Origin of the sequence: Mycobacterium asiaticum, from assembly GCF_001668675.1 — a bacterium.
Taxonomy (GTDB): Bacteria; Actinomycetota; Actinomycetes; order Mycobacteriales; family Mycobacteriaceae; genus Mycobacterium; species Mycobacterium asiaticum_D.
Map to the genome: position 1 here is coordinate 1 of NZ_LZKQ01000063.1, position 56810 is coordinate 56810.

Genomic DNA, 56810 nt, shown 5'->3' on the forward strand with positions numbered 1-56810 from the left:
TACGCCCCGTGGCGTTTGACGAGCTGATGAGCGATTGGCGCGATAAGTTTTCTCGGAGTGCGCTTCCAGCCGGCCCGTGCGGACATCTCGGCCAGCATGTCCGGCCACGGATGTTGCTGAAAATTCAGCAACCTCTGCTCGCGGGCAACGTCCATCCAGTCATTGGGGAACCAGCCGTCGTCGCTGTCCGGGTCGCCGGGCCGGCCCTGCGGCAGCAAGCCGACCATGCCTTGAGTTGCCGCCATCGCCGATCCAATCCCGCCCTGCCGCAACCGATGTGTGTCATCGCCGGCAATCAGCAGGATCTGCCCGACCACGTCTCTATCCGCGCAGGCGGCGAAAGCCACTGCGACATCGCGGGTATCGACGCAGTGCACCCGCCCGTCGGTCGGCAACGCGCTGCCGAAATACACGATGTCGGGGGTGAAGGGCATGGCCAACGGGTCGACGCTGAGCACCCCTCCCAGTCGCAACACCACCCAAGCCAGGCTTGACGACCGGACCAGTAGTTCGGCTTCGAGTTTGTGGCCTCCGTAGAGCTCGCACGGCCGCAGCGGTGTGTCCACATCGAGTAGATCAGCGTGGTGGTAAGGGTTACGCGCGCCGTAAAGCGCGACGCTGGAGGCATGCAGGAACCGGGGCGGAGTTGGCTGGCTTTCGGCGGCCCGCACCAGGGCGGCGGTGGCGTCGACGTTTGCCTTGCGAGCGAATCGCGCGTAGCGGTATGCCAGCGGCGGGATGACCGCGGCCAGGTGAACGATCACATCGGGTGACACCTCGGTTACCAGGCGATCGACGCAGTCAGGATCGGTCAGATCGGTCCACCGAGTTTCCACCCCGCGCGGTAGCGCCGCGTCGGCCCGGCGGTGAGCGGTGGCCACCACCCGCCAGCCGTCCCGGGCGAACCGCCGCACGGTATCGCATCCGACCAAACCGAAAGCGCCGGTAATCAGCACGGTTCCAGACATGGCGTCCCCGATCCCGTAGAACATCGTTGTTCTTGAAAAAACGGTAACTCTTTTATCGGGCAACGTCTCGGCCTTTGCGCGAGCAGACACAGAATCGCACGCAAACTACTCGATTCGTGCGATTCTGCGTCTGCTCGCCCACCAGTGGGTAGCTCGCCCGCTAGTGGGTGACTCGCCAAGGATCTCAGAAGGTTTCGTCAAGCCGCGGCCGTCATTGTTTCTGCAACGGCAACCGCCGCCCAACAAATCGCAACGACGCGCAAGAGAGGTACCAAATATGTTCACCACCCGCATCCGTGCCCTCGCCGGTATGTCACTGCTGGCTTCCGCGATCGGCCTGGCCGCCTTCGGGGCCGGCACCGCCAACGCCGCTCCGAACCACCTGCCCGAGTACGGCACATACACCTGCTACGACTACGCGACGCAGACCTTCTACACCTGCTTCGACCCCAACTAGTCCGTGCAGCACGAACGGACCTGGTCCCCCGCCGGACCGGGTCCGTTTTCGTGGGCAAGACGTGTCAGACCGAGGTGCGAAGATCGAGTCATGCAGGGCTACGACATCATCGGCGACGTCCACGGTTGCGCCTCGCAGCTGGAGAGGCTGCTCGCTGAACTCGGCTATCGGGTCCGCGAGGGTGCCTACCTGCATCCCGAACGACAGGCGATCTTCGTGGGCGATCTGGTCGACCGAGGCAGCGAACAACTCCGCGTTCTCCAGCTCGTCAAGCCGATGGTGGACAACGGTAACGCCCAGATTGTCATGGGCAACCACGAATTCAACGCGATCTGCTATGCCACCCGGAACCCGGCGAACACCGGTCGCTACTTGCGTAGGCGCACCAAGAAAAACACGCACCAGCATCAGGCGTTTCTCAAGCAGCTCACGCTAAAACAGCGCACCGAGTACATCCGATGGTTCGCGACGCTTCCCCTGTGGCTGGACCTCGGCGACATTCGGGTTGTGCACGCCTGCTGGCACACGGAATCAATGGAATATGTTGCGAAACAATTAGGTTCGAATCGTTTCAGCGCCCTGGATCAGTTCGCGAGAGCTTCGACGAAGGGCGACCCGCTCTACACGACCGTTGAAATCCTGCTCAAGGGACCGGAGATCAGTTTGACCGCCCACGAGCAGCCTGCCTACCGGGACAAGGACGGGCACCCACGTGCCAACGCCAGGATCCGGTGGTGGGATGACCGTGCGACGACGCTGCGTGAAATTGCCGAGATCGCAGGCAATTACACAACCGAGGACGGCAAGCCCTACCCCACGCTGCCCGACATCGAGGTCGATGCGAAGGAACTGTCCTTCGTATACACCGACACCGTTCCGGTCTTCTTCGGCCACTATTGGCGGCGAGGCAAGCCGCAGCGGGCACGCGATTGGACCGCCCACTGTGCCTGCGTGGACTTCAGTGTGGCCAAGGGCGGCGAGATAACCGCCTACCGATGGTCGGGCGAAAACACCATCAACCCGGGACACTACGTCCAGCTGGCCTAGTGGCTACCGCTCAGCGATCCGTTCCCGCAATCGACGGTTCACCGGTTCGGGTAATAGCTCAGTCACGTCACCGCCGAGCATCGCGACCTCCTTGGCCAATGACGACGACACGAACGAATAGCGCGGAGCGGTCGCAACGAAGAAGGTGTCCACACCGGCCACATGCTTGTTCATCTGCGCCATCTGCAGCTCGTACTCGAAGTCGGTGCCGGTGCGCAGACCCTTGACGATGGCGTTCATCCCACAAGATCGGACGAAATCGACCACCAGACCCTGTCCTGACTTCACTTTAAGGTTGGGCAAATGCGTCGTCGACTCCTCGATCATCGCGATTCGCTCGTCGAGGTCGAACATGCCCCTCTTGGCGGGGTTCACCAGGATGGCCACCACCACCTCGTCGAATTGCGCGGCAGCGCGCTCGAACACGTCGATGTGGCCCAGGGTGACGGGGTCGAACGACCCGGGACAAACCGCGCCGCTCATAAGCCGCGCCCGCGACGATGCAGAACGAAATGATGAGGAGGAGCGGCGACCATGGGTAAAAACGCTAGCACCGACACTCAGTCGTGTTCGGCCAGCTCCAGACGGGTGTCGCCGTACACCCGCTCGGGCCAAACCGACCAGTCGCCTGGCCAGGTCAGCCACGGGCTCCCCGCACCGCGCTCCACCACCGCAACAGTTCCCACCCGGGCCCAACCGTGCGCACTCAACGCGACCAGGACGGCGTTGATCTCAGCACTGTCGACGTCGTAGGGCGGGTCGGCCAGCACCAGGTCCACCGGCGCCGCCGTCCCGCCCGCCAGCACCGCCGAAACCGTGCCTTTGCGCACCGTGGCGCCGGGCAGAGCCACGGCCGCGATATTGCGGGTGATGACCGCCGCGCTGCGGGGGTCGGATTCGACGAACAGTGCCGATGCGGCCCCGCGGGACAGCGCCTCCAACCCGAGCGCACCCGAACCGGCATACAGATCGAGCACGGCCAAGCCCGTGAAATCCAGCCGCGCCGTCAGAATGTTGAACAGCGACTCGCGTACCCGATCGGTGGTAGGTCTGGTCCCCTTCGGCGGGACCGCGAGACGCCGGCCTCCGGCCACCCCACCGATGATGCGCGTCAAAGTGCGCCGCTCCCCATCGCTTCGCTCTGCATCGTCACCGGCGCGTCCAAATTGCGCCGTTCCTCCCCATCGCTTCGCTCTGCATCGTCACCGGCGCGTCCAAATTGCGCCGTTCCTCCTCATCGCTTCGCTCTGCATCGTCACCGGCGCGTCCAAATTGCGCCGTTCCTCCTCATCGCTTCGCTCTGCATCGTCACCGGCGCGAGCTCAACACCACCAGCAGGTCCCCACCCTCCACCTGAGCGGTGCTCGATACCGCCACCCGCTCAACGGCGCCGTCGCTGGGCGCGGTGATCGGCGCTTCCATCTTCATCGCCTCGATGGTGGCGATCGTGTCCCCGGCGCTCACCTCATCGCCCTCGGACACGCTCACCGTCACCACCCCGGCAAAGGGCGCCGCGACGTGCCCGGGATTGCCCCGGTCGGCCTTCTCCGCGGCCGGCACCGCACTGGCGATGCTGCGATCGCGCACCAGCACCGGCCGCAACTGCCCATTGATGATGCACATCACCGTGCGCATCCCGCGTTCGTCCGGCTCTGAAATGGCCTCGAGGCCGATCAACAGTTCGACGCCGCGCTCCAGCTTGACCCGGTGCTCTTCGCCCTGCCGCAACCCGTAGAAGAACTGGTTGGCCGACAGCTGCGAGGTGTCACCGTAGGTTTCCCGATGCTCCTCGAATTCCTTTGTGGGCCCGGGGAACAGCAACCTGTTCAGCACCGCCTGCCGTTTGGACCCGGGGGCCGACAACGCGTCCTCATCGTCCGAGCTGAGCTCCGGATCCGGCTTGGCCGGAGCACGACCCTCCAGCGCGGCCGACCGCAGCGGCTCCGGCCATCCCCCCGCCGGATCACCCAGATCGCCGCGGAGGAAACTCAACACCGATTCCGGGATGTCCAACCGCGCCGGCTCGGCGGCGAATTCGTCGGCGCTCACCTGCGCACCCACCAATGCCAGCGCGAGGTCGCCCACCACCTTCGACGACGGCGTGACCTTGATCAGCCGGCCAAGCACCCGGTCGGCACCGGCGTACGCCTCTTCGATCTCCTCGAACCGGTCCCCCAGCCCCAGCGCGATCGCCTGCTGCCGCAGGTTCGACAACTGCCCGCCCGGGATCTCGTGGTGGTACACCCGCCCGGTCGGACCGGGCAGCCCGGATTCGAACGGCGCGTACACCTTTCGCAATGCTTCCCAGAACGGCTCCAGCGCGCACACCGCCGCCAGGGACAAGCCGGTGTCGTACGGGGTGTGCGCGGCCGCGGCCACGATTGAGCTCAGCGCGGGCTGGCTCGTGGTGCCCGCCATCGGCGCCGAGGCGCCGTCTACCGCATCGGCCCCGGCCTGCCACGCGGCCACGTAGCTACCCAACTGCCCACCCGGGGTGTCGTGAGTGTGCACGTGCACCGGCAGGTCGAAGCGGCTCCGCAGCGCGCTCACCAGCGTGTGGGCGGCCGGCGCCCGGAGCAGTCCCGCCATGTCCTTGATCGCCAGCACATGTGCACCGGCGTCGACGATTCCCTCGGCCAGCCGGAGGTAATAGTCCAGGGTGTACAGCTGCTCCGCGGGATCCGACAGGTCACCGGTGTAACACATCGCGACTTCGGCTATGGCAGAACCGGTTTCGCGCACCGCATCGATGGCAGGCCGCATCGAGTCGAGATTGTTCAGCGCGTCGAAGATGCGGAAGATATCGATGCCGGTGGCCGTCGCCTCCTCGATGAACGACGAGGTGACGATCTCCGGATAAGGCGTGTAACCCACCGTGTTTCGCCCCCGCAGCAACATCTGCAGACAGATGTTGGGGATAGCCTCCCGCAGCGCGGCCAGCCGCTCCCACGGATCCTCCTTGAGGAACCGCAGCGCCACGTCATAGGTTGCGCCGCCCCAACATTCGACCGACAACAGTTCCGGCATGGTCCGAGCGAGATACGGTGCCACCATCATCAATCCGCTGGTCCGCACCCGGGTGGCCAGCAGCGACTGGTGCGCGTCGCGGAAGGTGGTGTCGGTGAGCCCCACCGCCGGTGACTCCCGCAGCCAGCGCGCGAAACCCTCCGGGCCCAACTGAACCAACCGTTGCTTGGAGCCGGACGGCGGTGCCGCCTCCCGGTCGACCTCGGGCAGCTTGTCCTGGGGGTACACCGTTGACGGCCGCGCACCGTGCGGCTGATTGACGGTGACATCGGCCAGGTAGTTCAGGATCTTGGTACCGCGGTCCGCCGAGGTGCGCGCGGTCAGCAACTGGGGCCGGTCGTCGATGAACGAGGTGGTGATGCGGCCGGCCTGGAAGTCCGGGTCGTCCAGAACCGCTTGCAGGAACGAGATATTCGTCGACACGCCGCGAATCCGGAACTCCGCCATCGCCCGCCGGGCCCGGCTTACCGCCGTCGGGAAATCCCGGCCCCGGCAGGTCAGCTTGACCAGCATCGAGTCGAAATGCGCGGAGATCTCGGCACCCAGGTTCGTGCTGCCGTCCAACCGGATGCCCGCGCCGCCGGGCGTGCGCAGCGCGCTGATCCGCCCGGTGTCCGGCCGGAATCCGTTGGCCGGATCCTCGGTGGTGATGCGGCATTGCAGCGCGGCGCCGTGCGGGCGGACGGCGTCCTGCGTCAGGCCCAGGTTGTCCAGCGTCTCCCCCGAGGCGATCCGCAACTGGCTGGACACCAGGTCGACGTCGGTGATCTCCTCGGTGACGGTGTGCTCCACCTGAATCCGCGGGTTCATCTCGATGAAGACGTAGTCGCCGTTCTCGTCCAGCAGGAACTCGACCGTGCCGGCGCAGCTGTAGCCGATGTGGCGCGCGAAAGCCACTGCGTCCGAACAGATCCGCTCACGGAGCTCCGCGGGCAGGTTCGGGGCGGGCGCCAGTTCGATCACCTTCTGATGACGCCGCTGCACACTGCAGTCCCGCTCAAAGAGATGAATCACGTTGCCGTGGTTGTCGGCCAGGATCTGCACCTCGATGTGCCGCGGTCGCAGCACGGCCTGTTCCAGATACACCGTCGGGTCGCCGAACGCGGACTCGGCCTCGCGGCTGGCCGCCTCGATCGCTTCGGGCAGCGCGGTGCTGTCGGTGACCCGACGCATGCCGCGCCCACCGCCGCCGGCGACCGCCTTGACGAACAACGGGAATCGCATGTCTTCGGATGCCGCCACCAGGTCGTCCACCGAAGCCGAGGGCGCCGACGACTCGAGCACCGGCAGTCCCGCTTCGCGCGCCGCGGCGACTGCCCGGGACTTGTTGCCGGTCAGCTGAAGCACATCGGCGCCGGGCCCGACGAAGGTGATACCCGCGGCCGCGCACGCCGCCGCCAATTGCGGGTTCTCCGAGAGGAATCCGTAGCCGGGATAGACGGCATCCGCACCACAGCGGCGCGCCGTTTCGACGATCTCGTCGACGGACAGGTATGCCCGCACCGGATGCCCGACTTCACCGATCTGATAGGACTCGTCGGCCTTGGTCCGGTGCAGCGAGTTGCGGTCCTCGTGGGAGTACACCGCGACGGTGCCGACGCCCAGCTCGTAGGCGGCACGGAACGCCCGGATGGCGATTTCGCCGCGGTTGGCCACCAGCACTTTGGAGATCACGGCCGACCCCTAACTTAGAAGTGTCGACCAATAATTCCAGAAGCGGGCCATGATCAGCAGGAACACCGCGGCGAACCAGAACGTGACGAGCGACCACCGCCACAGGAACAGCAGCCGCACCGCGGTTCGATCCCCGATCACCGGCCGCACCAGAACGGACAACACCACCACCAACAGCGTGATGGTGACGGCCCACACCACCATGCAATACGGGCACAGGGCCCCGATGCGGTACAGGCTCTGGTAGATCAGCCAGTGCACGAAGACCGTACCGAGCAGCACGCCGACGGCCAGCCCTATCCAATACCACCGGGGCAGCGGCACTTTCGTGACGGTCAGCACGCCGGTGACCACCACCACGGTGAACCCGGCGATGCCGAGCAGCGGGTTGGGAAAGCCGAACAGCGACGCCTGCGGCGTCACCATCACCGAACCGCACGAAACGATCGGGTTGATGTTGCACGACGGAACGTAGGACGGGTTACGCAGCAGCTCGATCTTCTCGACCGTCAGCGTGATGGAGGAAAGCAGTCCGATCGCGCCGGCGATCAGCACCCACCACGCGCTGCGGGCCGGCACCCAGAGGTCGGTTTCGGGGTCCGTTTCGGGGCCAGGATCAGCCGACACGCGGTCAGCTCTTCGCGGTAGCCGCGGCGTCGTCCATCCCGGGAAGATTGCCGACGATGTCCCGGATCTTGGCGACCAGCGCGTCCGGTGTGGACCATTCGTATTCCTGGCCGTTGATCTTGACCGTCGGGGTCGCGCGGATGTTGTTGGCACCCGCGAGACCGGTGACCTTCGAGATGTACTTACCGCTGTTGATGCAGTCGGGCACCGTCCCGGCTGCGCCGGCCTGACGCGCGAGTTCGATCAGCCGGGCGTTGTCGGGGAATTTCGTTCCCGTCTCCGACGGCTGGATGCCTTCGCTGTACAGCGCCGAATGGAAGCGGCGGAACGCTTCGATGGACTCGTCGGCGACACAGTAGGCGGCCGCGGCGGCGCGCGAGGAGTAGTTGTCCGTGCGCGGGCTGTCCAAGATGGTCACCATGGAGTAGTCGGCTTCGATCGCGCCGATGTCGATGAGCTTGGAGACGGTCGGACCGAAACCGCGCTCGAAGTTGCCGCACGCCGGGCACAGGAAGTCCTCGTAGAACGACACCAGGGCCTTGGGCTTGCCGCCGTCGGTAACCAGCTTGCTCGACGACACCCGGACCGCACCCTCTTGGCCGCCGACGGCCTTCTTGTGGTTCGAGTTGACGATGTAGAACACCAGCACGGCCGCAAAGATCACGATCACCGCGGTGCCGCCGATCTGAATGAGCCGGCCGAACTTGCTGTCGCCGGACTGCAGGTCGAGTCGCGCTGGGCGCTTGGGTTTGTCGGCCACAGTGATCCTCACGTGTGTTGGCTGTACCCCGGTCGGGGTTCAGGCGCCTCTAGAGTACCGACGGCACTGGTGAAGGCCGGTCAGCACCGGCTCAGGTGCGCCCGCAGCGCCGAGATCAGCTCCTTCGTACCGGCGGCGCTGCCGCCGCCGAGCTGGAACAGGTTCGCGAAGCCGTGCGTCAGCGAGCCCAGGTAGCGCAGGTCGACCGCGGTGCCGGCGGCCCGCAACGCGGTCGCGTAGTCCTGTCCCTCGTCACGCAGCGGGTCGAACCCGGCGACCGCGATCAGGGCGGGCGCCAGCCCGGCCAACGACTCGGCCAGCGCGGGCGACGCCTTCGGATCGGTGCGGTCGATCTCTGATTTGCGCAGGTACTGCGCGGTGAACCAGTCGATATCGCGCTTGGTCAGCAGGAACCCGCGCGCGAACAGGCTCAGCGACCTGGTCTGCGCGGTGAAGTCGGTGCGCGGGTAGAGCAGCCACTGCAGCACCGGCGCCGGACCACCGCTGTCCCGGGCCAGTTGGCTCACGACGGCCGCCAGGTTGCCGCCCGCACTGTCCCCGCCGACGGCGACCCGCCCGGGCGCCGCGCCGAGTTCGGCGGCGTGCTGGCTGGCCCACGTGAAGGCGGCATAGGCGTCCTCGATCGCGGCCGGTGCCGGGTATTCCGGCGCCAACCGGTAATCGACGGACAGGACGTGGATGCCCGCGTCGCGGCTGGTCAGGCGGCACAGCGCGTCGTGGGTGTCCAAGTCGCCGATCACCCAGCCGCCGCCGTGGTAGAAGACCAGCAACGGCGCACCGTCGGCGCCCTCGGTCGGCCGGTAGTGCCGTGCCCGCAGGTCTCCCGCCGGTCCGGGCAGCGACAGCTCGCTCACCTCGACGTGGATCTGCGGACCCGGCATGTCCACCATGTTCTGGTGCATCAGGTCGCGGGAGGTGCCGGGATCGTCGTCGACCACCAAACCGTCAATGCCGACGGCACGCAGACCGGTCAGCATCAGTTGCAGCGTCGGGTCGAGGGTGTTGCCATCGATGATCACCGAACGGCCCCGGGTCAGCAGCCGCTTGGCGGCCGGCGGAATCAGCGGAATGACTTTCACGCCAGCACCTGTGACGGTGTTCTGGACGCGAGTCATCCACCCGATCGGTGCGCGCGTCGCTCCGGATTGGAGTTCCGCCGCGCCTGGCAGACTTTTCGTCATGGGCCGCTCCCTTGAAAAAACCCTCGTCACGCTAAACGACGGCAATTCGATTCCCGTCATCGGCCTCGGCGTCTTCAAGATCGAACCGACGGATACCGAGCAGGCGGTCAGTGCCGCGCTGCGCGCCGGCTATCGGCATATTGACACCGCGGCGGCCTACCGAAACGAACGGGAGACCGGGCGCGCACTCGCCAACTCCGACGTGCCCCGCGACCAACTCTACGTCGTGACCAAACTGGCGAATCCGGACCAGGGCTACGACAGCACGCTGCGGGCGTTCGACGCCAGCCTGGAGCGCCTCGGGCTGGACTATCTCGACTTGTATCTGATTCATTGGCCGCAGCCGCAGCTGAACAAATTCGTGGACACCTTCAAGGCGTTTGCCAGCCTGCGCGATCAGGGCCGGATCAAATCCGTCGGAGTCAGCAATTTCGAACCCGAGCACCTGATGGTTCTGATCGACGCGACCGGAATCGTACCGACGGTCAATCAGATCGAGTTGCACCCGCGGCTTACGCAGCCGGAACTGCGAGAAGTGCACGCCCGCCTGGGCATTGCCACCGAAGCGTGGTCTCCACTTGGGCGCGGATCGCTGCTTAGCCAGCCGGCCGTGACAACCGTCGCCGAAGATCACGGCCGGACACCAGCGCAGGTGTTGATCAGATGGCATATCCAACTCGGTAATATCGTGATTCCCAAGTCGGTGAACCCCGCGCGGATTGCGAGCAACTTCGACGTGTTCGGCTTCGAACTCAGTGCCGGTGAAATGGCGTCGATCTCCTCGCTGAACGACGGAACGCGGCTTGGCCCTGATCCGAGAACTTTTCACTTCAACAGGTAGGTGAGACCAACGTGACTGGCGAGTCGGGCGCCACACCGTCCATAGCCCTCAATGACGAGAACACGATTCCGGTTTTAGGGCTGGGCGTAGCCGATTTATCGGACGACGAGACCGAACGGGCGGTGTCGGCCGCGCTGCAGGCCGGTTGCCGGCTCATCGATACCGCGGCCGCTTACGGCAACGAGGCCGCGGTGGGACGTGCGATCGCGGCGTCCGGAATTCCACGCGCGGAACTGTTCGTCACAACCAAACTGGCCACCGAGGACCACGGTTTCGCCGCGTCCCAGGATGCCTGCAAGGCCAGCCTCGAGCGGCTCGGCCTGGATTACGTCGACCTGTACCTGGTCCATTGGCCGGCCCCGGCGGTGGGCAAGTACGTGGATTCCTTCGGGGGCTTGATCCAGTGCCGCGGTGACGGACTAGCCCGGTCCATCGGTGTCTCCAACTTCACCGATGAGTACCTGTCGATCGTGATCGACCTGACCTTCGTCACCCCCGCGGTCAACCAGATCGAGCTGCATCCGCTGCTGAACCAGGACGAGCTGCGCAAGGCGAACGCCCAGCACGAGGTCGTCACCCAGTCCTACACGCCATTGGCCCTGGGCAAGCTGAACGACAACCCGACGGTGACCTCGATAGCCGGGGAATACGGCAAGACGCCGGCGCAGGTGCTGTTGCGGTGGAACGTCCAGCTGGGCAATGCCGTGGTGTTCCGCTCGGCCCAGCCCGAGCACATCGCCGGCAACCTGGACATCTTCGACTTCGAATTGGCTTCGGAGCACGTGGATGCGCTCAACGGGCTCGATGACGGGACCCGGCTTCGGCCGGACCCGGAGACCTACAACGCCTAGCTGTTTTCGCCGAGCGGGTCAGCCCTGCGGGCAGGTGCCGGCGGCCTGGCGAAGCACATCGGCGGAGGCCTGGTCGAGCGGGAGCGCGTAGCCGCGCATCACGGCGATGAACTGCATCGCGTACTGGCACGCGAATGCCCCGTTGGGTGGCATCCACTGCGCCGGTGGAGAATCGCCCTTGTCCTGGTTGGCCTTCCCCTGTACGGCCAGCAGGTTGCCGGGGTCGTTGGCAAACTTCACCCGCAGCCGGGCCGGCCAGCTCGCCGCGGCCATGTCCCACGCGTAGGCCAGCGGCACGATGTGGTCGATCTGCACGGCTTCGCCGACCTTGGCGCCGCGCTGGAAGGCGATGACCGCGTTCGTGTAGGGGTCGTGCAGGGTGCCCGTCGCCACCGCGGTAGGGCACCGCTTGGTGAAGACGAAGGCGACGTCGACGAGATCCCGGGCCAGGATGTCGTCGCGGGTGTCACAACCGTTGTGTCCCAACGGCGCATCGTTGTTGTCGTCCCAGGCCTCGCCGAACGCTGACCTGCGGTAGTCGAAGCGATGGTTGCGTCGCGGCACCACCGCGACACCCGCAAGCACGTCGACCCCGGGCTGCACGGTCGGGATGTCCGCCCGGGCGGCGAACTCGTCGGCGTGCCTGGTCACCGTCGAGCCGACGGTCTGGTAGGCGACCACCAGGGCCAGCGCCGCCAAGGCGGCCAGCCACCACAGCCGCTTGCGGCTCACGACTTGTCCAAGTATTCGACGCGATCGTCTGTGACGAAATACGCTGCCAGGGAATCCAATCCGCGGTCTCCCGGACTTTCGGCGTGCGCGCGGACACAGAATTCCCGGGCCGCCTCGATGTAGGCGAGGTGCTTGGCCAGCGACAGCAGCCGCAAGGTGATCGGCCTGCCGGACTGGTTGCGGCCCAACACATCTCCTTCCTTTCGCTCCCCCAGGTCGAGGTCGGCGAGGGCGAATCCGTCCATCGTCGCCGCCACCGCGTTCAGTCTCCGACTGGCCGGTGAGTCCGGCGACACCCAGCTCACCAGCAGACACAGGCTGGCATGTTCGCCCCGCCCGATCCGTCCGCGCAGTTGGTGCAGCTGGCTGATGCCGAACCGGTCGGCGTCCATGATCAGCATCACGGTGGCGTTGGGGACATCGACACCGACCTCGATGACCGTGGTGCACACCAGCACATCGACCTGGCCCGCCCGGAAGGCCGCCATCGCGGCATCCTTCTCGTCGGTCGACAACCGTCCGTGCATCAGCGCCAGCCGCAGCCCGGCCAGTTCCCCGTCGCGTAACCGCTTGAAAAGTCCCTCGGCGGTGGCTGACGGCCTGGGGCCGCCTTCTTCGCCGACGTTGTCGTTCTCATCGATGCGGGGTGCCACCACGTAGACCTGCCGACCCGTGGCGACTTCCTCGTGGATGCGTTGCCAAGCGCGTTCGAGCCAGGCCGGTTTGTCCCCGGCATAAATCACCTGGGTGTTGATCGGCTGCCGCCCGCGCGGAAGTTCGCGCAGCGTCAGCGTTTCCAGATCGCCGTAGTAGGTGAGGGCGACGGTGCGCGGAATGGGCGTCGCGGTCATCACCAGCAGGTGCGGCGTGGTCCCGGCACGGGCCTTGGCGCGCAAGCGATCTCGCTGCTCGACGCCGAACCGGTGTTGCTCGTCGACAACCACCATGCCCAGGTTTTGGAATTCCACGGCGTCCTGCAGCAGCGCGTGGGTTCCGACCACGATGCCCGCCTGCCCGCTGCCGATCTGCGCGCGCACCTGCTTCTTCTGCGCCGCGGACATCGACCCGGTAAGCAACGCCACGCTGGTCGCGTTGTCGGACCCGCCCAGCTGGCCGGCCATCGCCAACGGCCCCAACACATCGGTGATCGAGCGCATGTGTTGTGCGGCAAGCACTTCGGTGGGTGCCAGCAGCGCGCACTGATAGCCCGCGTCGACCAGCTGCAGCATGGCCAGCACCGCGACGATGGTCTTGCCCGAGCCCACCTCACCCTGCAGCAGGCGGTTCAGCGGACGAGTCATGGCCAACCCGTCGGACAGCACATCGAGCACTTCACGCTGACCCGCCGTGAGCTCGAACGGCAACCGGCGCAACAGCTCAGCCGCCAGACCATCGGGCCGCGGCGGGGCCGGTGGCCCGGACTCGGACAGCTCGCCGTGCCTGCGGCACACCAGCGCCCACTGCAATCCGACAGCTTCGTCGAAGGTGAGGCGCTCGCGCGCACGCTCGCGCTCGGCGGGCTCCTCGGCGAGGTGAATGTCGCGCAGTGCCTTGTCCTCGGAAATGAGGCCGTGCTCGGCGCGCAGGTCCTCAGGCAGCGGATCCTCGACCGGATCCAGCATGCCGATGACCTGCCGCACGCAGCGGTAAATTTCCCAACTCTGCAGTCTGGTGCTGGCCGGATAGATCGGGTAGAACCGGCGCTCAAACTCCGACATCGCGACTTCGCCGCTGACCGCCTCCGACGCGTCGGCGATGTTGCGCAGCGAACTGGTGCCGCGGTTCTTGCCGGGCTTGTCCATCAGCAAGAACGCCGGGTGGGTCAGCTGCATGGCGCCCTTGTAGTAACCGACCTCGCCGGACAGCATCACCTTGGTGTGCTCGGTGAGGTCCCGCTTGAGGTAATCCGCGTTGAAGAAGGTGGCGGTCACCTTGCCGCGGCCGCGGCCGAGCGTGATGCGCAGCCATTGCCTCGACTTGCCTTTCGGACCCTTCTGCCGCATCCACCCGGTCGTGGTGGCGGTAATCACGTCGACGATCGTGATGTGCTCGCCCGCTTCCGGCCGCTGGTCCTCGGCGCCCAGCCGCGAAGCGCCTTCGACATAGCTGCGGGGGTAATGCCGGAGTAGTTCGCCGGCGGTGCGGATGCCGAACTCCTCCTCGAGGAGTTTGATCGTCTTGTCGGTCAACAGGTAGTCGAGCCGATCGTCGAGTGTCGCCACTACTCCACCCCGATCAGCAGCACGTCACCGCGGTGGCCGGTGCGATAGACCATCAGTTCGCTGCCCGGATGGCGATCGTGCATGTGGCCTTCCAGGACGGTCTGGATGGCTTCGGCATCGTCGCCGTCCAGCGCGGCGCCTTCCAGCACCGTCACCAGATCGCCGCCGGAAGCCAACAGCAGGTCGAGCAGGCCGATCGCCGCCGCGGCCGCGTCCTCGGCCACGATCAGCACCTCGTCGCCGGCGATGCCCAGCCCGTCGCCCGGCTTGCAGGTGCCCGCCCAGGTCAACGCGGTCTCGGTGGCGATCCGCACCGATCCGTGCCGGGCGCCGCCCGCGGCGCGGGCCATTGTGTAGCCGTCGTCGACGGCTTGGCGACCGGGATCGTGCACGGCCAGCGCGGCCAGCCCCTGGACCATCGACGCAGTAGGCACCGGGACCACGTCGACTCCCCAGCCGATCGCCGCGGTGCAACCAGCGACCAGCTCCTCGGCTGCGACATACCCGTTGGGCAGCACCATCACCTGGGCGGCCCCGGTGTCCACGACGGCGCGCACCAGTTGATGGGCACTGATGCCCACGGCCGCTTCCGGGTCCTGCTCCGGTTCCGGCCGCAGCACGAAGGCGCCTTCGCCGGCGAACAGCTCGTCGGCGCCGTCACCGTCGACCACGGCCAGCACCGCGCGGTCGCGGGTCCAGCTGCCGGCGGGCAGGCCGGAGATGCCGGCGCTCAGCGCCGAAACCACGATCCGGCTGGGCCGTCCGGCGGCCAGGCCCGCCTCGATCGCCGCACCCGCGTCGTCGGTGTGCACGTGGACCGAGTAGCTCTGCTCGGGGGCAGCGGCGATCGCCACCGAATCCCCCAGCTCGCCGAGCCGCTCCCGCAGCGTGTCGGCGGCCTCGGCAGCGCACTCGGCCAGCAGATACATCACCTCGAACTGCGGTGCAGGCCGCCGGGTAGCGGCGTCGACCTGCTGTGACGCCGGCGACGGCTCGTAGACCGGCCGCACGGGCGCATGGCCGGTGATCGTCGATCGCAGCGCATCGAGCAGGACCAGTAGCCCGCGGCCCCCGGCGTCCACCACGCCGGCGTCGGCGAGCACGTCGAGCTGCTCGGGGGTCCGTTCCAGGGCGACCACCGCCGCGTCGCCGGCGTCGATGACAGCGCGGGCCAGCGTCTCGCCTGCGGCAGCGCACTGCTCGACGGCCATCGCGGCCGCTCGCAGCACCGAGACGATGGTCCCCGGCACCTCCTCGCCGCCCATGGACGCGACGATCAGGTCGAGACCGCGCCACAGGGCGGACCCGAAGGTCGCGGCGTCGATCACGGTCAGCTGGCCGCCGGATTCGGCGACCACGTTCCCGGTGACGTCGGCGATGCCGAGCAGGATCTGCGACAGGATCACTCCGGAATTCCCGCGGGCACCCTTGACGGCCCCCGCCGAGAGCGCCGCGGCGACACCGGCGACGTCGGCAACGCCCGCGCCGTCGCCCGAATCGGCTTCGGCGAGCGCCGCACGCATGGTGAACAGCATGTTCGCCCCGGTGTCTGCGTCGGCGACCGGGAACACGTTCAGCCGGTTGATCTCGTCGATGTGCGTGATCAGGTCGCTGACCACCGTGTGCGCCCAGTCCCGCAGGGCCAGGCCGTCCAGCGGACGATCCGACGTACTCAACCCGACCCCACCTCCTCTGCCGCTCATGGGGTCCCGATTGCGCGCCAGCGTATCCTCGGTCCGCACCGGCACACGAGCCTAGCGACCGGGTGCGACAGTGCAGGTGATCGCGCAGCTCGGCGCGGTGCCGTTTTGGTGGTTGACGACCACAGTCGGTATCCTGGTACGGCCTGGGCTAGCCTGGGCTATTCCGGCTCGTTCGGCAGACCCACCCGGTGTCGCCGGGCCCCAGACAGACTTGAGGAGTTCGAACCATGGCCGCTGTGTGCGATATCTGCGGGAAAGGCCCCGGCTTCGGTAAGTCGGTGTCGCACTCCCACCGCCGCACCAGCCGCCGGTGGAACCCGAACGTCCAGACCGTGCACGCCGTGACCCGTCCCGGCGGCAACAAGCAGCGGCTCAACGTGTGCACCTCGTGCATCAAGGCCGGCAAGGTAACCCGCGGCTGACGTTTCGGGCCCCGCTCTGACCGTCCGACGATTCCGCCGGCAGGCGCGATAATCCTGCTGTGGATTCCGCTGCGCGCCGACTGTTCGGCCGTGACCGCGAGTTCGCCGAGTTGCGGCACTTCCTGGACGGTGAACACGCGGCCATGATGCTGCGCGGCGCCCGCGCAGCGGTCGCAATCGACCCGGCCCAGATCAAGGGTGTCAAGCCGCTTCCGCTGGCCCAATTGAGTTCCAGCTTCCCGGTTCTCGGCAACCCTGCGAATAAGCAGCGGGCAGTGTCGTTGACGGCCAAGCAGTTCCGTTACGGTTTCGGCGACGCCATCGACGGCTCGCCGGCGAGCGCATCGGGTCAGTGAATGACGGGGTTCACCAGAGTCATTGAGCCACTGGTACCAACACCGCCCGAGTCCTCAAAGCCGGCGGTGTTGCCGCGCACCGTCACATGGCGATGTGGCCGGCGTCCACGGGGATCGAAACGCCCGTCACGTAGCGCGCCCCGGGGCTGACCAGCCAGAGCACCGCGGCCGTCACGTCTTGCGCTTCGACCAGCGGCACATCGGGCAACAACGTCTGGGTGACCGCCGGGTTGGGGTTCTCGGTCATGCGGTTGATCACGAAGTCGTTGATGATCATCGGCGTGGCCACCCCGCCGGGGTGGATGGAGTTGACCCGGATCTTGTGCGGCCCGTACGCGTTCGCCGCCGACCGCATCAAACCCAGCACCGCATGCTTGGATGCGGCGTAGGCGAACATCGCCGCGCTGCCGTCGCCCCCTCGCCCGGTCAGGCCCTGCGACGAACTGATCAGCACCACCGAACCTCCCCGGCCCTTGCGGATGATCGACGGCACCGTGGCCAGCAGTGTGTGCCACACCCCTTTGAGATTGGTGTCGACAATCGTGTTGAACACCGGTTCGGAATCGGTCTGGGTGTCGCCCATCGCAACCACACCGGCGTTGGCGATGACGATGTCGACATCCCCGAGTTCATCGATGCCGGTCTGCACTCCAGCCCGTAACTGGCGGAGGTCGCGCACGTCGGCGACGACAGGTACGGCCCTGCGTCCGGTCTCTTGGACCAGCCGTACCGTCTTGTCGAGGTTGGCTCGGGTACCCAGCGCGTACGGAATCTCGTCGATGTCGGCGCAAATGTCCACGGCGATGATGTCAGCGCCCTGTTCGGCGAGGGCGACGGCGTGACTGCGGCCCTGGCCGCGCGCGGCGCCGGTGATCACGGCAACGGTGTCGTCGAGTTCACCCATGAGACGACGACACGGTGAAGTTGCCGGGCCGGTTGAGCGCGCAAGGTAACGTCACGACGATCAGACTAAACCCGAGGTGGCCCGACATGACCGCTAGCGCAACTGAAATCACCAATCTGATCTACAGCTACGCGCAGTTGCTGGACGGCGGCGACCTCGACGGGGTAGCCCGGCTCTTCGAACACGGCCGCATCTGCGGCGTTCAGGACGGTCCCCCGGAAACCGTCTTCGAAGGGGCCGCTCGGGTGCGGGAGATGTACGAGATGGCCACGCGCATCTACGAGGACGGCACGCCCAAGACCAAGCACCTCACCACGAATGTGCAGCTCTTCATCGACGAGGACCAGGGCACCGCGCGCAGTACCTCTTATTACTGCGTCACCCAGGCCACGCCCGATTTGCCGTTGCAAGTGATCGTCACCGGGCATTACCAGGACACTTTCCAAAAGATCGACGGTGTCTGGTGGTTCGACACCCGCACCATGTTCATCGATCAGACCGGTGATCTCAGCCAGCACCTGAAGTTCTGACGCGTGGACAACCCGTTCGAACCGGCGGCCGTGTTGGCCGATGCGCAACGTAAAGAGGCACTGGACGATTGGGGGCCGGGCGAGTTCGAAGGTCCGCTGCGGGTGCTGCTGGCCGACTACGCGCGCGCCGACCTGAACGCGATCGGGGTTCACATTCTGCGGTCGGGGATCGTGCACAGCCTGCGGATGCGGCTGCGCACCCAGGAGTGGATCCGCCGCCACCCCGAGATCCTGGACGAACAGGTCGCGCCGCCGATCGTGGTCATCGGGATGATGCGCAGCGGCACCACGCTGCTGCAGCGACTGCTGGCCGCCGACCCGCGGTTCGTCTGCGCGTACGGCTGGGAGGTCGTCGAGGTCGCTCCCCGCCTGGACTATTCGTTCACCGGGGTCGATCCCCGCATCGCCGTCAGCGAGGCTCGGGAGGGGAAATCCCGTGAGCTGGCACCGGAATTGTTCGCCATTCACCCGATGTACGCGCGGGAAGCCGAAGAGGAGATCGTCTTCCTGGCCGACGCGTTCCTGTCCCACGTCCCCGAATCCGGCGCAAACCTCCCGCGATACCGGTCCTGGCTGGACACCCAGGATTTCACTCCCGCCTACCGATACCTGCATCGCATGCTGCAGTTCCTGCAGTGGCAGAAGCGCCGCCGCGGCGTGCAGGGCCGGCGCTGGGTACTCAAATCACCGGCGCACCTGGGGTATCTGGACTTGTTGCGGGCACAGTTCCCGGACCTGCACATCGTGCACATGCACCGGGACCCGCGCACCACCGTGGCGTCCGGGGCGAGCCTCAACGCGACGTTGCACGCCATGCACTCCGACACCGTCGACCTGCATCGCGTGGGCGCGCAATGGCTGGCGCGGATGGGGTGGACCAACGACCGGGCAATGGCGGTCCGCGACAGCTGGGCAGACGACGCCGCACGCGTCACCGATGTCGGGTTCGACGCGGCGGTCGCGGATCCGATCGGACAGGTGGCCCGGGTCTACGACGCCATCGGGGCGCCGCTCAACGACGAGGCCGAGGCGGCGATGCGACGCTGGCTGGCCGTGCGGCCCCGCGAAGTTGCGCGCCCGCCCTACGCGCTCGCCACCTACGGTCTGCTGCCCGAGCAGATCGACGAACGTTTCACTCCGTACAACAAGCGTTTTCGCAGCTATACCGAAGGAGCGACCCGTGGTTGACAATCCGGTCTCGACGGCTTCCCAGCGCGAACAGGAACTGGCCGCCCTGGAGTTGATCGAGCATCCCACCGTCAAAGCGGCCTACCGGAGCGTGGCGGAAAACTGGCTGAGCCGGGCGAAACCATCCGACGCGATGCGCGAGCGGTTCGACGCCGCCTACGCCGAGGTGATGTTCTCGGCGGCGATGTGGTCGTCGAACCAGGACAAGCTGCGACCGAAAGTCACCTGTATCACCCGGTTGGCGCACCCGGTGCAGGGCCGCCGCGTTCCCGGATCACGTTGGGGCATCGACAATCCGGACAGCGTCTACCGAGTCATCCCGATCTCCGGCGACGAACGCTACGAGATCCATGGCCGGGTCGGCGAACACCGGATGACCGAGAACTACTTCACCCTGTGGGACGCCCACATGGGCACGGTCGCCGTACTCAACGGCCGCACCATGGAGGTCGACTCCGACGGTAGTTTCACCATCACCGTCGACGACGAACCCGCGGGCAGGCGACCCAATCATGTCCAGACCACCGCCGAGGCACACGAGTTCTACATCCGGGACGTGCTGCTGGACTGGGAACGCGATGACCCGAATTACCTTGAAGTGCAACGCCTCGGCGGTCCGCCGGCCACCCCGCCCCGAACACTCGACGAACAGGCCGAGGCGACCGCGGCGATGATGGCGTATTTTGCGAACTTCACCGGCAAGCTCAGCCACGGGGTGTACAAGATGCCGGCCAACCACTTCAACCTGGCCTGGTCGGCCGACAAGGTCGGCGCGATGCGCAACCAGGTCTACGTGATGGGCCGCTTCGACCTCGCTCCGGACGAGGCGTTCGTCGTCGACGTGAACGACGGTGGCGCGGAGTACTTCACCGTGCCCCTGAGCAATATCTGGGGCACCACGCTGGACATCATCGACCGCACCGGCAGTCTGAACAAGGCACAATCGGTGCCCAACGACGACGGCAGCTACACCTACGTGATCGCGCCGGAAGATCCCGGGCTGGCGAATTGGATCGACTCCGACGGGTTGCGCGAAGGCATCCTCACGCTGCGCATGGCCGAGTTCGGTGAAAACGGGCCGCGCGAGGATCTCGGCGCCCGGGGGCGAGTGGTCAAGCGGGACCTTCTCGATGCCGAGGTGCCGTACCTGCCGCGGGTGACTGCGCAGCTGCGCGCCAGCCAACTCGCGCAACGCCGCGCGGCGTACCTGCGCCGGCTGCCCGAAGGGACGGCCTGAGATGGCGCGCTGGCTGATCACCGGCTGCTCGACCGGCTTTGGTCGCGAAATCGCCCGAGCCGCACTGGAAGCAGGGCACAGCGTGGTGGCCACCGCGCGCCGGGCCGAGGCCGTGCGAGGTTTCGCCGACGAATTCGGTGACCGGGCGCTGCCGGTGGCGCTCGATGTCACCGACGCCGGCCAGATCGCGGCCGCCGTGTCCACCGCCGTCGACGCCCTCGGTGGCATCGACGTCCTGGTCAACAACGCCGGCCACGGCTACCTGTCCGCCGTCGAGGAGGGCGAGGACGCCGAGGTGCGGAAGTTGTTCGACGTCAACTACTTCGGCGCCGTCGACATGATCAAGGCGGTACTGCCGGGCATGCGCGCCCGCGGGTCCGGACGCATCATCAACATGTCGTCGATGACGGGGCTGGTGGCCAACCCGCCCAACGCCTATTACTCATCGACCAAATTCGCGCTCGAAGCCATCACCGAAGCGCTCGCTACCGAGGTGCGGCCGCTGGGCATCAAGGTCACCGCCATCGAACCGGGCGCCTTCCGCACCGATTGGGCGACGAGATCGATGAAGGAAACCAGCAATCCGATCGCCGACTACGTCGACGTGGCCGCCCGCAAGGACCTGATCAAGCAGTTCGCCGATCACCTGCCGGGCGACCCCCGCAAGGTGGCCGAGGCGGTGCTCATGGTGAGCGAACTCGAGGATCCGCCGTCGCGCTTACTGCTGGGTCGTGACGTGCTGAAAGCCATGCGCGACAAGATTTCCGCTCTGTCGGCGTCGATCGAGGAGTGGAAAGCGGTGACCAAGGATGTGAACTTCCCGAATACCTAGCATTCCTAGGATTCCAGGAAGACGGCGTGCACGTCGACCGGGTCGCGCCGCACCCGAACCGTGTTGCCGGGGAAATCCGGGTCGGGGTAACCGACCGCGAGGCCGCACAGAATTCGCATGTCCGAGCCGATGCCGAGTTCCCGGCGCACGATTTCGGGGTAGCCGGCGATCGAGACCTGAACGCAGGTGCTCAACCCCCGCGCCGTCAGCGCCAGCAACAGTGTCTGGACGAACATGCCAACACCCATGCTGTCGACGTAGTCGAGATCCTGGTGCATGAATACGACGCCACCCAGCGGCGCACGAAAGAACTCCCAATTGCGCAGCACCGCCTCGCGCCGGCCATCCGCGTCGTCCCGGGCGATGCCCATCGCGCCGTAGACCTGCGCGCCGAGGTCACGGCGCAGGTGCGCGAACGCCGGCGGCAACTGCGGCACCACCGGCGGTTCGGCGCGCGCCTGCTCGAGCAGCGCCGTCACCAGCCTGTCGCGGGCGGCGCCGGCGACGAAAACGACTTGCCAGGGCTGCACATTCGAGTTCGACGGCGCGCACATCGCCAGCTCCAGCGATTCCTCGACCAGGTGCCGGGGTACCGGCCGGGGCAGGAACATGCGGGTAGATCGTCGCTGCCGGATGGTGTCCTCTAGGTCGTACACCCCTCAATGCTGACAGCCCCGGCGTCAGTTGCGGACGATGATGACGGTTTTTCCGGACCGCCGGCCAGGCTTTTCCCGGCTCTCGAACGCCTCCCTGCCCCGCTCGAGCGGAAAGGTCTGGGCGACTTCGACGTGCAGATCGTCGCTGTCCACCAGCGCCGCGAGTTCGACGAGCTGCTCCCGGCTGGGCCGCACGATGAAGAAGGTCGCGGTGACCCCGTATTCCTCGGCTTTGCCTTCCGGCGGCGGTGCCACCAGGGCGATCAGCCGTCCGCCGCGACGCAACACCCCGTACGACCGGTCCAGGGTTTGTCCGCCGATGGTGTCCACAACCACGTCGTACATCTCGCCCGTCCGGTCGAATTCCGTTGTGCGGGTGTCGATCACGTGCCGGGCACCGAATCCGCGGACCAACTCGGCGACATCGCTGCGCACGGTTGCGGTGACGTCGGCCCCGAGGCGGGCGGCGAGTTGGACCGTAAAGGCACCGACTCCCCCGGCCCCGCCGTGCACCAGCACCGCCTCACCGGAACGCACCGCGGCTTGACCGACCAATGCCTGCAGCGCGGTGAGTCCGGCCAACGGCAGCGCCGCCGCCACGGCATGCGGCACCGTCGACGGCTTGGCCGCCAGGTCTGCAGCGGGCACCGCGACGAATTCGGCGGCCGCGCCGTCCCGATCGAAGTCGATCAGCCCGTAGACCTCGTCGCCGGGACGCAAATCGGTGACGCCGGCGGCGGTTTCAGCGACCACACCGGACACCTCGTGCGAGACGATCGACGGCGTCCGGTCGGCGCCGTCGCGGGTCCACGTCTCTTCCCAGGTCAACTCGTCGAACGTGATGGCGGCGGCGTGTACTTCGACCAGCACCTCACCGGGCGCCGGAACGGGCACCGGCGCGGGTTCTACCGTCAGCACCTCGGGACCGCCGCGGCGGCCGGCCCGCAGCGCCCTCATAGTCTCGGTCACGGTAGCCTCCAATCGATCGGTTCGGCACCCAGCTCCGTCAACAGTTGGTTGGCGCGGCTGAACGGCCGCGACCCGAAGAACCCGCGTGATGCCGACAGCGGCGATGGGTGGGGGGATTCGATCGCAACGCACTTGCCTTCGGCCAGCATCGGTTTGAGGGTCGACGCGTCCCGGCCCCACAGGATCGCCACCAGCGGTTGTTGGCGGGCCACCAGGGCACGAATCGCCTGCTCGGTCACCGCTTCCCAGCCCTTGCCCCGGTGCGATGCCGGGTTGCTCGGCCGCACGGTGAGCACCCGGTTCAGCAGCAATACGCCGCGCTGCGCCCACGGGGACAGGTCGCCACACGACGGCGGCGGATGCCCCAGGTCGGCGGTGTACTCGTCGAAGATGTTGGTCAGGCTGCGCGGCAGCGGGCGTACATCGGGCGCCACCGAGAAACTCAGGCCGACGGCGTGACCGGGGGTGGGGTACGGATCCTGGCCCACGATCAGCACCCGAACGTTGTCGAATGGGAATGTAAAGGCGCGCAACACATTCGGCCCGGCCGGCAGGTAGCGGTGGCCCGCCGCGATCTCGGATCGCAGGAATTGGCCCATGGCCGCCACCTGGTCCGCCACCGGCGCCAGCGCCGCGGCCCAGCCCGGATCGACGAGTTCGCTCAATGGGCGCGCCGTCATTGCAGCCCCTGCACCAGCAGCACCACGGCATCGGCCCCGGCCCGCCGGTCCTGCGAGATCGCCTGATACTCCGGCGATTGCGCCCAACTGTGGAAGGCGGCCTCGTCGGGGAAGGACATCAGCACCACCTTCTCCCGGTCCCACTGGCCCTCCATCACCTGCGGTGCTTCGTCCGCGGCCAGCAAGGTGCCCTGATAGCGCAGGAAAACATCCATGAAGCGGGCCTGGTACCGGTCATAGGCGGCCCGATCGGTGAATCTCAGCTGGGCGATCGCGTAGACGGTCATCGTGGGCAGCCTATCCTTCGAACGACTGCCAACCCGCGTACCCTTCCCACTCCCTCGAATCGACCAGCACCCGCGCGGGTCCATCGATCACCCTGCCGATCACCCGCCAGCCGGCGGGTACCGCACCGGTGAAACACGCGGCCAGCGCATGATCTTCGCCGCCGCCGAGCACCCACGCCCAGCCGTCGGCGCCAAGCGCGGCCGTCGCCGCGGCCACCGCGTCGAAGTCGGCCGCCAGAGCCGCGGCGGACAGGTCGATGCCCACTCCGGATGCCTTGGCAACATGGCGCAGATCGGAGATCAAGCCATCAGAGACGTCGATCATCGCGACCGCCCCCGCCGCGGCGGCCACCGCGCCCTGGCCATAAGGAGGGCGGGGCACCAGATGCCGGTCACGCAATTCCGGGAACTCTTCAATCCCGTTGCGCAGGAGTTCATATCCCGCGGCAGAGCGACCCAACTCCCCCGCGACGGCGACCACCGAGCCGGGGACGGCCCCGGACCGCAGCACCGGTGCCCGGCCCTGCAGGTCGCCCAGCACCGTCACCGACACCACCCACTGCGGGCAGCTGACCAAGTCACCGCCCGCGATTCCGGCACCGACCCGCTCCGCCTCGTCCCACATGCCGTCGACCAGCGCACTCGCCTCGGCCGTCGACGTGGTGCCGGGTGCGCCGAAGCCCACCACGAACGCGGTCGTCCGCGCACCCATCGCTTCGATGTCGGCGGCGTTCTGCGCGATCGCTTTACGGCCGACCTGATACGGAGTGGACCAGTCGAGCCGAAAATGCCGATCCTGCACCAACATGTCGGTCGATACCACGGTCCGGCCATCGGTGGTCGCGATCACCGCACCGTCATCACCGGGACCCAGCGTCACCGTGGCGGGTTGCCGGCGATTCCGGACCAACCGCTCGATCACCGCGAATTCACCGGACTCCTCCAGCGTCGGGGACTCCCCCGCTGCGTCGTCGCGCACGCCACCTCCTGCCGCGCCGTGCAGCCCCGAAGGGTCCGCCGACCTGCGGTAAGTTGGTCCCTGCCCGTACGGGCGGATCGCGTCAGTGTAAACGTGAGGCAAGGTGGCCAGGTGGGCGGCGACTCCGATACCGGCGGGCCGCCGCGCGCAGCGATGTTCGCCGCGCTGGCACTGGCGGTGGGAACCGTGGTGGCCATTCTGGTGTTCGCCGCCCTGCATCAGTCATCCCGGGGTCCGGTCGTCATCGCCGCGACGGCCGCGCCGCAGGCCGCCAGCCCGGCCTGCCAGGCACTGACTGCGGCGCTGCCGCAGCGGCTGGGTGACTTCGAGCGTGCACCGGTTGCCGCCCCCGCGCCGGATGGCGCCAGCGCATGGCGGTCCGGCGGCGAAAGCGAACCGGTGATCGTGCGTTGCGGTGTCGAGCGACCCGGCGACTTCGTGGTGGGTTCGCCGATCCAGGTCGTCGACCGGGTGCAGTGGTTCGGCGGCGGCGCTCAACGCGGCGGCACGCTCACCTGGTACACCGTGGACCGGCCGGTCTATGTGGCGCTGACGTTGCCCGCGCAATCCGGCCCCGCCCCGATCCAGGACCTGTCCGGCGTCATCGACCGCACCATCGCGGCGGTTCCGATCGATCCGAATCCGGCTCGCTAACGCAGCCCCACGCCGCGGGCCAGTGCGGTCTGCACCATGGTGGCCAACAGTGTCGGGTAGTCGACTCCGCTGGCCGCCCACATCCGTGGGTACATGGAGATCGTGGTGAATCCCGGCATCGTGTTGATCTCATTGATGACCGGACCGTGGTCGGTGAGGAAGAAGTCGACCCGGGCCAGGCCCTGGCAGGAGATGGCCTCGAATGCGCGAATCGCCAACTGCCGCACTGCGATCGCCACGTCGTCGTCGACCTTGGCCGGCACGTCCAATTCGGCCGCGTCGTCCAGATATTTCGTGGCGAAGTCGTAGAAGCCGTCTTCGCGTCCGCGCACACCGACCACCCGAATCTCACCGAGCGTGCTGGCTTCGATTGAGCCATCCGGCATTTCGAGGACGCCGCATTCCAGCTCCCGGCCGTTGACGGCCGCCTCGACGATGACCTTGGGGTCGTGCCGGCGGGCCTCGGCGACCGCGGCGTCCAGTCGGTCCCAGCTGGCCACCCGGCTGACACCGATCGACGAGCCGCCCCGGGCGGGTTTGACGAAGACCGGTAAGCCCAACCGCTCGCGCTCCTCGGGGTGCAGGGTCGGCTGCGACGGACGCAGCACGGCGTACGCACCGACCGGCAGCCCCTCGGCGACGAGCAGCTTCTTGGTGAATTCCTTGTCCATGCCGGCGGCGCTGGCCAGCACGCCGGCGCCCACATACGGGACACCGGCAAGTTCCAGCAGGCCTTGGATGGTGCCGTCCTCGCCGTAGGGTCCGTGCAGCACCGGGAACACCACGTCGACGGAGGCCAGAACCTCGCCCGCCCCGGTCGCCAGCGACACCAATTGGCCGCCGCGCTGCGGGTCGGCCGGCAGCGCCAGTTCGGTGCCCGATGCGGACGTCACCCCGGGCAGTTGCCGGTTGGTGATGGCCAGCGCATCCGGATCGCCGTCGGTAAGGACCCACGAGCCTTCCGGGGTGATGCCGATCGCTAGAACTTCGAACCGCTGCGGGTCGAGATTGCGCAGAATGCTGCCCGCCGACACGCACGATATGGCGTGCTCGTTGCTGCGACCGCCGAAAACAACGGCGACGCGCACACGATTGCTGGCAGTCACAACTTCAAGAGGCTACCGGGTAGCCGGGTGCCTATTCCGGCTTGGTGCTGCGGCCCAGCAGCAAGGCGATCGCCTCGTTCACCGAAAGCCCCTTGTGGCAGACCCGGTGCACGGCGTCGGTAAGGGGCATTTCCACGTCGTAGCTCGACGCCAGGGCCAGCACCGATTCGCAAGAAGTGACGCCCTCGACCACGTGACCGTCCTTGCCGTGCAGCGCGGTCTGCATGCTGTCGCCGCGGCCCAGGCGCTCGCCCAGCGAGCGGTTGCGCGAATACGGCGACGTGCACGTCGCAACCAGGTCGCCGACCCCCGCCAGACCCGCCAGCGTGGCACCCTTGGCGCCGAGCGCCAGCCCCAACCGCATGATCTCGGCCAGGCCCCGGGTGATGATGGCGGCGGCGGTGTTCTCGCCCAGTCCCACACCGACGGCCATTCCACAGGCGAGCGCGATCACGTTCTTGCAGGCACCGCCGATCTCGGTGCCCACCACGTCGGCGTTGGTGTAGGGACGGAAATAGCCGCTGTTCAGGAAGCGTTGCAGCGCCACCGCGCGGCCCGAGTCGCTGCATGCGATAACGGTGGCGGCCGGCTGGGACTGGGCGATCTCGCTGGCCAGGTTCGGCCCGGAGATCACCGCAACCTGGGACGGGTCGACACCGGTGACCGAGACGATCACCTGGCTCATCCGCATCAGCGTGCCGAGTTCGATGCCCTTGGCCAGGCTGACCAATGTGGCGCCGTCGTCCCACAGGCCGTTCCACTGCTCGAGATTTGCCCGCAGCGTCTGAGCCGGCACACCCAGCAGCACCGTGGTGGCACCGGACAGCGCCTCCTCCGCGTCGGACGTGGCGCGAATGCCGGGAGGCAACACAGTGCCCGGCAGGTAGTCGGAGTTGTACCGGGTGGTGTTGATCTGCTTGGCGACATCCGAGCGGCGGGCCCACAACGTGACCTCACCGCCGGCGTCGGCGAGAACCTTGGCCAGGACCGTGCCCCACGCACCGGCGCCCATCACCGCGACCGTTCCCGTGCTCGCCATTCACCACCCCCACTGTCTCGCCTGTGCCACCTGCAGCCGCTAAACAGTAGTCCCACGGACCCGCCGTCGTCACGCCCCGTAGACAGCTCTCGGACGGCGCGCCGCGCGGCGCTGGCAGGATGACGTTCATGAGCTCGGGGCGCGCCGCCGACGTCGGTTTGATAATCGCCGTCAAGCGGCTGGCGGCCGCCAAGACGAGGCTGGCGCCCGTGTTCTCGGCACCGACCCGCGAAAGCGTCGTGCTGGCCATGCTGGTGGACACGCTGACCGCAGCCGCGGGCGTGAGTTCGCTGCGTTCGATCACCGTGATCACTCCCGACGAGGCGGCAGCCGCCGCGGCGGCGGATCTCGGGGCCCACGTGCTCGGCGACCCCACCACCCCGGACGATCCCGACCCATTGAACAGCGCCATCGCCGTTGCGGAGCGGTCGATGGCCAACGAGGTCGCCAATCTCGTTGTGCTGCAAGGTGATCTTCCGGCACTGCAAACACAGGAACTCGCCGAGGCGATCTCGGCCGCGCGGCACTACCGGCGCAGTTTCGTCGCCGACCGGTTGGGCACCGGAACCGCTGCGCTGTTTGCGTTCGGGACACCGCTCGGACCGCAGTTCGGGCCGGATTCCTGCGCGCGGCACCGTCGTTCGGGCGCCATCGAACTCACCGGCGCCTGGCCGGGCCTGCGTTGCGACGTCGACACGCCCGCCGATCTGGCCGCCGCCCGTCAGCTCGGGGTGGGTGCCGCCACCGCGCGGGCCCTCGCCCACCGCTGACATCTGCGGCGGTCGTACGCGCGGTGAACGGCCGCCCAACAGCTAATCGATGTCGGTTTACTGGTGGCAGCAACACCGGGTGATAGGCCATGATCGCAGGGTGACCGACATCGAAGCCAGCCCCGAGGCGCACGCGCGCCACGACGAGAACACATGGCACCCAGACGACTCGGCACCCGCTGCGCCGGCGGCGGCGACCCCGGCCGCGATCAGCGACGCCCTACCCGACGAGCGTTACCTCAATCGCGAATTGAGCTGGCTCGACTTCAACGCTCGCGTACTCGCGCTGGCTGCGGACAATTCGATGCCGTTGCTGGAGCGGGCCAAGTTCCTGGCGATCTTCGCCTCGAATCTCGATGAGTTCTACATGGTTCGGGTCGCCGGCCTCAAGCGCCGTGACCAGATGGGCTTGTCGGTACGGTCGGCCGATGGTTTGACGCCGCGCGAACAACTGCGCAGAATCGGCGAACAGACCCAGCAGATTGCGAGCCGGCACGCCCGGGTGTTCCTGGATCTGGTGCTGCCTGCCCTGGAACAAGAAGGCATCCACATCGTCACGTGGGCCGATCTGGGCGAGGCCGAACGCGAGCATCTGTCGACTTATTTCAACGAACAGGTCTTCCCCGTCCTGACGCCGCTGGCCGTCGACCCGGCGCACCCGTTCCCGTTCGTCAGCGGGCTGAGTCTCAACCTGGCCATCACCGTCAAGCAGCCCGAAGACGGCACCCAGCATTTCGCCAGGGTCAAGGTGCCCGACAACGTTGACCGGTTCGTCGAACTCGACAGCGAGGGCGGCGGCGAGGACGACGGACGGGTGGTGGTCCGGTTCCTTCCGATGGAAGAGTTGATCGCGGCTTTCCTTCCGGTGCTCTTCCCGGGCATGGAAATCGTGGAGCATCACGCGTTCCGCATTACTCGCAACGCCGATTTCGAGGTGGAAGAGGATCGCGACGAGGACCTGTTGCAGGCCCTGGAGCGAGAGTTGGCGCGACGGCGGTTCGGTTCGCCGGTGCGGCTCGAGGTCGCCAACGACATGACCGAGAGCATGCTCGAGCTGTTGTTGCGCGAGCTCGACGTGCATCCCGGCGATGTCATCGAAGTGCCTGGGCTGCTGGACCTGTCGTCGTTGTGGCAGATCTACGACCTGGACCGGCCGGGCCTCAAGGACCGGGCGTTCGTGCCGGCCACCCATCCCGCGTTCGCCGACCGGGAGACCCCCAAGAGCATTTTCGCAACGCTGCGCGAGGGCGATGTGCTGGTGCACCATCCCTATGACTCGTTCTCCACCAGCGTGCAGCGCTTCATCGAGCAGGCCGCCGCCGACCCGAATGTGTTGGCGATAAAGCAGACGCTGTACCGCACCTCGGGTGACTCGCCGATCGTGCGGGCGCTGATCGACGCCGCCGAGGCCGGTAAGCAGGTGGTGGCGATGGTGGAGATCAAGGCCCGCTTCGACGAGCAGGCCAACATCCGCTGGGCCAGAACGTTGGAGCAGGCGGGCGTGCACGTGGTGTACGGGTTCGTCGGCCTCAAAACCCATTGCAAGACCTGCCTTGTGGTGCGCCGCGAAGGTCCCATCATCCGGCGGTACTGCCATGTGGGTACCGGCAACTACAACGGCAAGACGGCAAGGCTGTACGAGGATGTCGGCCTGCTGACCGCCGACCCGAACATCGGCGCCGACCTCACCGATCTGTTCAACACGCTCACCGGGTACTCGCGCAAGCTGACCTACCGCAACCTGTTGGTGGCGCCACACGGGATTCGCACCGGGATCATCGAGCGCGTCGAACGCGAGGTCGAGGCGCACCGCCGCGGCAACGAGGGCCGGATTCGGTTGAAGATGAACGCCCTTGTGGACGAGCAGGTTATCGACGCGCTCTACCGGGCCTCGCAGGCCGGTGTGCGGGTGGAGGTCGTGGTGCGCGGTATCTGTGCGCTGCGTCCGGGCGCCGAAGGCATCTCCGAAAACATCTTCGTGCGCTCCATTCTCGGCCGTTTCCTGGAACACTCCCGAATCCTGCATTTCAAAGCCATTGACGAATTCTGGATCGGCAGCGCCGACATGATGCACCGCAATCTGGACCGGCGCGTCGAGGTCATGGCGCAAGTCAAGGATTCGCGGTTGACCGCACAGCTGGACGATCTGTTCGAGTCGGCGCTGGACCCGGCCACCCGATGCTGGGAGCTCGGGCCCGACGGACAGTGGACCGCCTCGCCGCGGGAGGGGGAGCGCGTGCGCGACCATCAGGTTTCGTTGATGGAGCGACACCGCAGTCCGTGACCCGTGCCCTGTCCCGGCCGAATTGATCTGCAGGAGTAAAGGTGTCGATCGAAGAATCGTCGGGACGTCGACGCGGGGAAGGCCGGACCGTCTACGCCGCCGGTGCGGTGTTGTGGCGACCCGGCGCCGGCAAGTCAGCCAAGTCGGTCGAGGTCGCCGTCATTCACCGACCACGCTATGACGACTGGTCGCTGCCCAAAGGCAAACTCGACCCCGGCGAGACCGCGCCGGTTGCCGCCGTACGCGAGGTGCTCGAGGAGACCGGCCAGCACAGCCGCCTGGGCCGGTGCCTCACCACCATCACCTACAAAATCGACCAGGGCGTCAAGAAGGTGCATTACTGGGCGGCAGCCGGCACCGGCGGTGAGTTCACGCCCGGCGACGAGGTCGACGAGTTGCTCTGGTTACCGGTAGCCGACGCCATGAAAAAGCTCGATTACCCGCAGGACCGAAAGGTCTTGCGGCGGTTCACCAAGCAACCGGCCGACACCAAGACGGTGTTGGTGGTGCGGCACGGTACCGCCGGCAGCAAATCGCGCTTCCGCGGTGACGACACCAAGCGGCCGCTGGACAAGAAGGGGCGCGCCCAAGCCGAGGCGCTGGTTCCCCAACTGTTGGCTTTCGGCGCCACCGAGGTGTACTCAGCTGACCGGGTGCGGTGCCATCAGACGGTGGAACCGCTGGCCGCGGAACTGGATGTCGAGATCCACTCCGAGCCGCACTTGACCGAAGAGGCCTACGCCAAGAATCCCAAGCGCGGCCGGCAACGAGTGTTGCAGATCGCCCGGCGGGCGGGCACACCCGTGATCTGTACGCAGGGCAAGGTGATTCCCGATCTGATCGCCTGGTGGTGCGAGCGCGACGGCGTGCGCCCCGACAAATCGCGCAACCTCAAGGGCAGCACCTGGGTGCTCTCCCTGTCCGACGGGCGGTTGATCGCCGCCGATCACATCGGCGGGGCGCTCGCGGCGAACGTCAGGGCCTGACAACGCAAATACCCTCCGGAGGGCATTGCTGCCAACCGAAGGGTATTCGCGTGAGAACTACTTGCGGCCGCGCCGGGTGCTCGCGGCCTTCTTGGCAGGAGCCTTCTTGGCGGGAGCCTTGCTGGCCGCCTTCTTGGCCGGAGCCTTGGTGGCCGCCTTCTTGGCGGGACTCTTGGTCGCGGCCTTCTTGGCCGGAGCCTTGCTGGCCGCCTTCTTGGCCGGAGCCTTGGTCGCGGCCTTCTTGGCCGGAGCCTTGGTCGCGGCCTTCTTGGCCGGAGCCTTGCTGGCCGCCTTCTTGGCCGGAGCCTTGCTGGCGGCCTTCTTGGCCGGAGCCTTGCTGGCGGCCTTCTTGGCCGGAGCCTTCTTTGCCGCCTTCTTAGCCGCACTCGCAACCACACCGCGCTTCACAGCGGGGCCCTCGGCCGGGAGCTTTTGTGCGCCTGCCACAACGGCTTTGAATTGGGCACCCGGACGGAATGCCGGAACCGACGTGGGCTTCACCTTGACCGTCTCGCCGGTACGCGGGTTGCGGGCCACTCGGGCCGCGCGGCGACGCTGTTCGAAGACACCGAAACCGGTAATCGTCACGCTGTCGCCTTTGTGGACCGCGCGCACAATCGTGTCGACGACATTCTCGACAGCGGCGGTCGCCTGCCGACGGTCTGAGCCCAATTTCTGTGTGAGCACATCTATGAGCTCTGCTTTGTTCATTCAACCCTCCGAAGCCAGTGGTCCTCGTTTTCGAACCGACTAGAGGACACGGTAAACCCTCACCTGGCAAATTGCCAAGAGCCACGCGCATTTTCAGACGCGAATGGCTGACAATTTCGGAATCCGATTGCCGCCCTTGGCCAGTGGCACGGCGGCGAATTCGGCCCGGTTTAGCGCGGCGGCGGAGTCGGAATTCGGCCCCGCCCGGCGCATCAGACGGCTGGGATCGTGCGCGGTTTCCACGCCGGACGAGCCGCTTCGAAATTCTCGATTTCGTCGAGTTTCCGCAGCGTAAGGGCTATATCGTCGAGACCTTCGAGCAGTCTGTATGCGGTGTGGTCGTCAATCCTGAACGGCAGCACCGCCGTTCCCGCGGTGATATTTCGATCTTGAAGATTGACAGTGATTTCCAAGCCCGGGCTCTGCTCGATGAGCTTCCAAAGAAGTTCGACGCCGTCTTGGTCGACTTCAGCCGCCAGCAGCCCGGCCTTGCCGGCGTTGCCGCGAAAAATGTCGCCGAACCGGGACGAGATAACCACCCGGAATCCGTAGTCCATCAACGCCCAGACGGCATGCTCACGGGAGGATCCGGTGCCGAAATCCGGTCCGGCAACCAAGACTGAGCCTCGGTCAAAGGGACTGAGATTGAGCACGAATGAGGGGTCCGTGCGCCAGCTTGCGAACAGGCCGTCCTCGAAACCGGTTCGGGTGACCCGCTTCAGAAAGACCGCGGGAATGATCTGGTCGGTGTCGACATTGGACCGCCGCAGCGGTACTCCGATACCGGTGTGGGTGCGAAAGGCTTCCATCCTCGTCCTCTATTTCTCAGTCTCGTTAATTCAAGTCGACTAGTTCAAATCAGCGGGCGCGGATAGCTTGCCGCGCACCGCGGTGGCCGCAGCGACCGCCGGGGACACCAGGTGTGTGCGGCCGCCCTTGCCCTGCCGCCCTTCGAAATTGCGGTTGGACGTCGCGGCGCAACGCTCCCCCGGTGCGAGCTGATCGGGATTCATCCCCAGGCACATCGAGCAGCCCGCCTGCCGCCATTCGGCGCCGGCTGCGGTGAAAATCTCTCCCAGCCCTTCGGCTTCGGCCTGTGCCCGAACCCTCATCGAGCCCGGGACCACGAGCATCCGCACGTCCGGAGCGACCTTGCGACCACGCAATACGTCGGCCACCACCCGCAGGTCTTCGATGCGGCCGTTGGTGCACGATCCGACGAACACGGTGTCGACGGAGATGTCGCGCATCGCCGTCCCGGGCCGAAGGTCCATGTAGGCCAAGGCTTTCTCGGCGGCCTGGCGCTCGGCGTCATCGGTCATCAACTCGGGGTCCGGGACCGCCCCGGCCAGCGGCACCCCCTGACCCGGGTTCGTTCCCCAGGTCACGAACGGGCTCAGCGAGGTGGCGTCGAGGTACACCTCGGTGTCGAAAACCGCACCGGGGTCGGTACGCAGCTGCTGCCAGTAGGCAATTGCGGCGTCCCAGTCCGCACCCGCGGGTGCGTGCGGGCGGCCGCGCAGGAATTCGTAAGTGGTTTCGTCCGGCGCCACCATGCCGGCGCGGGCACCGGCTTCGATGCTCATGTTGCAAACCGTCATCCGGCCTTCCATCGACAACGATTCGATGGCGCTGCCGCGGTATTCGATGACGTGGCCCTGTCCACCGCCGGTGCCGATCTTCGCGATCAACGCCAAAATGATGTCCTTGGCCGTGACACCCGGGGGCAACTGGCCATCCACATTGACCGCCATCGTCTTGAACGGACGCAGCCGCAGCGTTTGGGTGGCGAGCACATGTTCGACCTCAGAGGTGCCGATTCCCATAGCGATTGCGCCGAAGGCCCCATGGGTCGAGGTGTGACTATCGCCACAGACAACCGTCATTCCGGGCTGGGTGAGCCCCAATTGCGGTCCGACCACATGGACGATCCCCTGCTCGATATCCCCCATCGGGTGAAGGCGGACACCGAATTCGGCGCAGTTGTGGCGCAACGTCTCGACCTGGGTGCGCGAAACCGGGTCGGCGATCGGCTTGTTGATGTCGAGCGTGGGCACATTGTGGTCCTCGGTGGCAATCGTCAGATCGGTACGTCGTACCTGCCGACCGGCCAGCCGTAGTCCGTCGAAGGCCTGCGGGCTGGTGACCTCGTGAACCAGGTGCAGGTCGATGTAGATCAGATCCGGTTCGGTCCCGTTGCCCGACACGACAACGTGGTCTTCCCAAACCTTCTCGGCCAAGGTTCGCGGCCGGGCCGCGGCTTGCGTGTGCTCCGCCATCTCGGTTGCCTCGATTCGCTCTATTCACGGCTCGCGATGATCCAGGGCTGTGATCTCATAATGCGAGACGCTAGTATCTCCTTGTGAGACAGCATAGCGGCATCGGCGTTCTGGACAAAGCCGTCGGCATTCTGCAGGTGGTCGCGGAATCCCCCTGTGGGCTGGCCGAACTGTGCGAACGAACCGGTATGCCGAGGGCAACGACCTATCGATTGGCGGCCGCCCTGGAAGTCCATCGGCTGCTGGGACGCGACGAGGACGGCCGGTGGCGCCTTGGCCCGGCGGTCACCGAACTCGCCGCGCACGTCAACGATCCCCTGCTGGCGGCGAGCGCCGCCGTGCTACCGCAGTTGCGCGAGACGACGGGTGAGAGCGTGCAGTTGTACCGCCGGGAGGGCACCTCGCGCATCTGCATCGCGGCCCTGGAACCCCCTGCGGGGCTGCGCGATACGGTTCCCGTCGGCGCGCGGCTGCCGATGACGGCCGGTTCGGGGGCCAAAGTGCTGCTGGCCCACAGCGACGCCGCGACGCAGCAGGCGGTGCTGCCGCAGGCGATGTTCACCGACCGGGTGCTGGCCGAGGTGCGCCGGCGCGGCTGGGCGCAAAGCGTCGCCGAGCGCGAACCGGGCGTCGCGAGCGTGTCCGCCCCGGTGCGCGACGGCCGCGGCGCGGTGGTGGCCGCGATTTCGGTTTCCGGACCGGTCGATCGGATGGGGCGACGACCCGGGGCGCGGTGGGCGGACGACCTCCTGGCGGCGGCCGACGCGATCACTCGCCGGCTCTAGCCCGGGGCGCGCCGAATGCGTCGCCAACTACACCAACTCGGCAGCCCTCGGTCAGTGCTTTGGGGCTGATGATCAATTCACGCAATGCCAAAATGAGCTGACAAGTATTTGTCTATGATCGGTGCCTGCCGAGCTGACGAGGAGCGAGATGGGGGAGCCCCGCCCCGGCGACGGGAGTCAGCGGCCCGGATCGCCGCCGACCGATCGAGTAGTCGCAGTCATCGAACTGCTGGCGACCCAGCACGAGCCGAGTTCGGTCGCGTCGATCGCTTCCCGGCTGGAGCTCAACCGATCGACCGCGACGTCGATTTTGCTTGCGCTGGAGAATGCCGGCTGGGTGACTCGGCAGGCGGATCGCAGATACACCTTGGGAGCCGGGTTGATCGCCGTGGCCGATGCGGTGCATCAAGCCTTCCCGGTATCGGCTGAGATCAACCACGAGCTTGAGGAATTGGCGCGCCGCGCGGGTTGCGGGGCAACACTGGCCTGGGTCGGTTCCACTGACATGACCTTCCTTGCCAGCGTCCCCGGCAGGCGCAAGATGCCGGCCGGGGTCACGGTAGGCCTCCGGTTGCCGGTCGGCGCGCCGGCCTGTGCGGCGGTGATTGCGCACCGCGATCTGCCCGAGCGCCGCGAGTGGCTGGCGACGGCCAAGCCGGACGATCGGGACATCCTCGAGGATGTGCTGTCACAGATACAGTCGACCCACGTGGCGGTATACGGGCTGGGTGAGTCGGATCCGAAGGTGCTCGACTTGCTCGGCGAGGTAGCCGACCTGCTGGCGGAAAACCCGCAACGCACCTCGCTGCGGCGGCGGATGTTCAAGCTGTTTGGCGAGCTCGCGCCAATCCCTTACACGGCAGAGCAACTCGCATCCAAGCAGCCTTTGTCCATTGGCTATCTGGCGGCGGCAGTGTTCGCCGACGGCAAGGCGAGTTACGAATTGCAGCTTGGGCCGTTGCTGCCGGCAGTCGGCCGGTCCGAGCGTGAACGCTATATCAGCGAGATCCGCGCGACGGCGGACAAACTCAGCTCCGGAGCAAATACGCTGCACCGCAAGCGTTGACGCGCGGCCCCTCGAGATCCGTTGGGGCGGCTGTCATTCGATCTGGCCGAACGGCACGCACCGTTCCGCGAACCGCCCAAACCGTCGTGGATGGTGCCGATCGAGGTGTCGAGGCGGACGTCAATCGCGTCGACCCATCCCCACGACCGAACCCTTGTCTGCGTTCCCACCCTCCTGTACATTAACTATCTGTCATTAGAGCGACGAATATTCGTCATCCGAAGGATGGCGAAGAGCGAGAAGCGGTCAAGCGAACTCCAGGTTGCCGTCTGCGCGGGAGTGGCCTCGATGCCATGCATGAGGTCCGGAGTCACGCACAACGAGGTGCGCCTGTAACTGGCAGCTTCATCCCGCCCGCCGGCAAGGAGTGAATCGAATGAATTTCCAGGTACTCCCGCCCGAGATCACCTCACTGCAAATGTTCGGCGGCACAGGGGCGGGACGGATATTGGCCGCGGCGGGGGGCTGGGAGGGGCTGGCCGCGGAGTTGCGCTCGGCGATGACTTCGTTCGAATCGCTGACTTCTGGGCTGGCGAGCGGCGCGTGGCAGGGCGCCACCTCCGCGGCGATGACGGCTGCGGCGGCCCCGCACCTAGGATGGCTGAGCGCGGCCAGCGCGCAGGCCGAGACAGCGGCCGGCGCCGCGGCGGCGGCGGCGGCGGCGTTTGAGGCGGCGCAGGCGGCGACTGTACATCCGGCGGCGATCGCCGCTAACCGCAATCAACTTGTCGCACTGGTGAACTCGAACCTGCTGGGCCTCAACACGCCGGCTATTTTTGCCGCCGAAGCCGAATACGAGTTGATGTGGGCCCAGGACATAGCAGCGATGGTGGGTTATCACGGCGAAACGTCGGCGATCGCCGCGGCGTTGCAACCGATCGTCCAACCGCTGGCGAGACTTGCACACCTGCCGGCACAGGCCGGCGCGGCCCTGTCCGCTGCCGCGGCGACCGGACCCCACCCCGCCATGGCCGTCGAGCTACCGGGGATCAGCCTTCCGTCCTTTAATATCCCCGCCCTTCAGCTGCCGCCCGTGAATCTTCTGGGTTTGGGATTGAGCAGTTTCAGCACGCCGGGACTCAACATTCCGCAGGTGACTATAGGCAATTTCAGTCTGCCACCGACCAGCATATCGATATCGGCGCAAAGTCTGACCATACCGTCCTTCACGTTCCCCGCCATTACGCTACCCGCTGTCAATATCGGCGGTTTCAGCACACCGCAGCTTGCTACCTCCCCCCTCGTCCTACCCTCATTACAATTACCAGCAAGCGGATTCTGGATCCCATCTGGTGGCGCGAATGTAGCCGCGAATCCGGGCGTGTTGACAAGTCGCGTTCCATCACTGAACTACATCAGCGTGGCGCTGATGGGCGTCCCGAACATACTGGTTCATGCTCCCTCGAGCATCCTGATCAATTTGAAACTCCCACCCACCATCTACGTCAACTTCGCCATGGAAGTACTGGGGCCGCCGGCCACCCCGGGAATATATATTGGCGACTTTGACCTCGGTACCGGACAGTTCACCGGAACTACCGGCTTCGTCCTTCCGCCCATCGAGGTGACAGGGTTCAGCACCCCGGCAATATCCATCCCCTCTTGGCAAACCCCCGCAATCACCCTCACCAACCCCGGAGCGACGATCGAAATCGGGTCGATCAGCGTTTCGGGAGTCACCTTCGGGCCGGTGATTGTGCCGCCGATCGAAATTGGGCACTTCCAGATACCCGACATCGCCGTCGGCCCCATCGACGTAGCCGGATTCAACACGCCCAGTCCCGTCGCCCTGACCGGGGGTTCGCTCGGCTTCGACTTCTTCAATCTGATCCCAAGGCTCAGCATCGAGTGGGCAAACCCGCTCTCCGGCCTCATCAATCCCGGACCCGACGGCTCGGTCGTAGGGCCCATCAACACGCCGGCCGTCACCGCCAACATCAACGTACCGGAAATAACGATTCCCCAAATCTCGTTCCCGCCGTTCAACTTGAACGCTATAAGCGTTCCGCCACTCAATGTGGCACCGTTCAGCCTGGGTCAGATTGACGTACCGGGCATTCAAGTGAACGGCATCAATATCGGCGCAATCGATATCCCTAGTATCAGCATCAAGCCACAGTTGCCAAATATCAGCGTAGGAACCTTCACCGCCCCCGCGATTACCGTCGGCAACACCGACGGCTTCACGTTCCCGACGATCAAGATTCCACAGATGACGCTGCCTGAAATATCGCTATACAACCCCGCGAATCCAGTGAATACATTCGGCATAGACCTCGACACCTATGCGTTCATCGACCTTCAAGGCTCGATTGTTGAAATTGACCCCAATCCCTTCCATACGCGGGTGCACATCGGGATTCCCGCGACTCAAATACCGTCCCTGACGTTGGTCAACGCCACGAACGTCGGCAACCCCTATAGCCTGCTGATCGACGCGAAAATCGGGCCGTTGGCGCTGCCGACCGCGACGGTCAATCCGATCAATCTCGCGTTGCCCACCGGCCCACAGGTGAACCTGTCGAATTTCGGCATCGGCAACATCGCCGTGAGTACCTTCAACCTTCCCCAGATCACCGTTCCGCCCATCGCAGTCGGGCCGCTCACCGGCACCAATCTGCCGCGAATCGACCTCAGCGGCATTCAGGTTGGGGGCTTCACCAGCCCCCCCATCGTCATTCCGCCGATCCAACTGAGTCAGACCATATTGCCGAGCTTGACTCTGTTGCCGGCCATCCACCTGTAAACCTCCCGCAGTGCGCAAAAGTGTTGCCTTTCAACAGGTCTACGTGCTGCGCCGGAGCGGCTCACGGCCAGTTTCGGTGACGGCCCATCCTTGTGCGCGATTCCGCCCTCGGGTATATTGACTATTCGTCAATTGAATGACGAATAGTCGTCATACCGGCTTCGACGTGATGGTCTTGACGCGCGAGAAGCAGTCGGGCAATCCCCGGGCTGTCCTCGCCTGGGAGCGTTCTCGCTGCCCTGGTCAAGTTTGTTGCCACACCCAACGACGGGTGCATGAACCGGTGATGCTGCACACCGTCACTTGGAGGTAGGCACCAAATGTCTTTCGTGATCGCCACACCCGAGGTCTTCGCATCCACCGCCGCCAGCCTGAATTCGATCGGGTCGTCGTTAAGCACAGCTCATTCCGCGGCGGCTTCGGTAACCACCGGCATGCTGGCGGCGGCCCAAGACGAGGTGTCGCTCGCCATCGCAGCGCTGCTCGGTCAGCACGCCGACGCCTACCAGTCGGCCGCTGCGCGGGCCGCGCAAATCCAGGACGAGTTTGTGGAGCACCTGTCCGCCGCGGGCCGCGCCTATGCGGTCGCGGAGGTGGCGAATGTCTCGCCGTTGCAAGCCGTGGAGCAAAGCATCCTCGGGGTGATCAATGCGCCCAGCCAGGCGCTGCTGGGGCGCCCGCTGGTCGGCGACGGGGCCAGCGCAACCACTCAGGGCGGCAATGGCGGTGCGGCCGGGTTGTTGATCGGCAACGGTGGCAATGGCGCCGCAGGCGCCCCCGGCCAGGCCGGCGGCAACGGCGGGGCGGGCGGGTGGTTGTTCGGCAACGGCGGTTCCGGTGGTGCCGGCGGGAACGCGCTGGCGCAGGCCGTCGGTGCGGGCGGTGACGGCGGGATCGGTGGTGCCGGCGGCGGGGCGCGGCTGCTCGGCGACGGCGGCATCGGTGGGGCCGGTGGCGCCGGTGGTCAGGCGGACAACGCCGGTGACGCCGGCGGAACCGGCGGCGGGGGCGGTCGCGGTGGAGCGGGCGGCTGGTTGTTCGGCAACGGTGCCGGCGGCGGCCGCGGCGGGGCGGGCGGTGCGGCGGTGGCCGGTCCCGGCGGCGCGGGTGGCGACGGCGGCGGCGGTGGTTCATCGACGCTGATCGGGGACGGCGGGGACGGCGGCGCCGGTGGGATCGGCGGCCCGGGCGCGCCCGTCGGCGGCGATGGGAACGGCGGCACCGGCGGTGCCGGTGGATTGCTGTTCGGCAGCAACGGATCCAGCGGTTGAGAGCAGCCCGTCAGAGCGGCCAGCTGGTCGGCTCGGCGGCGTAGCGGATCTGCGGTGACGGCGGCAACGGACGCCGTTCGCCGGTGGAGATCGCGTCGATGACCAGCGCGACGTAACGTCGCCAGCCGTCGCTGCCGGTGTCCATCGTCGACAACACGCTGTAGAGCATCGCGATGAGGCGGGGGAGGTCATCGGCCACGAGGTCCTGACGTATCCGGCCCTCTCGCTGGCCCCGTTGGACCAGCTCGTCGAGCGCCTCGTTGAGGGCGTCCGAGACATCGGGCGTCAAGGATCCGGCCCGGTGCGCGGCGGCCAGCAGGTGGTGTTCCCGGGCGCCGAGCGCTATCGCCGCCTGCACCAGATGGGTGAGACCTTGCAGCGGGTCCGGCGTGCGGCGCGCGTCTTCGATTGCGGGCGTGAGGTGTTCGGCGATGCTCTGATCCAGAGCGGCGCGGACCAGCTCGCCCTTGGCGGGGAAGCGGCGGTAAAGGGTCCGTTCGCCGACGCCGGCGCGACGGGCCACCGCCTCGACGGGCGTGTCCGGGCCGGTCTCGGCGTAGACCTCGCGGGCGGCGCGCAGGATCCGTTCCACGTTGCGCGCCGCGTCGGCCCGCAACCGGTGTCGCTCTTGCACCGCGGTCACCGGCCCAGCCTAACTGACAGTTGACTGCCAGTATGTCCGGTCCTAGGCTCGTACAACTGGCAGCCGTCTGACACTTGATGGGAATCACCGGTCATGTCAACCACTTCCGATGTTCGTTCCGAGGCTGACCTTCCGGTCATTCCCGTCCAGCGCGACGCCCAGTGTCCGCTCGCGCCGCCGGCCGAATTCGTCGGCTGGCGCGACGAGCCCGGGCTGCGGAAGGCGATGTATCACGGTCAACCGGCGTGGGTGGTGAGCCGTTACCGGGATATCCGGGCGGCCCTGGTCGATCCGCGATTGTCCGCCGACACCATCCCGGACTTCATGAAGCCGCAGAACACCGAGAACACGCCGGTGATGTTCGCCCGGGTGGACGATCCCGAGCATCATCGGTTGCGCCGCATGCTCACCGGCAACTTCACCTTCCGCCGCACCGAAGCCATGCGGCCGCAGATCCAGGACCTCGTCGACCACTATCTGAATCAGATGATCAGCAAGGGTCCGCCCGCCGATCTGGTCCGGGAATTCGGGTTGCCGGTGCCCTCGCTGGTGATCGCCCTGCTGCTCGGCGTGCCGCCGGAAGACCTCGAGCTGTTCCAGCACCACACCACCGTCGGCCTGGACACCCGAACGAGCGACGAGCAGAAGGCGCAGGCCTTCGGCGCGATGTACGCCTACATCGAAGAGTTGGTGGAGCGAAAGAAGCACGAACCCGGTGACGACCTGATCAGCCACCTGGTCGTCGATCACATGGCGACCGGCGAGGTCAACCGCGAGACGGTGGCCATGACCAGTGTGATCATGATGCAGGCCGGCCACGAGACCACCGCCAACATGATCTCGCTGGGAACGGTTGCGCTGCTTGACCATCCAGAGGTGTTCCGACGCCTCGGCCAGACCGACGACCGGACGGTGGTCGCCAATATCGTCGAAGAGCTGATGCGCTACCTGTCCATCGTGCACAGCCAGGTGGACCGAATCGCCACCGAGGATTTCATGCTGGGCGGCCAATTGATCCGCGCCGGGGACGCGGTCGTGATGAACCTGCCCGCCGGCAATTGGGACACCGAATTCGTCGATCGCCCAGATCTTTTGGACGCCGGTCGCAATCCACGCGGTCACCTGGGTTTCGGTTACGGCGTGCACCAGTGCATCGGCGCCAACCTGGCCCGGGTCGAGATGCAGGTGGCGTTCTCGACGCTGGCGCGCCGCCTGCCCGGGCTGAAGTTGGCGGTGACCCCGGATCAGTTGCAGTTCAAGCAATCCGACATCTACGGCATGAAAGAGCTACCGGTCAGCTGGTGAACAAGGACATGCGCTTCGACGATCAGGTCGCGGTCATCACCGGTGCCGGCGGCGGCCTGGGCGAACAGTACGCGTTACTGCTGGCCGCACGCGGCGCGCGCGTCGTCGTCAACGACATCGGTGGATCGGTGACCGGCAAGGGCAACTGCCCCGCGCCGGCGCATGACGTCGCTGCCGAAATCAACCGGCGCGGCGGCCAGGCCGTCGCCGACACGCACAGCGTCACCAGTCCCGAAGGGGGACAGGCGATCATCGACACCGCCCTGGACACCTGGGGGCGGGTGGACATCCTGATCAACAACGCCGGAATCGTCGGCGACGCATTGTTCGAGGACATGACGCCAGCCCGCCTGCAGCCGCTGGTGGACGTGCACCTCACCGGCGCCTTCAACGTGACCAGGCCGGCCTGGAAGGCGATGCGGCGGCAACGCTACGGTCGGGTGCTCAACACCTGCTCGGCCGCCGGACTCCTGGGCGCGGAGAACATGAGCAACTACGGGGCGGCCAAGACGGGATTGGTCGGCTTCACAAGGGTGCTGGCCGCCGAAGGGGCCCGCGACGGCATCAAGGTCAACGCCATCGCGCCGATCGCGCTGACCCGGATGCTGACGCACTCGATCGAGGGCGCCGGCGCGCTGGACGACCCGGCCGCGCAGGCCGTCATGGACGACCTTGTCGGACAGTATCTTCGCAAGCTGGACCCCGGCCTGGTCGCTCCCGTGGCGGCATACCTGACGCACCGGGATTGCCGGGTGTCCGGCGAGATCTACACCGTCGGCGCGGGGCACGTCGCCCGCTTCTTCATCGGCCGGACCCGAGGCGTCCACCGTCCCACGCTGTCCGTCGAGGACGTGCGGGACCACCTCGACGAGATCCGCGACGAAACCGGCTACACCGTGCCGAGTGGTCCCGCGGACGAGATGAGTGAACTGTTCGCCGTCATCATGAGCAGTTGAACGCGATGCCGACGCCGTCCGGCGGTGGCACCGACCGCAGGCATCCGTACGGCTGCACACCGGCGGCGCCGAAACGGGCCGCGGACTGCCGCGCGTAATTCACGCAGAACACCCCGGCCTGATCCGCCCGGCAGCGGTAGTCGTTGAAGGACAACGAGTCCCCAATGGTCAGCTCGGTCCCGGTGCCGGCCAGGAACGGTCCCGGATCGGCCCGCGCAGCACCCACCCACAGGTTGGTGCCATCGAAATCGACCCATCCTGGCTTCCACTCGCCATACGCCGTTTCCGGCCGGGGCGGTGGGCTGGCGAGCTGCACCAGGCAGGACAGGCCACCGGGAGTGTGCGCGGTGTCCGTCGTGCAGCGGGTCTTGTTGCCCGGAGCGCTGAACGCGGTGTCGGCGCCCAGCCGGTAGCGGGCCGGATCGGCGGGACGGCCGGCTTCGATCCAGGCGATGACGGCGGCGATCGGCGACCCGGCGGCCGGCGCCGCACCGGCCGGTGGCGGCGTCCCGGTGGCCGCGGTCGCCGTGGTGGTGCGCGGGGCCGTCTGCGTCGACGCCGGGCCGCCGTCCACGGTGTGTGAGCAGGCGGCAACCAGCACCGAGACGGCGACCAGCGCGGCAATCCGCATCACGACAGGTTAACCGCCCGACAACGGAATTGGGCGCTGCGCACGGCGCGCCCGGGACGCGTCCGCTACCGTCAATTTATGCACGAGCGCATCGTCCGCGCCCGAACCACCGCCGGCACCGTCGAAGGATTCACCCGCGACGGCGTGAACCGCTGGCGCTCGATCCCCTACGCGCGGCCGCCGGTCGGGCCGCTGCGCTACCGCGCGCCGCAGCCTGCCCGACCCTGGTCAGGGGTGCGGCACTGCCACGGATTCGGCAACTGTGCGCCCCAGCAGCGCCGCTACACCCTGCTCGGCCTATCGGGTCTGGGCGGCCGGTACCAGCCGATGAGCGAGGACTGCCTGACCCTCAACGTGGTCACGCCCGAGGGCGGGGCGTCCGAACCGCTGCCGGTGATGGTGTTCATCCACGGCGGCGGCTACATCCTGGGTAGCTCGGCCACGCCGATCTACGACGGTGCCGCCCTGGCCCGGCGCGGCTGCGTGTACGTGTCGGTCAACTACCGGTTGGGCGCGCTCGGGTGCCTGGACCTGTCCGCCCTGTCGACCCCGGACCACACCATCGACAGCAACCTCTACCTGCGCGATCTGGTCCTGGCGCTGCGCTGGGTGCGGGACAACATCGCCCACTTCGGCGGGGACCCCGACAACGTCACCATTTTCGGCGAAAGCGCCGGCGCCCACATCACCGCCACCCTGCTCGCGGTGCCCGCCGCCGCGGGACTGTTCCACCGGGCGATCTCGGAGAGCCCGGCGGCGGGGATGACGCGTTCGCAGGATGTGGCCGCCGAGTTCGCGAGGCGCTTCGCCCACCTGCTCGGCGCCCGCACGCAGGATGCCGCCAGCACCGTCATGCGGGTGTCGGCGGCCCAACTGGTGGACACCCAGCACCGGCTGATCGATCAGGGCATGCAGCAGCGGCTGGGCGCCTTCCCGATCGGCCCGGTGTTCGGCGACGACGTCGTCCCGGTCGACCCGGTGGAGGCGATGCGCACCGGCCAGGCCCACCGGGTGCCGCTGATCGTCGGAACCAACGCCGAAGAGGGCCGGCTGTTCACCCGCTTCCTGGGCATGTTGCCGACCAATAAGGCGATGGTCGAAGAGCTGCTGGGCGAACTGGAACCGGAAGTCCGCGAACGGATCACCGCCGCGTACCCGAAGTACCCGCACCCGTCGGCGTGCATCCAGCTGGGCGGCGACTTCGCGTTCAGCTCCGCGGCCTGGCAGATCGCCGAGGCACACGGCGCTCACGCACCCACCTACCTCTACCGCTATGACTTCGCCCCGCGGACGCTTCGGTGGTCGGGCTTCGGCGCCACGCATGCCACGGAACTGTTCGCGGTGTTCGACATCTACCGCACCCGGTTCGGGGCGCTGCTGACCGCGGGAGCCGACCGGCGCGCGGCGCTGCGGGTCAGTAACCAGGTGCAACGGCGTTGGCGGGCCTTCAGCCGGCACGGCGTACCCGGCGACGACTGGCCGGTGTACACCCACTCCGACCGCGCCGTGCTGGTGATCGACCGCAAGACCCGCGTCGAGTACGACCCGCACCGGCACCGCCGGTTGGCCTGGGACGGTTTCTCCCTCGCACGCTGACCTGGCACGCTGGGGCTCATGGCCCCGCAGACCGGAGAAGACACCGACCATGCGATCGAACGCCCCGGCGACCTCACTCCGGACTGGCTGACCGCTACCGTGCGTGCCGGTACCGTTGCCGACTTCACCGTCGAGCGCATCGGCACCGGGCAGATGAGCGAGTGCTACCGCATCGGGCTCAGCTACACCGACGGTGCGGCTGCCGGCCCTCCGTCGGTGGTGTTGAAGGTCGCCGCGACGGACCCGGTAAGCCGCCAGACGGGGCTGGCGCTGGGCCTGTATGAGCGCGAGGTCCGCTTCTATCACGACATCGCGCCGCGCCTGGGCGGGGCGATCGCACCCTGCTACCACGCCGCGATCGACGTCGCCACCGGCGTCTTCGACCTGTTGCTCGGCGACGCCGGCCAGGCCGTCGTCGGCGACGAAATCAGCGGCGCCACAACCGAACAGGCCTTGCTGGCGGTGACCGAGCTGGGACGGCTGCACGGCCCGCTGCTGGGTGACACCGCGCTGGCCGACGCGCCGTGGCTCAACCGGGCGTCACCACTGAGTCAGGCGATGATCACGCCGTTGTACGCGGGATTCGTCGAGCGTTACGGCGACCAGATCGCCCCCGAGCACCGCGCGGTCTGCGAAAGTCTGGTCAGCTCCTTCGACGGCTATGTTGCCCAGCAGGCCGCGCACGACGGCATCCGCGGCCTGGTGCACGGCGACTTCCGGTTGGACAACCTGCTTTTCGGGACGAGCGAGGGCAGCCGGACGCTCACGGTGGTCGACTGGCAAACCGTCTCCTGGGGCCCGGCGCTCACCGACCTGGCGTACTTCCTGGGATGCGCGCTGCCGGTGCAGGACCGTCGCGAACACTATGACGCGCTGCTGGGGGCCTACCATCAGGCGCTCGGCCCGGACGCACCACTCAGCCTCGCCGAGGTGCGCGACGGTGTGCGTCGGCAGGGATTCTTCGGTGTGACGATGGCGATCGTGTCGTCGATGCTCGTCGAGCGCACCGAGCGCGGTGACCGACTGTTCATGACGATGCTGCAACGGCACTGCGAACACGTCCTGGACACCGACGGCCTGGCGCTGCTGCCCGCCGCGGCGGCGCCCGAACCGCTGCGGCCCGCGCCCGAGGACGAACTGTCCCACCCCGCCACCGACGAACCGTTGTGGAGCGAAAGCTGGTACGCCGACTTCGCCGACGCCGCAGAGGGTTTGGGTGGCTGGTTCCGGCTCGGGCTGATCCCCAACCAGCAGACGGCCTGGATCCACGCACTGCTGTGCGGACCCGATCTGCCGACCATCGCGGTCGACTACCAGGTGCCGCTGCCCGACGATCCGTGGCTGGTGAAGACCGACGGCATCGAACTCGAGCACTCCGCCACCGACGCCCTCGGCAGCTACCGCGTCGAACTGCGCGGGCTGGGCCAGTCCTATGCGGATCCGTCGGCGCTGCTGCGCGGCGAACCGGGGGAGCCCGTCGAGATCGCGATGAACCTGCTGTGGACCACCGACGGCAGCCCGTATCAGTACCGGTTGACCACCCGCTATGAGATCCCGTGCACCGTTTCGGGCACCGTCACCGTCAAACATGCTCGCTACCAGATCAACTCGGTGCCTGGGCAGCGCGATCACTCCTGGGGAGTGCGCGACTGGTGGAGCATGGACTGGATGTGGAGCGCGCTGCACCTCGACGACGGCACCCACCTGCACGGCGTGCGCATACAGATCCCGAACACCCCGGCGATCAGCGTCGGGTACGCGCAGGCCGCCGACGGAAACATGACCGAGCTGACCCAGGTGGCAGTGCGGGAAGCTTTCGGCGACAACGGGTTACCGGAAAGCCAGACGCTGGAGCTGGCGCCGGTCGGCATCACCGCGCAGGTCGACATCCACGCGCATGCGCCGGTGCTGCTGACCGCCGTCGACGGCCGGGAAAGCCAATTCCCCCGGGCCTGGGTCACCGTCACCACCGCGGACGGTCGCACCGGCGCGGGCTGGATGGAATGGAACCGCAGCCAGGGCGGGCAGCCGCGGTGAGCCCGGCCAGGCCGCCCGTCGTCGTGATGGGCGTTTCTGGCTCAGGCAAATCCACCGTAGGTGCGGCCCTGGCGCGCCGGTTGGGAGTCCCGTTCGAAGACGCCGACCGGCTGCATCCACAGGCCAACATCGACAAGATGGCCGCCGGTGCGGCGCTCACCGACGCCGACCGCCGCCCTTGGCTGGACCGGGTCGGCGCGTGGCTGGCCGAGCACCGCGACGGCGGAGTGATGTGCTGCTCGGCGCTCAAACGCGCCTACCGGGACCAATTGCGCGGCCACTGTGACCGCGTCCGATTCCTGCATCTGGACGGCACGCCCGAACTCATCGAACGCAGGATGGCCGACAGAACCGGCCACTTCATGCCGCCCACGCTGCTGCGATCGCAATTCGACACGCTGGAGCGGCTCGGCGCCGACGAACGAGGCGTCGTGGTCGACCTGTCCGACGAGGGCCGCGATGTCGCGGCCGTCATCGACGTCTTTCTGGCTAACGACCCCAGCGCTTGCGACGGCTCTTGAGGTCGCCCAGCTGGTCGTCGAGGCGCCCGCGGGCGGTGTAGGCGAGATCGGTGCCGCGGGCGGCGGCCAGGGCGGCGAGCTCGCTGCTGCGGGCCGCGGCCAGGTCGGCGAGCTCGCTGCTGCGCGCCGCCGCACGATCGGCCAATTCGCTGCCCCGGTACCGCGCCGTCTCGGCCAGCTCCAGGCTGCGGGCCTGAGCGGTATCGGCCAACTTCTTGCTGCGCTTGCGCGCGGCCTTGGCGTAGGGGGCGCCGCGCTCGGCGGCGGTGCTGGCCAGTTCCTCGCCGCGCTTGCGGGCCTTCTTGGCGTACGGCGCGCTCTTCTCGGCCGCGGTGCTGGCGAGCTCACGGCCCCGCTCCAGGGCCGCCTCGGCGTACGGTGCGCTCTTCTCGGCCGCGGTGCTGGCGAGTTCGCGGCCCCGCTCGAGCGCCGCCTCGGCGTACGGTGCGCTCTTCTCGGCGGCCGTGCTGGCCAGTTCCCGGCTGCGCTCGGCGCCGACCTGCAGGCCGTGCACGATCTTTTCGCCCAGCTCGGAGTCCAGCAGGGTGTCACTCGAACCCGGCAGCGCGCCGGACACCCGCTCGGAGAGCCGCTCGGCCGCGCGCCTGCCGCGCCACCCCAGCGACGGTTTGCCCGCCGTGTCGGCGGCCGCGATGATCAACCCGCCCAGCAGGCTGATGTCGGCCAGGAACGCGCGCCGCTTCTCGGCCTTGCGCTCCGGGTCAGTTTCGGTCCAAAACATATGCGCGCCAAGGTTGCCCGGGATCACGGTCAGCGCCAGCGCGGCCGAGGCCACCCGGGGCAGGCGGCCGGCGGCCAGCAGCACCCCGCCGCCGATCTGGACGGCCGCGTTGATCTGAGCGAAGGTCTCGGCGTCCGCGGGAATGCTGCCACTCACCGACTCCGGCAGCGCCTGCAGGCCGCTCACCGTCGGTTGTGCGGCTTGAGCTGCGGGTTTCGGGTTCAGCAGCGCGTCCACTCCCTGGCCGATGAACACTGCGGACAACATGGGTCGGGCGATTCTGCGGATCAACATGGGCGCTGTGTTCCCCGGCCGGCGGGGGCACAAACCCGGTATCCGCCGGTTGGGTGCCCGCGGCGATAGGGTGTACGACGTGCGGGCGTTGATCATCGTCGACGTGCAGATAGATTTCTGTGAAGGCGGTGCGCTGCCGGTCACGGGCGGGCACGCCGTGGCCCGCTCGATCAACGACTACCTGGTCGGGCGGCCCGGCTACCAGCACATCGTGGCGACCAAGGACTTCCACATCGATCCCGGCGACCATTTCTCCGACGACCCGGACTACCGCGCGTCGTGGCCGCCGCACTGCCGGGCGGGCAGTCGCGGCGCCGACTTCGACCGCGATCTCGACACCGCACCCATCGAGGCGGTCTTCCGCAAGGGCGCCTACAGCGCGGGTTACAACGGCTTGGAAGGCGTCGACGACGACGGGACGCCGCTGCTGGATTGGCTGCGGCACCGCGACATCGACGAGGTGGACGTCGTCGGCATCGCCACCGATCACTGCGTCCTGCACACGGCGCGGGCCGCGGCCCGCAACGGCCTGGCCACCAGGGTCCTGCTGGACCTCACCGCCGGTGTGTCACCGGACTCGACGGCCCAGGCACTCACGCACATGCAAGCCGCCAACATCGCACTGATCGGAAATAGCTCATGACGACATCGAATCGGGACGCCCTGCTCGCCGCCGTTGAGCGCTCACCGCAGGCGGTATCCGTGCACGACCGCACCGCATGGGTCGCGGTCTTCACCGACGACGCGCGCGTCGAGGATCCGGTGGGGTCGAGCCCGCACGTCGGACACGACGAGATCTACCGGTTCTACGACACTTTCATCGGTCCGCGCGACATCAAGTTCCATCGCGACCTGGACATCGTGCACGGGCCCGCCGTGCTGCGCGACCTCCAACTGGAGGTGGGCATGGGCGCCGGGGTCACCATGCACATACCGGCGTTCCTGCGCTACGACCTGCGCGACGTCGACGGCGAATGGAAGGTCGCCCACCTGCGGGCCTACTGGGAGTTGCCGGCAATGATGTTGCAATTCCTCAAGACCGGGCCACGTGCGCTGTCACCCGGGCTCGGCCTGGCCCGGGGACTGCTCGGCAACCAGGGGCCGCGCGGCACCGTCGGCTTCATGACCGGCTTCCGCCGGGCCGGGACCCGGCACAAGAAGCTGGTCGAGGATTTCCTGACGGCGGTCGCCCGCGGTGACAAGTCGGCCGCGGTGGCCGCGTTGTCCTCAACGGGCCCAATAACTTTGGGCGACGACGATCCGCTGGACCTCGCCGAACTCAGCGACCGGTTGCGCTCGGCGAGCACCGGCAAGGTGATCGGCGCGGGACCGGCAGTCGTCGCATCGGTCGCCTCCGACCAGGGCCGCGGCATCCTGTTCGCCGACGTGACTCGCCGCGGCGATCAGATCAACGAAATCCGTTACTTCCCAGCCTGATCGGTCCGTCAGCCACCATGTCGGTAATGCCACACCATGAGCATCAGGGACGCGACCGACAGGGCCAGATAGGCGCCCGGGAACGCGATGTTGTCGAACACCCGCGCGCGCACGTGCGCCGCGACGGCGCCGACGAAGTACAACACCAGCCCCACGGCGGCAGCGATCCCTATTCCGGGCAGGCCGAGCAGGCCGACGACCAAACCGCCGGCACCGGCGAATTTCAGCACGGCAAGTGTCGGCAACCAGGACCGCGGCACTCCCACGCGGGCCGAATTGGCCAGCACGAACTGGGCGGGCACCAAGTCGGGCAGGGCGACTCCGGCGGTAAGGGTGGCGGTGGTGGTCACGACCGCCAGATAGGCGAAATTCATCGACGGGGTCATAATGCTGTTCACTCCTTCTTGCTCGGACGATCAAGTGGCTCACTTTCACTGACGATCGCTGTGCCGGAAAGGTGACCTGGTGGACCGAACGGACCTCGCGCAACGCTTCGACGCCGACCGTCGCCACCTCAAGTCGGTGGCCTTCCACCTGCTCGGCTCCGCCCCCGACGCCGAGGATGCGGTCCAGTCCGCGTGGCTGAAAGCCAGCCGCGCGGACGCCGCCGGTCAACCCATCGAGAATCTGACCGGGTGGTTCACCACCATCACCGCACGGGAGGCTCTCGACCAGCTGCGGGCGCGCAAGCGACGGCCCGAGCGGCCGCTGACCGACGCTGACGCGGAGCGGTTCGCCGCGCCGGCCGCCGACGACGACGCCCTGCTGGCCGATTCGGTGAGCCGGGCGCTGCTGGTGGTTTCCGAGCGGCTCTCACCGGCGCAACGGGTGGCCTTCGTGCTGCACGACGTGTTTGCGGTGCCGTTCGAGACGATCGGCGACCTGCTGGACCGGTCACCGGCCGCGGCGAAGAAACTGGCCAGCCGCGCACGCGAGCGGGTGCGTCCGGTCGCCACCGCGCGCACCGGGCGGACCGCCGAGCACGTCAAGCTCGTCGAGGCGTTCCTGGCGGCCTCGCGCGGCGGCGACATCGACACCCTGCTGCGCCTACTGGCGCCGGACGCGGTGCGCAGGGTCGACCGCACTGTGGTGCCCGAGACCGTGTCGGCCGAGGTGCGCGGAGCGCACCAGATCGCCGAGGAGACCCGCACTTTCGCGCAACGCGCGGCGGCCGGTGCGGTCGTGCTGATCGACGGGGCACCCGGCGTCGCGATCGCGGCCGCCGGCCGGCTGCAGATCCTGCTGCGCATCGAGTTCGGCCCCGATGACCTGATCCACACGATCGACATCACCGCGGACCCCGACCGCCTCCGCGGCGCAACCCTCACGCTGCCCCGGTAGCAATACAGCAAGACCACAGCAGCATGCCGTTGATCCGCGGCGCAGTGTCGTTCGTGGTGGTCATCTCGATCATTCACGCGTTCCAGTCGCCTGCGAGAGTGAACTTTACGACGCCGACGCGGCGTGTCCCGTCGTGAAATGCACGCTCGGTGAGAACGATTGCCGGGTGATTGATCGCTATGGAACCGACGTGCTGGCCGGGGGAGGGCGACGCAAACCCCGCTCGGTCGAGCACCCCGTCGAGATCGGCATGGTCGTCGAGGACGCGCAGACCGGGTATGTGGGCGCCGTCGTGCGCGTCGAATACGGGCGCGTGGACCTCGAAGACCGGCACGGCAAAACTCGCGGTTTCCCACTGGGGCCGGGATACCTGCTGGACGGCGAGCCCGCCATTCTCACCCCGCCGCGCCGCGCGACGCCCGCTACACCGGCCCGGACCGCGTCCGGCTCGGTGGCGGTGCCCGGTGCGCGGGCCCGGGTCGCCCGCGCCAGCCGCATCTACGTCGAGGGACGCCACGACGCCGAACTCATCGCTCAGGTCTGGGGCGAAGACCTGAAGCTCGAAGGGGTCGTGGTCGAGTACCTCGGGGGTGTCGACGACCTGGTCGGCATCGTCGAGAAATTCCGGCCCGGCCCGGGGTGCCGGCTGGGCGTGCTGGTCGACCACCTCGTCGCCGGGTCCAAAGAATCGCGGATCGCCGAGGCGGTACGGCGGGGACTCGGCGGCGCCGACACGCTGATCGTCGGTCACCCGTACGTGGACATCTGGCAAGCCGTCAAACCGCAGCGGCTCGGCCTGCAGGCCTGGCCGCGGGTGCCGCGACACATCGAGTGGAAACACGGTGTGTGTCAGGCGCTGGGTTGGCCGCACGCCGACCAGGCCGACATCGCCCGCGCGTGGCAACGCATCAGGTCCGCGGTCCGCGACTGGAACGACCTGGAACCCGCGCTGATCGGACGGGTCGAAGAGCTGATCGATTTTGTGACGCTGCCTGCTCAATAAGAGTGGCGTACATCACCGTCACATTCGCGGCGGCACCGGTCACCAACTCCTCAGAACACCCATTCGCCTGGAGAATTGGAGGACGTCCATGACCGACGCGCTCGTCATCGATGCTGAGGGCCTCGACCGCCTGTCGTGTAACGCCAAGGCCGACCCCACCACCGGCAAGAAGACGCTGAAGGCCAAAACGGTCAGTGAGTCCGGCTTCCGCAACATGACCTACGTGCGTGACCTGTCGCCGATGCTGGTCGGCGAGCCGCCCGCGCTGCTGGGCGACGACTCCGCCCCCAACCCGTCCGAGACCTGCCTGGCGGCGCTCGGATCGTGCATCTCGGTCGGTCTGCTGGCCAACGCCACGCACCGCGGCGTCAAGCTGACCAAGATCGAGGTCGAGATGGAGGGTGACATCGACATCTCGGCGGTGTGGGGGGTCGGTGACACTCCCGACGGCAAGGTCCTGGGCTTCACCGACATCCGCTGCAAGGTGACTCTGGCCGGCGACGCCGACGACGCGACCCTGCAGGAGATTCACGACAACGCGATCGCCTGGTCGCCCGTTGTGAATACATTCAGGCGTCCCGTAACGGTCGACTCAGCGCTCAGCATCGGCTAGGGATAGCACGGTGACCCCAACCACGACGATCGACGCCGCGGTGAGTCTCGTCGACTCGGATTTGCTGGCCGACATCCGCGAACACGCAGGCGCGCTGGACCGCGGCGAGAACACGACGCGGCGCAGCTTTGCCAGCCTGGGCGAGGCCGGTCTGCTCGGCTTGGGAGCGCCCGGCAACGGCGACGGCGGCCTCCCGCAGATGGCCGAGGTGATCCGGTTGATCTCCGGGGAGTGTATGAGCACTGGGTTCTCGGTGTGGGCCAACCGGATGACAATCGAGTATCTGCTGACGGCTGCGACCGGATTCAGCTCGGCCGCCGCCCAGCCGCTGCTGGCCGGCACGTCGTTGGGTGTCACCGGGATGGCGGCGGCCTTCAAGGAACTGGCCGGTTGCGGCGAACTGGAGCTCGCCGCTGCCCGGGTGGACGGCGGCTACCAGGTCAGCGGACCGATCCGGTGGGCCAGCAACCTGCATGAGGACTCGTTGCTGGTCACCGCGGCACGCACCGACGAGGGGCACAAGGTCATCCTCGCCCTGCCGCTGAGCGCCCCGGGGGTCAAGGTGGGCGATCACTTCAAACTGCTCGCCATGGACAGCACCGCGTCGTCGTTTCTGAACCTGCAGGACGCATTCGTCCCCGACGAGCAAATCCTGACCACCGACTTCGAGGAGTTCTTGGGTGCCGTCCGGCCCACCTTCCTGGTGCTGCAGTCGGCGATGTGCGTCGGTTTGGCCCAGACGGCGGTGCAGCACGCCAGAAGTGGACTGACCGGTGTGAACGCGGTGTTCGCCGACGAGCTCGAAGCGGTGGCTCGTCGGCTGGCGGCGGTGGAAACCGCGCTGGCCAGCGCCGCCCGTTCGGTCGGGGGACAACGACCGCCCGGCAAGAAGGATCTGCTGTCCTTGCGCCTGGGCGCGGCTGAAATCGCCAGTGCCAGTGCGGCTCTGGAGATCCGCACGGCTGGCGGGAAGGGCTACGCGAGCAAGACGCCGGCCAGCCGCCGCTACCGCGAGGCCGCGTTCATCCCGGTGCAGTCGCCGTCGGAGGCCCAATTGCGGTGGGAATTGGGGCGGGCGTCGCAGGCGTGACTCCGGCGGTGGCGCCGCTCGAGGGCGTGGAACCCGAGCATTCGGTCGGTGGTATTCCGCTGGCCAGCTTGGTGCGTGACTATCACCTGCCGATGGTGAAGTTCGCCCGTACCATCGTGAGCTCGCCGGCGGTGGCCGAGGAGGCCGTGCAGGAGGCGTGGCTGCAGGTGCTCAAGTCCGCCGAGACGTTCGAGGGACGCTCCTCGGTGGCCACTTGGTTGTTCGGGATCGTCAAGCACACCGCGTCCCGGCACCGGCGGCGCGAGGTGCGGATCCGCCGGCACGAGGTGCTGGCCACCGAGGATGCCGATCCGCTGTCGGGCCGGATGCATCCGCCCGGCCACCCCGATGCCGGTCACTGGAGTGTGCCGCCGTCCCGGCGTTTTCTGCCCGAAGATCAAACCGTGGCAAGGGAATTGGTGGAATACGTGCGCGCGGCGGTGGACAAGCTGCCGGTGCGCCAGCGCCAGTTGATCATCCTGCGGGACCTGGTCGGAACGTCGTCGGAAGAGGCCGCCGAGATCCTGGAACTGTCCGCCGATGCGCAGCGGGCCCTGCTGTATCGCGCCCGCGGAAACCTCAGAAACGAGCTGGAAAGGCGGTATCGACAATGACCGTCTCCGACAACACCGTTCCGGCGATCGACTGTGTCGAGTTCGTCCTGCTGGTCGACGAGCTGGTCCAGTCGGACCCGGAGCAGTGGGGCGCGGTCGTCGACAAGCACCTCGCGGACTGCCCTCCGTGCCTGGTCTACCTGCAGCAGATGCTGGACCTGAAAGTCCTGCTCAACCACATCGGCGAACGGGACAGGTTGACGGGCGCCACCGTCGCGGGCGTCCTGACCACGCTGCAGGGCTTGCGGGACGGTGGCACCGCCTGACCAGCCGCGTTCGCCCGCCTTCCGCCGAGTTCCCCTGCAGCGCAACGACGTTTGTCGCTCCAAGGTGGGCAAGACTCCACATGTCACCGCCCGGCGATTAGGGTCCAACGGCCCTGACCGCCAAGCACCCGGTCTCGTAGGATCGCTGCATGTCAGGTGAAGCGACGAAGTACGGGATCCTGGTCGGCATCGACGGATCCGCGGAATCGGACCGGGCGGTCGCCTGGGCGGCCCGCGAGGCCGCCCTGCGCCACGTGCCGCTCAACCTGCTGCACGCGGTCACCCCGGTGGTGGTCGGCTGGCCGGCGGGCAGGCTCTACGAGGACATGCCCGACTGGCAGAAAGACAACGCAGAGCGGGTCATCGCCCAAGCCCGGGAAACCGCGGCCAAAGCCGGTTCCAGCGAGACGCAGGTGCACGCCGAGACCGTCTACGCCAACGCGGTGCCTACCCTGATCGAGGCATCGGCAGAGGCCCAGATGGTAGTCGTCGGCAGCCAGGGCCTGGGCGCGCTGGGGCGGATGCTGCTGGGTTCGGTGAGCTCGTCGCTGGCCCAGCACGCCAATTGTCCAGTGGCAGTGATCCATTCGGATGACGGCGCCGGGCCCGATCCCGCCGCTCCCGTCCTGGTGGGGATCGACGGATCACCGGTGTCGGAAGCCGCGACCGCGTTCGCCTTCGACGAGGCCTCCCGCCGGGGCGTCGATCTGGTCGCGCTGCACGCCTGGAGCGATGTGGGGGTGTTCCCGGTGCTCGGCATGGATTGGCATGACCGCGAAAGCGAAGGCCAGGAAGTGCTCGCCGAACGCCTGGCGGGCTGGCAGGAGCGTTATCCGGACGTCCATGTGCAGCGCTCACTGGTCTGCGATACGC

The 56810-nt window shown here is 67.3% G+C and carries 56 protein-coding genes and 1 pseudogene (1 of these 57 running past the window's edge); 32 read left to right on the top strand and 25 right to left on the bottom strand.

Annotation, left to right across the window (positions count from 1 at the left end; all coding sequences use genetic code 11):
- Nucleotides 1-968 (bottom strand): NAD-dependent epimerase/dehydratase family protein (locus tag A9X01_RS05900; RefSeq protein WP_081282235.1); only part of this gene is annotated, 968 nt, incomplete at its 3' end.
- Nucleotides 969-1245: 277 nt separating this feature from the next.
- Between A9X01_RS05900 and A9X01_RS05905 the strand changes: the two genes are divergently transcribed.
- Both A9X01_RS05905 and A9X01_RS05910 read left to right on the top strand, forming a co-directional pair.
- A complete protein-coding gene (locus tag A9X01_RS05905) occupies nt 1246-1425 on the top strand; it encodes a hypothetical protein (RefSeq protein ID WP_065037844.1) in 180 nt (59 codons plus the stop codon).
- 90 nt (nt 1426-1515) lie between these two features.
- Complete coding sequence (locus A9X01_RS05910; protein ID WP_065119862.1) at nt 1516-2472, top strand: metallophosphoesterase; 957 nt, start codon at nt 1516-1518, stop codon at nt 2470-2472.
- A 3-nt stretch (nt 2473-2475) separates the two neighbouring features.
- On the opposite strand, the gene coaD is transcribed toward A9X01_RS05910, so the two are convergent.
- The 6 genes from coaD to A9X01_RS05940 form a co-directional block, all read right to left on the bottom strand.
- Complete coding sequence (gene coaD / locus A9X01_RS05915; protein ID WP_065119863.1) at nt 2476-2955, bottom strand: pantetheine-phosphate adenylyltransferase; 480 nt, start codon at nt 2953-2955, stop codon at nt 2476-2478.
- 77 nt (nt 2956-3032) lie between these two features.
- Nucleotides 3033-3587 (bottom strand): 16S rRNA (guanine(966)-N(2))-methyltransferase RsmD, encoded by a 555-nt coding sequence (gene rsmD / locus A9X01_RS05920; RefSeq protein ID WP_065119864.1) that lies wholly within the window; start codon nt 3585-3587, stop codon nt 3033-3035.
- A 193-nt stretch (nt 3588-3780) separates the two neighbouring features.
- Nucleotides 3781-7173 carry a pyruvate carboxylase gene (locus tag A9X01_RS05925; RefSeq protein WP_065119865.1) on the bottom strand — a complete coding sequence of 1131 codons (3393 nt, stop codon included), beginning with the start codon at nt 7171-7173 and terminating at the stop codon, nt 3781-3783.
- 9 nt (nt 7174-7182) lie between these two features.
- A complete protein-coding gene (locus A9X01_RS05930) occupies nt 7183-7800 on the bottom strand; it encodes a vitamin K epoxide reductase family protein (RefSeq protein WP_065119866.1) in 618 nt (205 codons plus the stop codon).
- A gap of 4 nt (nt 7801-7804) precedes the next feature.
- Entirely contained in the window at nt 7805-8560 is a 756-nt protein-coding gene (locus A9X01_RS05935; protein ID WP_065119867.1) for a DsbA family protein, read from the bottom strand.
- Between the two features lie 80 nt (nt 8561-8640).
- Complete coding sequence (locus A9X01_RS05940) at nt 8641-9762, bottom strand: alpha/beta hydrolase (RefSeq protein WP_065119868.1); 1122 nt, start codon at nt 9760-9762, stop codon at nt 8641-8643.
- Here A9X01_RS05940 and A9X01_RS05945 point away from each other — a divergent pair.
- Both A9X01_RS05945 and A9X01_RS05950 read left to right on the top strand, forming a co-directional pair.
- Nucleotides 9761-10603: an aldo/keto reductase gene (locus A9X01_RS05945; RefSeq protein ID WP_065119869.1), complete on the top strand. Its 843-nt coding sequence runs from the start codon at nt 9761-9763 to the stop codon at nt 10601-10603. The genes A9X01_RS05940 and A9X01_RS05945 overlap by 2 nt on opposite strands.
- Nucleotides 10604-10614: 11 nt before the next feature.
- Complete coding sequence (locus tag A9X01_RS05950; protein ID WP_065119870.1) at nt 10615-11454, top strand: aldo/keto reductase; 840 nt, start codon at nt 10615-10617, stop codon at nt 11452-11454.
- Nucleotides 11455-11472: 18 nt separating this feature from the next.
- Here the strand turns inward: A9X01_RS05950 and A9X01_RS05955 are convergent, their stop codons facing one another.
- From A9X01_RS05955 to A9X01_RS05965, 3 genes are read right to left on the bottom strand one after another with little or no spacing between them, the layout of a single operon-like run.
- A complete protein-coding gene (locus tag A9X01_RS05955) occupies nt 11473-12186 on the bottom strand; it encodes an HNH endonuclease family protein (RefSeq protein ID WP_065119871.1) in 714 nt (237 codons plus the stop codon).
- A complete protein-coding gene (recG, locus tag A9X01_RS05960) occupies nt 12183-14408 on the bottom strand; it encodes an ATP-dependent DNA helicase RecG (protein WP_065119872.1) in 2226 nt (741 codons plus the stop codon). Before recG ends, A9X01_RS05955 begins: the two co-directional genes overlap by 4 nt.
- Entirely contained in the window at nt 14408-16111 is a 1704-nt protein-coding gene (locus A9X01_RS05965; protein WP_065119922.1) for a DAK2 domain-containing protein, read from the bottom strand. The genes recG and A9X01_RS05965 overlap by 1 nt, the downstream gene beginning before the upstream one ends.
- Nucleotides 16112-16338: 227 nt before the next feature.
- Here A9X01_RS05965 and rpmB point away from each other — a divergent pair, with 227 nt between their 5' ends.
- Both rpmB and A9X01_RS32170 read left to right on the top strand, forming a co-directional pair.
- The gene (gene rpmB, locus A9X01_RS05970) at nt 16339-16533 is read left to right on the top strand and encodes a 50S ribosomal protein L28 (protein WP_036354526.1); all 195 of its coding nucleotides are present in this window, start codon (nt 16339-16341) and stop codon (nt 16531-16533) included.
- Nucleotides 16534-16592: 59 nt separating this feature from the next.
- Nucleotides 16593-16889 carry a hypothetical protein gene (locus A9X01_RS32170; RefSeq protein ID WP_065119873.1) on the top strand — a complete coding sequence of 99 codons (297 nt, stop codon included), beginning with the start codon at nt 16593-16595 and terminating at the stop codon, nt 16887-16889.
- An 82-nt stretch (nt 16890-16971) separates the two neighbouring features.
- Here the strand turns inward: A9X01_RS32170 and A9X01_RS05980 are convergent, their stop codons facing one another.
- The gene (locus tag A9X01_RS05980) at nt 16972-17793 is read right to left on the bottom strand and encodes a mycofactocin-coupled SDR family oxidoreductase (protein WP_065119874.1); all 822 of its coding nucleotides are present in this window, start codon (nt 17791-17793) and stop codon (nt 16972-16974) included.
- A gap of 86 nt (nt 17794-17879) precedes the next feature.
- On the opposite strand from A9X01_RS05980, the gene A9X01_RS05985 reads away from it, so the two are divergent.
- The 4 genes from A9X01_RS05985 to A9X01_RS06000 are packed head-to-tail and all read left to right on the top strand — an operon-like array spanning nt 17880 to nt 21580.
- A complete protein-coding gene (locus A9X01_RS05985) occupies nt 17880-18323 on the top strand; it encodes a nuclear transport factor 2 family protein (RefSeq protein WP_065119875.1) in 444 nt (147 codons plus the stop codon).
- Nucleotides 18324-18326: 3 nt separating this feature from the next.
- A complete protein-coding gene (locus A9X01_RS05990) occupies nt 18327-19511 on the top strand; it encodes a sulfotransferase family protein (protein WP_065119876.1) in 1185 nt (394 codons plus the stop codon).
- Nucleotides 19504-20748: a DUF1214 domain-containing protein gene (locus A9X01_RS05995; protein WP_065119877.1), complete on the top strand. Its 1245-nt coding sequence runs from the start codon at nt 19504-19506 to the stop codon at nt 20746-20748. The genes A9X01_RS05990 and A9X01_RS05995 overlap by 8 nt, the downstream gene beginning before the upstream one ends.
- Nucleotide 20749: 1 nt before the next feature.
- On the top strand, nt 20750-21580 hold the full coding sequence (locus tag A9X01_RS06000; protein ID WP_065119878.1) for an oxidoreductase: 831 nt from the start codon (nt 20750-20752) through the stop codon (nt 21578-21580).
- 5 nt (nt 21581-21585) lie between these two features.
- Here the strand turns inward: A9X01_RS06000 and A9X01_RS06005 are convergent, their stop codons facing one another.
- From A9X01_RS06005 to A9X01_RS06025, 5 genes are read right to left on the bottom strand one after another with little or no spacing between them, the layout of a single operon-like run.
- On the bottom strand, nt 21586-22236 hold the full coding sequence (locus A9X01_RS06005) for a nitroreductase (RefSeq protein ID WP_081282232.1): 651 nt from the start codon (nt 22234-22236) through the stop codon (nt 21586-21588).
- 24 nt (nt 22237-22260) lie between these two features.
- On the bottom strand, nt 22261-23193 hold the full coding sequence (locus A9X01_RS06010; protein WP_065119879.1) for an NADP-dependent oxidoreductase: 933 nt from the start codon (nt 23191-23193) through the stop codon (nt 22261-22263).
- Between the two features lie 8 nt (nt 23194-23201).
- Nucleotides 23202-23885, bottom strand: coding sequence for a uracil-DNA glycosylase (locus A9X01_RS06015; RefSeq protein WP_065119880.1), 684 nt, complete (start codon nt 23883-23885; stop codon nt 23202-23204).
- A complete protein-coding gene (locus A9X01_RS06020) occupies nt 23882-24172 on the bottom strand; it encodes a DUF1330 domain-containing protein (RefSeq protein WP_065119881.1) in 291 nt (96 codons plus the stop codon). Before A9X01_RS06020 ends, A9X01_RS06015 begins: the two co-directional genes overlap by 4 nt.
- 10 nt (nt 24173-24182) lie before the next feature.
- On the bottom strand, nt 24183-25151 hold the full coding sequence (locus tag A9X01_RS06025; protein WP_065119882.1) for a thiamine-phosphate kinase: 969 nt from the start codon (nt 25149-25151) through the stop codon (nt 24183-24185).
- 153 nt (nt 25152-25304) lie between these two features.
- On the opposite strand from A9X01_RS06025, the gene A9X01_RS06030 reads away from it, so the two are divergent.
- Nucleotides 25305-25805, top strand: coding sequence for a DUF3515 domain-containing protein (locus A9X01_RS06030; RefSeq protein WP_065119924.1), 501 nt, complete (start codon nt 25305-25307; stop codon nt 25803-25805).
- On the opposite strand, the gene A9X01_RS06035 is transcribed toward A9X01_RS06030, so the two are convergent.
- Nucleotides 25802-26911, bottom strand: a complete 1110-nt coding sequence (locus A9X01_RS06035; RefSeq protein WP_065119883.1) for a D-alanine--D-alanine ligase family protein — start codon at nt 26909-26911, stop codon at nt 25802-25804. The two genes, A9X01_RS06030 and A9X01_RS06035, sit on opposite strands and share 4 nt — an antisense overlap.
- 31 nt (nt 26912-26942) lie before the next feature.
- Nucleotides 26943-27950 (bottom strand): NAD(P)H-dependent glycerol-3-phosphate dehydrogenase, encoded by a 1008-nt coding sequence (locus A9X01_RS06040; RefSeq protein WP_065119884.1) that lies wholly within the window; start codon nt 27948-27950, stop codon nt 26943-26945.
- 128 nt (nt 27951-28078) lie between these two features.
- Here A9X01_RS06040 and cofC point away from each other — a divergent pair, with 128 nt between their 5' ends.
- Genes cofC through mutT1 form a run of 3 tightly spaced genes read left to right on the top strand, consistent with a single transcriptional unit; the run spans nt 28079 to nt 31990 of the window.
- Nucleotides 28079-28720, top strand: a complete 642-nt coding sequence (gene cofC, locus A9X01_RS06045; RefSeq protein WP_155771954.1) for a 2-phospho-L-lactate guanylyltransferase — start codon at nt 28079-28081, stop codon at nt 28718-28720.
- Between the two features lie 49 nt (nt 28721-28769).
- Nucleotides 28770-31004 (top strand): RNA degradosome polyphosphate kinase, encoded by a 2235-nt coding sequence (locus tag A9X01_RS06050; RefSeq protein WP_065119886.1) that lies wholly within the window; start codon nt 28770-28772, stop codon nt 31002-31004.
- Nucleotides 31005-31045: 41 nt separating this feature from the next.
- Nucleotides 31046-31990 (top strand): 8-oxo-(d)GTP phosphatase MutT1, encoded by a 945-nt coding sequence (mutT1, locus tag A9X01_RS06055; protein WP_065119887.1) that lies wholly within the window; start codon nt 31046-31048, stop codon nt 31988-31990.
- A gap of 57 nt (nt 31991-32047) precedes the next feature.
- Here mutT1 and A9X01_RS06060 read toward each other — a convergent pair whose 3' ends face one another.
- The 3 genes from A9X01_RS06060 to leuC all read right to left on the bottom strand — a co-directional run bounded on the left by A9X01_RS06060 (nt 32048) and on the right by leuC (nt 34980).
- Nucleotides 32048-32701: an HU family DNA-binding protein gene (locus A9X01_RS06060; protein WP_065119888.1), complete on the bottom strand. Its 654-nt coding sequence runs from the start codon at nt 32699-32701 to the stop codon at nt 32048-32050.
- A 212-nt stretch (nt 32702-32913) separates the two neighbouring features.
- On the bottom strand, nt 32914-33510 hold the full coding sequence (gene leuD / locus A9X01_RS06065) for a 3-isopropylmalate dehydratase small subunit (RefSeq protein WP_065037871.1): 597 nt from the start codon (nt 33508-33510) through the stop codon (nt 32914-32916).
- A gap of 39 nt (nt 33511-33549) precedes the next feature.
- On the bottom strand, nt 33550-34980 hold the full coding sequence (gene leuC, locus A9X01_RS06070; RefSeq protein WP_065119889.1) for a 3-isopropylmalate dehydratase large subunit: 1431 nt from the start codon (nt 34978-34980) through the stop codon (nt 33550-33552).
- Nucleotides 34981-35063: 83 nt separating this feature from the next.
- Here leuC and A9X01_RS06075 point away from each other — a divergent pair, with 83 nt between their 5' ends.
- The 4 genes and pseudogenes from A9X01_RS06075 to A9X01_RS06095 form a co-directional block, all read left to right on the top strand.
- A complete protein-coding gene (locus tag A9X01_RS06075) occupies nt 35064-35765 on the top strand; it encodes an IclR family transcriptional regulator (RefSeq protein ID WP_065119890.1) in 702 nt (233 codons plus the stop codon).
- Between the two features lie 121 nt (nt 35766-35886).
- Nucleotides 35887-36831 carry a helix-turn-helix domain-containing protein gene (locus A9X01_RS06080; RefSeq protein ID WP_253848969.1) on the top strand — a complete coding sequence of 315 codons (945 nt, stop codon included), beginning with the start codon at nt 35887-35889 and terminating at the stop codon, nt 36829-36831.
- A gap of 376 nt (nt 36832-37207) precedes the next feature.
- The gene (locus tag A9X01_RS06090; RefSeq protein WP_065119893.1) at nt 37208-39577 is read left to right on the top strand and encodes a PPE family protein; all 2370 of its coding nucleotides are present in this window, start codon (nt 37208-37210) and stop codon (nt 39575-39577) included.
- A gap of 320 nt (nt 39578-39897) precedes the next feature.
- Nucleotides 39898-40845: pseudogene (locus tag A9X01_RS06095) on the top strand (PE family protein); the annotation flags it as partial.
- A 13-nt stretch (nt 40846-40858) separates the two neighbouring features.
- Here A9X01_RS06095 and A9X01_RS06100 read toward each other — a convergent pair.
- The gene (locus tag A9X01_RS06100) at nt 40859-41491 is read right to left on the bottom strand and encodes a TetR/AcrR family transcriptional regulator (protein WP_065119895.1); all 633 of its coding nucleotides are present in this window, start codon (nt 41489-41491) and stop codon (nt 40859-40861) included.
- 93 nt (nt 41492-41584) lie between these two features.
- Between A9X01_RS06100 and A9X01_RS06105 the strand changes: the two genes are divergently transcribed.
- Nucleotides 41585-42796: a cytochrome P450 gene (locus tag A9X01_RS06105; protein WP_065119896.1), complete on the top strand. Its 1212-nt coding sequence runs from the start codon at nt 41585-41587 to the stop codon at nt 42794-42796.
- An 8-nt stretch (nt 42797-42804) separates the two neighbouring features.
- Nucleotides 42805-43752 carry an SDR family NAD(P)-dependent oxidoreductase gene (locus tag A9X01_RS06110; protein WP_065119925.1) on the top strand — a complete coding sequence of 316 codons (948 nt, stop codon included), beginning with the start codon at nt 42805-42807 and terminating at the stop codon, nt 43750-43752.
- Here the strand turns inward: A9X01_RS06110 and A9X01_RS06115 are convergent.
- On the bottom strand, nt 43739-44383 hold the full coding sequence (locus A9X01_RS06115) for a hypothetical protein (protein WP_065119897.1): 645 nt from the start codon (nt 44381-44383) through the stop codon (nt 43739-43741). The genes A9X01_RS06110 and A9X01_RS06115 overlap by 14 nt on opposite strands.
- Nucleotides 44384-44461: 78 nt before the next feature.
- Between A9X01_RS06115 and A9X01_RS06120 the strand changes: the two genes are divergently transcribed.
- Genes A9X01_RS06120 through A9X01_RS06130 form a run of 3 tightly spaced genes read left to right on the top strand, consistent with a single transcriptional unit; the run spans nt 44462 to nt 48537 of the window.
- Entirely contained in the window at nt 44462-45979 is a 1518-nt protein-coding gene (locus A9X01_RS06120) for a carboxylesterase/lipase family protein (protein ID WP_065119898.1), read from the top strand.
- A gap of 18 nt (nt 45980-45997) precedes the next feature.
- Nucleotides 45998-48016, top strand: a complete 2019-nt coding sequence (locus A9X01_RS06125; protein WP_065119899.1) for a DUF7064 domain-containing protein — start codon at nt 45998-46000, stop codon at nt 48014-48016.
- Nucleotides 47983-48537, top strand: coding sequence for a gluconokinase (locus A9X01_RS06130; RefSeq protein WP_065119900.1), 555 nt, complete (start codon nt 47983-47985; stop codon nt 48535-48537). The genes A9X01_RS06125 and A9X01_RS06130 overlap by 34 nt, the downstream gene beginning before the upstream one ends.
- Here the strand turns inward: A9X01_RS06130 and A9X01_RS06135 are convergent.
- Nucleotides 48506-49573, bottom strand: a complete 1068-nt coding sequence (locus A9X01_RS06135) for a DoxX family protein (protein WP_065119901.1) — start codon at nt 49571-49573, stop codon at nt 48506-48508. The two genes, A9X01_RS06130 and A9X01_RS06135, sit on opposite strands and share 32 nt — an antisense overlap.
- 79 nt (nt 49574-49652) lie before the next feature.
- Between A9X01_RS06135 and A9X01_RS06140 the strand changes: the two genes are divergently transcribed.
- Both A9X01_RS06140 and A9X01_RS06145 read left to right on the top strand, forming a co-directional pair.
- Nucleotides 49653-50216, top strand: a complete 564-nt coding sequence (locus A9X01_RS06140; RefSeq protein ID WP_065119926.1) for an isochorismatase family protein — start codon at nt 49653-49655, stop codon at nt 50214-50216.
- Complete coding sequence (locus tag A9X01_RS06145; protein WP_065119902.1) at nt 50213-51010, top strand: nuclear transport factor 2 family protein; 798 nt, start codon at nt 50213-50215, stop codon at nt 51008-51010. The genes A9X01_RS06140 and A9X01_RS06145 overlap by 4 nt, the downstream gene beginning before the upstream one ends.
- 8 nt (nt 51011-51018) lie before the next feature.
- On the opposite strand, the gene A9X01_RS06150 is transcribed toward A9X01_RS06145, so the two are convergent.
- On the bottom strand, nt 51019-51384 hold the full coding sequence (locus tag A9X01_RS06150; RefSeq protein WP_065119927.1) for a DoxX family protein: 366 nt from the start codon (nt 51382-51384) through the stop codon (nt 51019-51021).
- 91 nt (nt 51385-51475) lie between these two features.
- On the opposite strand from A9X01_RS06150, the gene A9X01_RS06155 reads away from it, so the two are divergent.
- From A9X01_RS06155 to A9X01_RS06185, 7 genes are all read left to right on the top strand, one after another.
- Nucleotides 51476-52351 (top strand): sigma-70 family RNA polymerase sigma factor, encoded by an 876-nt coding sequence (locus A9X01_RS06155; RefSeq protein WP_253848971.1) that lies wholly within the window; start codon nt 51476-51478, stop codon nt 52349-52351.
- 166 nt (nt 52352-52517) lie between these two features.
- On the top strand, nt 52518-53354 hold the full coding sequence (locus A9X01_RS06160; protein WP_065119928.1) for a DUF3097 domain-containing protein: 837 nt from the start codon (nt 52518-52520) through the stop codon (nt 53352-53354).
- A gap of 88 nt (nt 53355-53442) precedes the next feature.
- Nucleotides 53443-53967 carry an OsmC family protein gene (locus tag A9X01_RS06165; protein WP_065119904.1) on the top strand — a complete coding sequence of 175 codons (525 nt, stop codon included), beginning with the start codon at nt 53443-53445 and terminating at the stop codon, nt 53965-53967.
- A gap of 10 nt (nt 53968-53977) precedes the next feature.
- Nucleotides 53978-55057: an acyl-CoA dehydrogenase family protein gene (locus A9X01_RS06170; RefSeq protein ID WP_065119905.1), complete on the top strand. Its 1080-nt coding sequence runs from the start codon at nt 53978-53980 to the stop codon at nt 55055-55057.
- Nucleotides 55054-55671 carry an RNA polymerase sigma factor gene (locus A9X01_RS06175; RefSeq protein ID WP_065119906.1) on the top strand — a complete coding sequence of 206 codons (618 nt, stop codon included), beginning with the start codon at nt 55054-55056 and terminating at the stop codon, nt 55669-55671. Before A9X01_RS06170 ends, A9X01_RS06175 begins: the two co-directional genes overlap by 4 nt.
- Entirely contained in the window at nt 55668-55937 is a 270-nt protein-coding gene (locus A9X01_RS06180; RefSeq protein ID WP_065119907.1) for a hypothetical protein, read from the top strand. Before A9X01_RS06175 ends, A9X01_RS06180 begins: the two co-directional genes overlap by 4 nt.
- A 149-nt stretch (nt 55938-56086) precedes the next feature.
- Nucleotides 56087-56810: the 5' portion of a universal stress protein gene (locus A9X01_RS06185; protein ID WP_065119908.1), read on the top strand. It continues 152 nt past the right edge of the window; only the first 724 of its 876 coding nucleotides appear in the window; the start codon lies at nt 56087-56089; its stop codon lies off the right edge, out of view.

What these genes read in the sequence shown, in the direction of transcription:
- A9X01_RS05905 (WP_065037844.1), top strand. Translation starts at nt 1,246, where the DNA reads ATGTTCACCACCCGCATCCGTGCCCTCGCCGGTATGTCACTGCTGGCT.
- A9X01_RS05910 (WP_065119862.1), top strand. Translation starts at nt 1,516, where the DNA reads ATGCAGGGCTACGACATCATCGGCGACGTCCACGGTTGCGCCTCGCAG.
- coaD (WP_065119863.1), bottom strand. Translation starts at nt 2,955, where the DNA reads ATGAGCGGCGCGGTTTGTCCCGGGTCGTTCGACCCCGTCACCCTGGGC.
- A9X01_RS05945 (WP_065119869.1), top strand. Translation starts at nt 9,761, where the DNA reads ATGGGCCGCTCCCTTGAAAAAACCCTCGTCACGCTAAACGACGGCAAT.
- A9X01_RS05940 (WP_065119868.1), bottom strand. Translation starts at nt 9,762, where the DNA reads ATGACGAAAAGTCTGCCAGGCGCGGCGGAACTCCAATCCGGAGCGACG.
- A9X01_RS05965 (WP_065119922.1), bottom strand. Translation starts at nt 16,111, where the DNA reads ATGAGCGGCAGAGGAGGTGGGGTCGGGTTGAGTACGTCGGATCGTCCG.
- rpmB (WP_036354526.1), top strand. Translation starts at nt 16,339, where the DNA reads ATGGCCGCTGTGTGCGATATCTGCGGGAAAGGCCCCGGCTTCGGTAAG.
- A9X01_RS05980 (WP_065119874.1), bottom strand. Translation starts at nt 17,793, where the DNA reads ATGGGTGAACTCGACGACACCGTTGCCGTGATCACCGGCGCCGCGCGC.
- A9X01_RS05985 (WP_065119875.1), top strand. Translation starts at nt 17,880, where the DNA reads ATGACCGCTAGCGCAACTGAAATCACCAATCTGATCTACAGCTACGCG.
- A9X01_RS06000 (WP_065119878.1), top strand. Translation starts at nt 20,750, where the DNA reads ATGGCGCGCTGGCTGATCACCGGCTGCTCGACCGGCTTTGGTCGCGAA.
- A9X01_RS06010 (WP_065119879.1), bottom strand. Translation starts at nt 23,193, where the DNA reads ATGAGGGCGCTGCGGGCCGGCCGCCGCGGCGGTCCCGAGGTGCTGACG.
- A9X01_RS06015 (WP_065119880.1), bottom strand. Translation starts at nt 23,885, where the DNA reads ATGACGGCGCGCCCATTGAGCGAACTCGTCGATCCGGGCTGGGCCGCG.
- A9X01_RS06020 (WP_065119881.1), bottom strand. Translation starts at nt 24,172, where the DNA reads ATGACCGTCTACGCGATCGCCCAGCTGAGATTCACCGATCGGGCCGCC.
- A9X01_RS06030 (WP_065119924.1), top strand. Translation starts at nt 25,305, where the DNA reads ATGTTCGCCGCGCTGGCACTGGCGGTGGGAACCGTGGTGGCCATTCTG.
- A9X01_RS06040 (WP_065119884.1), bottom strand. Translation starts at nt 27,950, where the DNA reads ATGGCGAGCACGGGAACGGTCGCGGTGATGGGCGCCGGTGCGTGGGGC.
- cofC (WP_155771954.1), top strand. Translation starts at nt 28,079, where the DNA reads ATGAGCTCGGGGCGCGCCGCCGACGTCGGTTTGATAATCGCCGTCAAG.
- A9X01_RS06050 (WP_065119886.1), top strand. Translation starts at nt 28,770, where the DNA reads ATGTCGGTTTACTGGTGGCAGCAACACCGGGTGATAGGCCATGATCGC.
- A9X01_RS06060 (WP_065119888.1), bottom strand. Translation starts at nt 32,701, where the DNA reads ATGAACAAAGCAGAGCTCATAGATGTGCTCACACAGAAATTGGGCTCA.
- leuD (WP_065037871.1), bottom strand. Translation starts at nt 33,510, where the DNA reads ATGGAAGCCTTTCGCACCCACACCGGTATCGGAGTACCGCTGCGGCGG.
- leuC (WP_065119889.1), bottom strand. Translation starts at nt 34,980, where the DNA reads ATGGCGGAGCACACGCAAGCCGCGGCCCGGCCGCGAACCTTGGCCGAG.
- A9X01_RS06090 (WP_065119893.1), top strand. Translation starts at nt 37,208, where the DNA reads ATGAATTTCCAGGTACTCCCGCCCGAGATCACCTCACTGCAAATGTTC.
- A9X01_RS06105 (WP_065119896.1), top strand. Translation starts at nt 41,585, where the DNA reads ATGTCAACCACTTCCGATGTTCGTTCCGAGGCTGACCTTCCGGTCATT.
- A9X01_RS06110 (WP_065119925.1), top strand. Translation starts at nt 42,805, where the DNA reads ATGCGCTTCGACGATCAGGTCGCGGTCATCACCGGTGCCGGCGGCGGC.
- A9X01_RS06115 (WP_065119897.1), bottom strand. Translation starts at nt 44,383, where the DNA reads ATGCGGATTGCCGCGCTGGTCGCCGTCTCGGTGCTGGTTGCCGCCTGC.
- A9X01_RS06120 (WP_065119898.1), top strand. Translation starts at nt 44,462, where the DNA reads ATGCACGAGCGCATCGTCCGCGCCCGAACCACCGCCGGCACCGTCGAA.
- A9X01_RS06125 (WP_065119899.1), top strand. Translation starts at nt 45,998, where the DNA reads ATGGCCCCGCAGACCGGAGAAGACACCGACCATGCGATCGAACGCCCC.
- A9X01_RS06130 (WP_065119900.1), top strand. Translation starts at nt 47,983, where the DNA reads ATGGAACCGCAGCCAGGGCGGGCAGCCGCGGTGAGCCCGGCCAGGCCG.
- A9X01_RS06135 (WP_065119901.1), bottom strand. Translation starts at nt 49,573, where the DNA reads ATGTTGATCCGCAGAATCGCCCGACCCATGTTGTCCGCAGTGTTCATC.
- A9X01_RS06145 (WP_065119902.1), top strand. Translation starts at nt 50,213, where the DNA reads ATGACGACATCGAATCGGGACGCCCTGCTCGCCGCCGTTGAGCGCTCA.
- A9X01_RS06150 (WP_065119927.1), bottom strand. Translation starts at nt 51,384, where the DNA reads ATGAATTTCGCCTATCTGGCGGTCGTGACCACCACCGCCACCCTTACC.
- A9X01_RS06165 (WP_065119904.1), top strand. Translation starts at nt 53,443, where the DNA reads ATGACCGACGCGCTCGTCATCGATGCTGAGGGCCTCGACCGCCTGTCG.
- A9X01_RS06180 (WP_065119907.1), top strand. Translation starts at nt 55,668, where the DNA reads ATGACCGTCTCCGACAACACCGTTCCGGCGATCGACTGTGTCGAGTTC.